The sequence below is a fragment of the Rhizobium leguminosarum genome, assembly GCF_004123835.1.
In the GTDB taxonomy this organism is placed as follows: domain Bacteria; phylum Pseudomonadota; class Alphaproteobacteria; order Rhizobiales; family Rhizobiaceae; genus Rhizobium; species Rhizobium leguminosarum_M.
This window is the reverse complement of sequence record NZ_MZMU01000003.1, coordinates 677,962-733,371: the sequence shown is the minus strand read 5'-3', so window position 1 is coordinate 733,371 and position 55,410 is coordinate 677,962. Positions and strand designations below refer to the sequence as shown.

Annotated in this window: 56 protein-coding genes (2 of these 56 cut by a window edge); 25 read left to right on the top strand and 31 right to left on the bottom strand. The window is 62.0% G+C overall.

From position 1 onward, the window contains the following. The 3 genes from B5P46_RS07285 to B5P46_RS07275 all read right to left on the bottom strand — a co-directional run. Positions 1-14, bottom strand: partial view of an Mrp/NBP35 family ATP-binding protein gene (locus B5P46_RS07285; RefSeq protein WP_129418095.1) — the start only. The gene continues 1,165 nt to the left of window position 1, outside the view; 14 of the gene's 1,179 nt are visible here — the first part of the coding sequence; its start codon is at positions 12-14; its stop codon lies off the left edge, out of view. A 541-nt stretch (positions 15-555) separates the two neighbouring features. Beyond that, positions 556-1,290 carry a helix-turn-helix transcriptional regulator gene (locus B5P46_RS07280; protein WP_129418094.1) on the bottom strand — a complete coding sequence of 245 codons (735 nt, stop codon included), beginning with the start codon at positions 1,288-1,290 and terminating at the stop codon, positions 556-558. A 254-nt stretch (positions 1,291-1,544) separates the two neighbouring features. Further along, complete coding sequence (locus B5P46_RS07275) at positions 1,545-2,342, bottom strand: IclR family transcriptional regulator (RefSeq protein ID WP_129418093.1); 798 nt, start codon at positions 2,340-2,342, stop codon at positions 1,545-1,547. 109 nt (positions 2,343-2,451) lie between these two features. Between B5P46_RS07275 and B5P46_RS07270 the strand changes: the two genes are divergently transcribed. The 5 genes from B5P46_RS07270 to B5P46_RS07250 all read left to right on the top strand — a co-directional run bounded on the left by B5P46_RS07270 (position 2,452) and on the right by B5P46_RS07250 (position 6,510). Further along, positions 2,452-3,213, top strand: coding sequence for an SDR family NAD(P)-dependent oxidoreductase (locus B5P46_RS07270; protein ID WP_129418850.1), 762 nt, complete (start codon positions 2,452-2,454; stop codon positions 3,211-3,213). Further along, positions 3,213-4,130, top strand: coding sequence for a 2-dehydro-3-deoxygalactonokinase (locus B5P46_RS07265; protein WP_129418092.1), 918 nt, complete (start codon positions 3,213-3,215; stop codon positions 4,128-4,130). The genes B5P46_RS07270 and B5P46_RS07265 overlap by 1 nt, the downstream gene beginning before the upstream one ends. Positions 4,131-4,143: 13 nt before the next feature. After that, a complete protein-coding gene (locus tag B5P46_RS07260; protein WP_129418091.1) occupies positions 4,144-4,785 on the top strand; it encodes a 2-dehydro-3-deoxy-6-phosphogalactonate aldolase in 642 nt (213 codons plus the stop codon). Beyond that, positions 4,782-5,669 carry an SMP-30/gluconolactonase/LRE family protein gene (locus B5P46_RS07255; protein WP_129418090.1) on the top strand — a complete coding sequence of 296 codons (888 nt, stop codon included), beginning with the start codon at positions 4,782-4,784 and terminating at the stop codon, positions 5,667-5,669. The genes B5P46_RS07260 and B5P46_RS07255 overlap by 4 nt, the downstream gene beginning before the upstream one ends. Positions 5,670-5,898: 229 nt before the next feature. Further along, positions 5,899-6,510, top strand: a complete 612-nt coding sequence (locus B5P46_RS07250; RefSeq protein WP_017959169.1) for a PRC-barrel domain-containing protein — start codon at positions 5,899-5,901, stop codon at positions 6,508-6,510. Between the two features lie 72 nt (positions 6,511-6,582). Here the strand turns inward: B5P46_RS07250 and B5P46_RS07245 are convergent, their stop codons facing one another. Both B5P46_RS07245 and B5P46_RS07240 read right to left on the bottom strand, forming a co-directional pair. Continuing rightward, entirely contained in the window at positions 6,583-7,947 is a 1,365-nt protein-coding gene (locus tag B5P46_RS07245) for a putative bifunctional diguanylate cyclase/phosphodiesterase (RefSeq protein ID WP_017959168.1), read from the bottom strand. A gap of 153 nt (positions 7,948-8,100) precedes the next feature. After that, positions 8,101-9,825 (bottom strand): response regulator, encoded by a 1,725-nt coding sequence (locus B5P46_RS07240; protein ID WP_129418089.1) that lies wholly within the window; start codon positions 9,823-9,825, stop codon positions 8,101-8,103. 183 nt (positions 9,826-10,008) lie between these two features. Here B5P46_RS07240 and mutL point away from each other — a divergent pair, with 183 nt between their 5' ends. Continuing rightward, the gene (gene mutL / locus B5P46_RS07235) at positions 10,009-11,811 is read left to right on the top strand and encodes a DNA mismatch repair endonuclease MutL (protein ID WP_129418088.1); all 1,803 of its coding nucleotides are present in this window, start codon (positions 10,009-10,011) and stop codon (positions 11,809-11,811) included. 67 nt (positions 11,812-11,878) lie between these two features. After that, positions 11,879-12,109, top strand: coding sequence for a DUF2093 domain-containing protein (locus tag B5P46_RS07230; RefSeq protein WP_003588271.1), 231 nt, complete (start codon positions 11,879-11,881; stop codon positions 12,107-12,109). 223 nt (positions 12,110-12,332) lie between these two features. On the opposite strand, the gene B5P46_RS07225 is transcribed toward B5P46_RS07230, so the two are convergent. The 3 genes from B5P46_RS07225 to B5P46_RS07215 all read right to left on the bottom strand — a co-directional run bounded on the left by B5P46_RS07225 (position 12,333) and on the right by B5P46_RS07215 (position 15,147). Then, positions 12,333-13,250, bottom strand: coding sequence for a sugar ABC transporter substrate-binding protein (locus B5P46_RS07225; protein WP_129418087.1), 918 nt, complete (start codon positions 13,248-13,250; stop codon positions 12,333-12,335). Between the two features lie 77 nt (positions 13,251-13,327). Beyond that, positions 13,328-14,092 carry an ATP-binding cassette domain-containing protein gene (locus B5P46_RS07220; RefSeq protein WP_129418086.1) on the bottom strand — a complete coding sequence of 255 codons (765 nt, stop codon included), beginning with the start codon at positions 14,090-14,092 and terminating at the stop codon, positions 13,328-13,330. Beyond that, positions 14,089-15,147, bottom strand: a complete 1,059-nt coding sequence (locus tag B5P46_RS07215; protein ID WP_206735319.1) for an ABC transporter permease — start codon at positions 15,145-15,147, stop codon at positions 14,089-14,091. Before B5P46_RS07215 ends, B5P46_RS07220 begins: the two co-directional genes overlap by 4 nt. 99 nt (positions 15,148-15,246) lie before the next feature. Between B5P46_RS07215 and B5P46_RS07210 the strand changes: the two genes are divergently transcribed. Further along, positions 15,247-16,131: a GntR family transcriptional regulator gene (locus B5P46_RS07210; RefSeq protein ID WP_129418084.1), complete on the top strand. Its 885-nt coding sequence runs from the start codon at positions 15,247-15,249 to the stop codon at positions 16,129-16,131. A gap of 155 nt (positions 16,132-16,286) precedes the next feature. On the opposite strand, the gene lpxK is transcribed toward B5P46_RS07210, so the two are convergent. The 6 genes from lpxK to B5P46_RS07180 all read right to left on the bottom strand — a co-directional run bounded on the left by lpxK (position 16,287) and on the right by B5P46_RS07180 (position 22,145). Then, on the bottom strand, positions 16,287-17,360 hold the full coding sequence (gene lpxK / locus B5P46_RS07205; RefSeq protein ID WP_129418083.1) for a tetraacyldisaccharide 4'-kinase: 1,074 nt from the start codon (positions 17,358-17,360) through the stop codon (positions 16,287-16,289). 77 nt (positions 17,361-17,437) lie between these two features. Then, positions 17,438-18,160, bottom strand: coding sequence for an HAD family hydrolase (locus B5P46_RS07200; RefSeq protein ID WP_129418082.1), 723 nt, complete (start codon positions 18,158-18,160; stop codon positions 17,438-17,440). A 9-nt stretch (positions 18,161-18,169) separates the two neighbouring features. Beyond that, positions 18,170-19,489, bottom strand: a complete 1,320-nt coding sequence (waaA, locus tag B5P46_RS07195) for a lipid IV(A) 3-deoxy-D-manno-octulosonic acid transferase (RefSeq protein WP_129418081.1) — start codon at positions 19,487-19,489, stop codon at positions 18,170-18,172. Positions 19,490-19,662: 173 nt separating this feature from the next. Further along, a complete protein-coding gene (locus B5P46_RS07190) occupies positions 19,663-19,911 on the bottom strand; it encodes a DUF4170 domain-containing protein (RefSeq protein ID WP_018244984.1) in 249 nt (82 codons plus the stop codon). Between the two features lie 61 nt (positions 19,912-19,972). Then, positions 19,973-20,782, bottom strand: a complete 810-nt coding sequence (locus B5P46_RS07185; protein WP_129418080.1) for a 3'(2'),5'-bisphosphate nucleotidase CysQ — start codon at positions 20,780-20,782, stop codon at positions 19,973-19,975. A 16-nt stretch (positions 20,783-20,798) separates the two neighbouring features. Next, on the bottom strand, positions 20,799-22,145 hold the full coding sequence (locus tag B5P46_RS07180) for a TldD/PmbA family protein (protein WP_129418079.1): 1,347 nt from the start codon (positions 22,143-22,145) through the stop codon (positions 20,799-20,801). A gap of 119 nt (positions 22,146-22,264) precedes the next feature. Here B5P46_RS07180 and B5P46_RS07175 point away from each other — a divergent pair, with 119 nt between their 5' ends. After that, the gene (locus B5P46_RS07175) at positions 22,265-24,079 is read left to right on the top strand and encodes a monovalent cation:proton antiporter-2 (CPA2) family protein (RefSeq protein ID WP_129418078.1); all 1,815 of its coding nucleotides are present in this window, start codon (positions 22,265-22,267) and stop codon (positions 24,077-24,079) included. Between the two features lie 39 nt (positions 24,080-24,118). Here B5P46_RS07175 and B5P46_RS07170 read toward each other — a convergent pair whose 3' ends face one another. The 3 genes from B5P46_RS07170 to B5P46_RS07160 are packed head-to-tail and all read right to left on the bottom strand — an operon-like array spanning position 24,119 to position 27,602. Continuing rightward, positions 24,119-25,000, bottom strand: a complete 882-nt coding sequence (locus B5P46_RS07170; protein ID WP_129418077.1) for a patatin-like phospholipase family protein — start codon at positions 24,998-25,000, stop codon at positions 24,119-24,121. A gap of 12 nt (positions 25,001-25,012) precedes the next feature. Beyond that, positions 25,013-25,573, bottom strand: coding sequence for a 16S rRNA (guanine(966)-N(2))-methyltransferase RsmD (gene rsmD / locus B5P46_RS07165; RefSeq protein ID WP_129418076.1), 561 nt, complete (start codon positions 25,571-25,573; stop codon positions 25,013-25,015). Beyond that, positions 25,554-27,602 (bottom strand): pseudouridine synthase, encoded by a 2,049-nt coding sequence (locus tag B5P46_RS07160; protein WP_129418075.1) that lies wholly within the window; start codon positions 27,600-27,602, stop codon positions 25,554-25,556. The genes rsmD and B5P46_RS07160 overlap by 20 nt, the downstream gene beginning before the upstream one ends. A gap of 90 nt (positions 27,603-27,692) precedes the next feature. Here B5P46_RS07160 and B5P46_RS07155 point away from each other — a divergent pair, with 90 nt between their 5' ends. Further along, the gene (locus tag B5P46_RS07155; protein WP_041936180.1) at positions 27,693-28,130 is read left to right on the top strand and encodes a nucleoside deaminase; all 438 of its coding nucleotides are present in this window, start codon (positions 27,693-27,695) and stop codon (positions 28,128-28,130) included. Positions 28,131-28,181: 51 nt separating this feature from the next. Here B5P46_RS07155 and B5P46_RS07150 read toward each other — a convergent pair whose 3' ends face one another. Further along, entirely contained in the window at positions 28,182-28,811 is a 630-nt protein-coding gene (locus B5P46_RS07150) for a hypothetical protein (protein ID WP_129418074.1), read from the bottom strand. Between the two features lie 133 nt (positions 28,812-28,944). Beyond that, entirely contained in the window at positions 28,945-31,836 is a 2,892-nt protein-coding gene (ileS, locus tag B5P46_RS07145; RefSeq protein WP_129418073.1) for an isoleucine--tRNA ligase, read from the bottom strand. Positions 31,837-32,156: 320 nt separating this feature from the next. Between ileS and B5P46_RS07135 the strand changes: the two genes are divergently transcribed. The 4 genes from B5P46_RS07135 (at position 32,157) to B5P46_RS07120 (ending at position 33,983) form a co-directional block, all read left to right on the top strand. After that, complete coding sequence (locus B5P46_RS07135) at positions 32,157-32,420, top strand: type II toxin-antitoxin system Phd/YefM family antitoxin (protein WP_129418072.1); 264 nt, start codon at positions 32,157-32,159, stop codon at positions 32,418-32,420. Next, complete coding sequence (locus B5P46_RS07130; protein ID WP_129418071.1) at positions 32,417-32,875, top strand: type II toxin-antitoxin system VapC family toxin; 459 nt, start codon at positions 32,417-32,419, stop codon at positions 32,873-32,875. The genes B5P46_RS07135 and B5P46_RS07130 overlap by 4 nt, the downstream gene beginning before the upstream one ends. A 232-nt stretch (positions 32,876-33,107) precedes the next feature. Next, positions 33,108-33,419 (top strand): antitoxin Xre/MbcA/ParS toxin-binding domain-containing protein, encoded by a 312-nt coding sequence (locus B5P46_RS07125; protein WP_245426701.1) that lies wholly within the window; start codon positions 33,108-33,110, stop codon positions 33,417-33,419. A 129-nt stretch (positions 33,420-33,548) separates the two neighbouring features. Then, a complete protein-coding gene (locus B5P46_RS07120; protein ID WP_129418069.1) occupies positions 33,549-33,983 on the top strand; it encodes an RES family NAD+ phosphorylase in 435 nt (144 codons plus the stop codon). On the opposite strand, the gene B5P46_RS07115 is transcribed toward B5P46_RS07120, so the two are convergent. Together B5P46_RS07115 and B5P46_RS07110 are read right to left on the bottom strand one after the other, a co-directional pair. Further along, positions 33,972-34,964: a bifunctional riboflavin kinase/FAD synthetase gene (locus B5P46_RS07115; RefSeq protein ID WP_129418849.1), complete on the bottom strand. Its 993-nt coding sequence runs from the start codon at positions 34,962-34,964 to the stop codon at positions 33,972-33,974. The genes B5P46_RS07120 and B5P46_RS07115 overlap by 12 nt on opposite strands. 14 nt (positions 34,965-34,978) lie before the next feature. Further along, positions 34,979-35,827 carry a TIGR01459 family HAD-type hydrolase gene (locus B5P46_RS07110; protein ID WP_129418068.1) on the bottom strand — a complete coding sequence of 283 codons (849 nt, stop codon included), beginning with the start codon at positions 35,825-35,827 and terminating at the stop codon, positions 34,979-34,981. Between the two features lie 395 nt (positions 35,828-36,222). Here B5P46_RS07110 and groES point away from each other — a divergent pair, with 395 nt between their 5' ends. From groES to B5P46_RS07090, 3 genes are all read left to right on the top strand, one after another. Then, positions 36,223-36,519, top strand: a complete 297-nt coding sequence (groES, locus tag B5P46_RS07105) for a co-chaperone GroES (RefSeq protein ID WP_003545797.1) — start codon at positions 36,223-36,225, stop codon at positions 36,517-36,519. Between the two features lie 72 nt (positions 36,520-36,591). Further along, positions 36,592-38,235, top strand: coding sequence for a chaperonin GroEL (gene groL / locus B5P46_RS07100; protein WP_003545786.1), 1,644 nt, complete (start codon positions 36,592-36,594; stop codon positions 38,233-38,235). 731 nt (positions 38,236-38,966) lie between these two features. Next, positions 38,967-39,413 carry a hypothetical protein gene (locus B5P46_RS07090; protein ID WP_129418066.1) on the top strand — a complete coding sequence of 149 codons (447 nt, stop codon included), beginning with the start codon at positions 38,967-38,969 and terminating at the stop codon, positions 39,411-39,413. Between the two features lie 323 nt (positions 39,414-39,736). Here B5P46_RS07090 and B5P46_RS07080 read toward each other — a convergent pair whose 3' ends face one another. Next, a complete protein-coding gene (locus B5P46_RS07080; protein WP_129418064.1) occupies positions 39,737-40,447 on the bottom strand; it encodes a glutathione binding-like protein in 711 nt (236 codons plus the stop codon). Positions 40,448-40,655: 208 nt separating this feature from the next. Here B5P46_RS07080 and B5P46_RS07075 point away from each other — a divergent pair, with 208 nt between their 5' ends. Beyond that, the gene (locus B5P46_RS07075; protein WP_097620972.1) at positions 40,656-41,069 is read left to right on the top strand and encodes a DoxX family protein; all 414 of its coding nucleotides are present in this window, start codon (positions 40,656-40,658) and stop codon (positions 41,067-41,069) included. Between the two features lie 79 nt (positions 41,070-41,148). Here B5P46_RS07075 and hisG read toward each other — a convergent pair whose 3' ends face one another. The 3 genes from hisG to hisS all read right to left on the bottom strand — a co-directional run bounded on the left by hisG (position 41,149) and on the right by hisS (position 44,714). Continuing rightward, entirely contained in the window at positions 41,149-41,844 is a 696-nt protein-coding gene (gene hisG / locus B5P46_RS07070) for an ATP phosphoribosyltransferase (RefSeq protein WP_065282308.1), read from the bottom strand. Beyond that, complete coding sequence (locus B5P46_RS07065) at positions 41,841-42,962, bottom strand: ATP phosphoribosyltransferase regulatory subunit (RefSeq protein WP_129418063.1); 1,122 nt, start codon at positions 42,960-42,962, stop codon at positions 41,841-41,843. The genes hisG and B5P46_RS07065 overlap by 4 nt, the downstream gene beginning before the upstream one ends. A gap of 180 nt (positions 42,963-43,142) precedes the next feature. Then, on the bottom strand, positions 43,143-44,714 hold the full coding sequence (gene hisS / locus B5P46_RS07060) for a histidine--tRNA ligase (RefSeq protein ID WP_129418062.1): 1,572 nt from the start codon (positions 44,712-44,714) through the stop codon (positions 43,143-43,145). Between the two features lie 129 nt (positions 44,715-44,843). Here hisS and B5P46_RS07055 point away from each other — a divergent pair, with 129 nt between their 5' ends. The 3 genes from B5P46_RS07055 (at position 44,844) to copM (ending at position 46,567) form a co-directional block, all read left to right on the top strand. Continuing rightward, complete coding sequence (locus tag B5P46_RS07055) at positions 44,844-45,602, top strand: hypothetical protein (protein ID WP_206735318.1); 759 nt, start codon at positions 44,844-44,846, stop codon at positions 45,600-45,602. Positions 45,603-45,768: 166 nt separating this feature from the next. Beyond that, positions 45,769-46,134, top strand: a complete 366-nt coding sequence (locus B5P46_RS07050) for a hypothetical protein (protein ID WP_129418061.1) — start codon at positions 45,769-45,771, stop codon at positions 46,132-46,134. Positions 46,135-46,207: 73 nt separating this feature from the next. Continuing rightward, positions 46,208-46,567: a CopM family metallochaperone gene (copM, locus tag B5P46_RS07045; RefSeq protein WP_129418060.1), complete on the top strand. Its 360-nt coding sequence runs from the start codon at positions 46,208-46,210 to the stop codon at positions 46,565-46,567. A 64-nt stretch (positions 46,568-46,631) separates the two neighbouring features. Here copM and B5P46_RS07040 read toward each other — a convergent pair whose 3' ends face one another. After that, entirely contained in the window at positions 46,632-47,681 is a 1,050-nt protein-coding gene (locus B5P46_RS07040) for an aldo/keto reductase (RefSeq protein WP_129418059.1), read from the bottom strand. Positions 47,682-47,913: 232 nt separating this feature from the next. Here B5P46_RS07040 and B5P46_RS07035 point away from each other — a divergent pair, with 232 nt between their 5' ends. Further along, a complete protein-coding gene (locus B5P46_RS07035) occupies positions 47,914-48,618 on the top strand; it encodes an HAD family hydrolase (RefSeq protein WP_129418058.1) in 705 nt (234 codons plus the stop codon). Positions 48,619-48,637: 19 nt separating this feature from the next. Here the strand turns inward: B5P46_RS07035 and B5P46_RS07030 are convergent, their stop codons facing one another. Further along, positions 48,638-49,144, bottom strand: a complete 507-nt coding sequence (locus B5P46_RS07030) for a hypothetical protein (RefSeq protein WP_129418057.1) — start codon at positions 49,142-49,144, stop codon at positions 48,638-48,640. Beyond that, positions 49,141-49,770, bottom strand: a complete 630-nt coding sequence (locus B5P46_RS07025) for a DNA-3-methyladenine glycosylase I (protein WP_129418056.1) — start codon at positions 49,768-49,770, stop codon at positions 49,141-49,143. The genes B5P46_RS07030 and B5P46_RS07025 overlap by 4 nt, the downstream gene beginning before the upstream one ends. Positions 49,771-50,018: 248 nt before the next feature. On the opposite strand from B5P46_RS07025, the gene B5P46_RS07020 reads away from it, so the two are divergent. The 3 genes from B5P46_RS07020 (at position 50,019) to B5P46_RS07010 (ending at position 52,391) form a co-directional block, all read left to right on the top strand. Continuing rightward, a complete protein-coding gene (locus tag B5P46_RS07020) occupies positions 50,019-50,768 on the top strand; it encodes a L,D-transpeptidase (RefSeq protein ID WP_129418055.1) in 750 nt (249 codons plus the stop codon). A gap of 135 nt (positions 50,769-50,903) precedes the next feature. Further along, positions 50,904-51,596, top strand: a complete 693-nt coding sequence (locus tag B5P46_RS07015) for a L,D-transpeptidase (RefSeq protein WP_129418054.1) — start codon at positions 50,904-50,906, stop codon at positions 51,594-51,596. 120 nt (positions 51,597-51,716) lie between these two features. Further along, positions 51,717-52,391, top strand: coding sequence for an outer membrane protein (locus tag B5P46_RS07010; protein WP_129418053.1), 675 nt, complete (start codon positions 51,717-51,719; stop codon positions 52,389-52,391). Positions 52,392-52,508: 117 nt separating this feature from the next. Here B5P46_RS07010 and B5P46_RS07005 read toward each other — a convergent pair whose 3' ends face one another. The 3 genes from B5P46_RS07005 to B5P46_RS06990 form a co-directional block, all read right to left on the bottom strand. Next, positions 52,509-52,949 carry a hypothetical protein gene (locus B5P46_RS07005; RefSeq protein WP_129418052.1) on the bottom strand — a complete coding sequence of 147 codons (441 nt, stop codon included), beginning with the start codon at positions 52,947-52,949 and terminating at the stop codon, positions 52,509-52,511. A gap of 65 nt (positions 52,950-53,014) precedes the next feature. Further along, the gene (glcF, locus tag B5P46_RS07000) at positions 53,015-54,325 is read right to left on the bottom strand and encodes a glycolate oxidase subunit GlcF (protein ID WP_129418051.1); all 1,311 of its coding nucleotides are present in this window, start codon (positions 54,323-54,325) and stop codon (positions 53,015-53,017) included. 282 nt (positions 54,326-54,607) lie between these two features. Further along, on the bottom strand, positions 54,608-55,410 hold the 3' portion of the coding sequence (locus B5P46_RS06990; RefSeq protein WP_129418049.1) for an FAD-binding protein. 400 nt of this gene lie beyond the right edge of the window; 803 of the gene's 1,203 nt are visible here — the last part of the coding sequence; its start codon lies beyond the right edge, outside the window — the gene reads right to left on this strand; it ends in the stop codon at positions 54,608-54,610.

The window sequence follows — 55,410 nt, the reverse complement described above, 5'->3', positions numbered from 1 at the left end:
GTGACGTCGGCCATTCCACCCTCACTGCTTCTTCTTGCAGATCACAGATAGTGGAGACGGAAGCCTTCGCCAAACAAAATCATCGGGAGGGAAATCGATTGCCGGCGCTCAAAAAGGCGCCGGGGAGAATTGGCGATCCGTTGCGGCCATCAAGTCCGCCGGGCTTTCGCCCTGATGGCCGCAACGGTCTCCCCGAGAACCGGCGCAATCCGGGGCGAACTAGAGCAAGTCGAAAAAAAGACCAGCGAAAAATGAACAGGGAAGACGAAATCGCGGACAGCCGGGAAAGAAGCGGTGCCAAAACGCAACAACCGCCGCCGACACCGAAGAGCCGGGAGAAAGCGGCAACGGCGTCGGACAGCGGTGTGTCGGCCGCGCCATTTCCTGGCGCTGGCCTCAAAGTCCCCTCTGGACCTCTCGCATGAAGAGATGCAGAAAGCGTGCCAGATGGAAAATCAAGGAAAAGACTGCAAAAGCGCTTGCGACAGCCCCTCAACGGGAAAGACTTGCCTACGCGCTGGGCGGCTTCAAAAGCAGTCGGTTGTTTTTTGCAACTTATTTGATCAGGCCGATGCGCAGCGCCTTGGCGACCGCCTGGGTGCGGTTGACCGTATCGAGCTTCTTGGTGGCGCGGTTGAGGTAGTGATTGACCGTATGCTCGGACAGGGTCAGGATTTCAGCGATTTCGGCACTGGTCTTGCCGGCCGCCGTCCAGTTGAGGCAATCGATCTCGCGGTCGGTCAGCGTGTCCGTCATGCGCGTATCGAGGTTGCGGATCTCGGCAAGCCTGTCGAAGACATGGATGGCGATGTAGCAGAGCTCGCGCATCTCGGCAGGGCTGAAGGGTTCGCGGTCGCCGGCGAAAGAGACGGCGCCGCGCAGGCCGGAGGGCTCATGCGTCGGGAAATAGGCGCAGCGCATCATCTTGAAACGTTCGAACAGGGAGGCGACGAGAATGGACTTGCCGTCGTCCCGCGACCAGTTCTGCCGCGACATATCGTAGAAGAAGGGCCGCGCGGATGTTCTCAGCCGCCTGAGGACCGGGCTGTTCACCATCAGGCCCTCCTGGTCGTAAAGGGCCAGAAGCTCGGCCGGCCAGCTGGTGATGACAGTGCTGCCCTGAAGATCGAAGGAGGTGATCGGCGGCAGGTTGAGAACCATGAAGGCACGGCTGCGATAGGCTTCCGTCACGCGTTTCATGAAACGGAAAATATCGAACTGGGTCTTCAGGCCCGCTATTGCCTGAACATAATCGTCTTCTTCCGTGGATGTTTGCGACAAGGGTGCCATCACATTTCTTCATCTTCGGCACAGCGGCCGGCAAACCGTTTGCGAAACCTGCCCGCCGCGGCCGGCTCGATTGCATCGGGAAACGACGATCGCTGGTTGGAATCGGCTTCGGCGTTGAGCGTTCGGCCGGTGAATGGTTGTAGATTTCGCGGACCGTTCTAGTTGTGGTGATTCGCCGGAAAATCTCAATATCGCGCTCATCATAAGCATGCTCTGCGATTACGTCCAGCAGGGGCCGGCGGCGATTTCTTCCGTCAGCGGCGCGGACCGAGACGGACGCGCATGCCTTCCATGATGCTCGCAGCCGCCAGTTGCACCGGAACGGACCATTGGTGCAGAAGTTCCATCGACAAGCGATAGGCCGGGCCGGTAATCGAAATGCCACCCATAAAGGTCCGATCCTCCGACCAGACGGGTGCGGCAACGCAGCGGATGCCGGCCTCATGCTCTTCGCGGTCGAAGGCATAGCCCTGATCGGCAATCTCGCGGATTTCGGCAAGCAGCGTTTCGGCAGAGACATGGGTCGAGGCGGTAAAGCCGGTGAAGCTCAGGCCGGCAAGCAGATCGACAAGGCTTTCGGCCGGCAGCAGCGAAAGGGCGGCCTTGCCGACGCCGGTGCAATAACAGGGCGAGGCATTGCCGATCTGCGAATACATACGTACCGGCTGGCGGCCTTCGACCTTATCGAGATAGATGATCGACTGGCCTCTCAGAACGCCGAGATGCACCGTCTCGCCGGTCGCCCGCTGCAGATCTCTCAGGTGCGGTTCGGCAATCAGGCGGAACTCGTTGCGCGCCCAGCTGCGCGCGGCGAAATCGAGCAGGCGCAGGCCAGGCGCATAACGGCCGTCGCCATCGAGCTCGAGCAGCCCCTCCTCGACCAGATGGGTGAGCTGGCGATGCAGCGTGCCGCGCGGCTGGCCGGCAAGGGCCAGGATATCGGTGAAACGCAGCGGCGCATCGGCATGGGTGACGAGATCGAGCAGAACCATCAGTTTGCCGAGCGTGCCGGTCTCGCGTGCCGTTGTTGTGTTTTCGCCGTTTGAACTCATCGCCTCGTCCGCCCTTGACAGAAAGGGCAGTGTAATTCGATAATTCCATATAGTCAAATTAAGTTCCAAATAATGGAACAATTCAGTCGGGAAGGCGACGGTGACCACGATGGCAGCACAATTTCCCGAATTCAAAGACCGAGCCGTGCTGGTGACCGGCGGCGGATCGGGCATCGGTGCTGCGATCGTCGAAGGTTTCGCGCGCCAGGGCGCCAAGGTCTCCTTCATCGATATCGCCGAGGCCGCCGGCCGCGCACTTGCCGAAAGGCTGTCGCGGGAGACGGCGCATCCGGTCTCCTTTTACCATGCCGACCTGCGCGACATCGCGGCGATCCGGCGCACGGTCGATACCGTCATTGCCAATTCAGGGCCGATCCGCGTGCTGGTCAACAATGCCGCCTGGGACGACCGCCATGAATTCGACGCGGTGACCGAGGCCTATTGGGACAACAACCAGGCAGTCAACCTCAAGCACGTGTTCTTCACCTCGCAGGCAGTCGTGCCGTCGATGCGGTCGGCCGGCGGCGGGGCGATCATCAATATGTCGTCGATCGCCTTCAAGCTGAACATGGGCGGTTTTCCCGCCTACGCGGCAGCAAAGGCAGCGGTCGTCGGGCTGACGAAGAGTATGGCGGGCAGGCTCGGGCCGGAAAACATCCGGGTCAACTGCATCCTGCCCGGCATGGTGGTCACCGAGCGGCAGATGCAGCACTGGCTCACCGAGGAAAGCATTGCGCGCTCGGTCGAGGATCAGTGCCTGAAGGTTGCGCTCACACCCGATGCGATCGTCGGTCCCTGCCTGTTTCTTGCATCCGACTGTGCGGCGGCGATGACCGCCCAGTCCCTGATTGTCGATGGAGGCGTTCTGTAATGACAAATCCCGCTTATGTCGCGGTGGACTGGGGCACCAGCAGTTTCCGGCTCTGGCTGATCGCCAGGGATGGCACCGTCCTTGCCGAACGCCGCAGCGGCGAAGGCATGACGAGCGCGGCAAAGATCGGCTTTTCCACGGTGCTTGCCGGCCATCTCACTGCCATCGAGGCGCCGGAGAAACTGCCGGTGATCGTCTGCGGCATGGCCGGCGCAAGGCAGGGCTGGGTCGAGGCCGGTTATATCGACGTGCCGGCGCCGCTTGCCTCGATCCTGACCGGGGCAGTTTCCGTGCCCGGCGAAAACCGCGACATCCGCATCCTGCCGGGCCTTGCCCAGCGGGACATGGCGAGGCCCGACGTCATGCGCGGCGAGGAAACCCAGCTTCTCGGCGCGCTCGGCCGCGCAAGCTCAGGCGCGCAGGCGGTCTGCATGCCCGGCACGCATTCGAAATGGGTGCATGTGACGGAGAGCAAGGTGACCGGCTTTTCGACCTTCATGACCGGCGAGCTTTTCGACGTCATCAGCAAACACACGATCCTTTCGCATGCCGTGGCCGGTGCGGAAGAGCAGCCAGCGGATGCGGCGGCCTTCGAGGCCGCGGTCTCGGCCGCTTTCGCACGCCCGGCCCTTGCCTCCAACCTGCTCTTTGCCGCCCGTTCCGGCCAGCTCCTGCACGGGATTTCTGCCGCTGCCGCGCAAGCCCGGCTTTCCGGCACGCTGATCGGCCTAGAAATCGCCGGGGCGCTGCAGGATGCGGCAAACGGCACCACCATCACCCTCGTCGCCTCCGGGCGCCTGCAGGCGCTCTACGAACAGGCCTTCGGAACCCTCTCCCTTGCCTTCACCGCCATCGACGCCGACGCCGCCGTGCGCCGCGGGCTTTCGGCCGCCGCCGAAGCCATCTGGCCGAATTGAGAAAGCTGACACGATGAACCGTATCCCCTTCCCCGACATGAAGCGCCCGCTGATCGCCATCCTTCGCGGTATCCGGCCTGACGAGACCGAAAGCGTCGTCGGTGCTCTGATCGACAATGGCCTGACGGCGATCGAGATCCCGCTCAACTCGCCGGAACCGTTCAAATCCATCGAGATCGCCGCAAAGATGGCGCCGGCCGAAGTGCTGATCGGCGCCGGCACGGTGTTGACCGTCGAGGCGGTCGACAGCCTGCATGCGGCCGGCGGCAAGCTGCTGGTCACCCCGAATGTCGAGCCCGAGGTGATCATCCGGGCGCGCGAATACGGCATGGTGACGATGCCGGGCGTCTTTACGCCGACCGAGGCGCTGGCGGCGGCGCGGGCCGGGGCCACCGGTCTCAAATTCTTTCCGGCCAGCGTGCTCGGTCCTTCCGGTATCACGGCGATCAGGGCAATCCTGCCGCCGGAGCTGACGATTGCCGCCGTCGGCGGTGTCTCGGACAAGAATTTCGGCGATTATACCAAGGCCGGCATCTTCGCCTTCGGGCTCGGCACCAGCATCTACAAGCCGGGAATGACCGCATCAGAGGTTGCCGAGCGCGCCAAGGCGACCATTTACGCCTATGATGCAGCCATTGGGAGCGTGAACGTATGACCGATATTTATGAGTTCGAGGGCAAAACACTTTGCAACACCAATTCCGTTCTCGGCGAAGGCCCGACCTATGATCCGGACAGCAATACCGTCTGGTGGTTCAACATTCTCGGCAAGGAACTGCATGAGCTCAATCTTTCGACGAGCGAGAAAAAGGTGCACCCGCTGCCTGTGATGGCGAGCGTGCTTGCCCGCATCGACGCCGGGCGGCAGCTGATCGCAACGGAAGAAGGGCTTTTCGTGCGCGACATCGCAAGCGGCAACCTGACCTTCTACGCCGCGCTCGAAAACGACAGGCCGGAAAACCGTTCGAATGATGGCCGCACCCATCCTTCCGGCGCGCTCTGGATCGGCACGATGAGCAAGCGGGCGGAAAACCAGGCAGGCGCCATCTATCACGTCGCCAGCGGCAAGGTGACGAAGATCTTCAACGGCATCAGCATCCCGAATTCGATCTGCTTCTCGCCTGACGGCACGATCGGCTATTATACGGATTCCCGCGTCAACCGGCTGATGCGCGTCATGGTCGATCCGTTGACCGGCCTGCCTTCGGGCGAGCCGATCGTGCTCGTCGACAGCATGAACGACCCCGGCGACATCGACGGCTCGGTGGTCGATGCCGACGGCTACCTGTGGAATGCGCGCTGGGGCGCCGGCGTCGTCGACCGCTACAGTCCGGACGGCCTGCGCATCTCGCGCTACAAGGTTCCTGCCGTCCAGCCCTCCTGCCCTGCCTTCATCGGCGTCAATGCCGACCGGCTGGCGGTAACGACCGCCTGGGAAGGGCTGGATGAAGATGCCCGTTCGGCGCAGCCCAGTGCCGGCGCGCTGCTGGAACTCGGCATCGACGTCAAAGGCGTGTTCGACCCCGTCTATGTGATCTGACTTTTGCTTGCCATCGGTGATCAGAGGCGCCCCTTACCGGGGCGCTTTCTCGTTTTGGCGGCCACTCTTCGATAAATGTTCCGTGAGAATCGAGAAATTTTCCGTGTTTTCAACCGGAACCAATCGCGCCACCAGCCATTTTCCTTTCGAACTGACGCGGCAACGAGACCTGAAAATAGGTGTTGCCGGGTTAGCGGTTACTCTAAAGAAAAACGAAGGTAGGTTCGAAATGACACGCAAACTCTTGACGACCGTTGCCGCTGGCGCACTGTTTGCCACGGCTTTCGCACCGGCGGCATTTTCGCAGACGGCACCGCAGCCTGCGGACCCCGCCGCTCCGACCCAGGCGGCTCCCGCCGACCCGGCAGCACCGAAGCCGATGACGCCTGACGTCACCAAGCCCGCAGGCGATGCCGCACAGGCTCCGGCCGCAGCACCGACGGCAGATACGGCTCAGGCCGCCTATCTGACGGAGCAGGCTCCGGACCAGGTCAGCGCCAACACCTATATCGGCCAGTCGGTCTATAACGGCAACAATGAAAGCATCGGCAGCGTCAACGACCTGATCATGAAGAAGGATGGCGGCATGGTTGCCGCAATCGTTGGCGTCGGCGGCTTCCTCGGCATCGGCGAAAAGAATGTCGCCGTGCCTATGGAAAAGATCACCGTCGCGCAGAACACCCAGGACGGCAGCGTCAAGCTGACGACCAGCGAAACGGCTGAATCGCTGAAGGCTGCACCCGAGTTCAAGACGCTGGCAATGCTGGCGGCCGAAAAGGCTCCGGCTCCGGCTGCGACCGGTACCGATACCACGGCAACCGGCTCGACCACGCCTAAGTAATCCGCGCGCGGTAGTATAGCGTAGGCGATGGCGCTCTCAGGGGCGCCATCGTTTTTATGTGGCGCCATCGCTTTATGCGCTGGCACGCTCCATCATGGTCGGATCGTAATAGTTCTCGTGCAGGAAGCGCAGCGTGGCGATACCGTCGGCCGGACGGCCGAAGTGATAGCCCTGGCCCATGCCGCAGCCGAGCGTGCGCAACTTCACCGCCTCCGCATAATCCTCGATGCCTTCCGCTACGACTTCCAGCTCCAAGCCCTCGCACATGGTGAGGATCGCCTTGATGATGTGTTCGGAGGCGCGATCGGAATTGATGCGCGAGACGAAGGCACGGTCGATCTTGATCTTGTCGAAGATGAAGTCGCGCAGGCGCCCGAGGCTCGACTGGCCGGTGCCGAAATCGTCGAGCGAGATGCGCACACCGGCGGCGCGCAGATCGGCGATGATGCGGTGAGCGGTATCGGCCGAACTCATCACCGCGGTCTCGGTGATCTCCAGCTCCAGGCGATGCGGATCGAAGCCGACGCGGCCGAGGATCGACAGGACGCTGCTGCTCGTGCCCGGATCCATCAGTTGGGCCGAGGAGAGATTAAACGACAGGAAGAGTTCGCGCGGCCAGGAAAGTGCGGCTTCAGCGGCTTTGCGCAGCAGCGCCTCCGACAGCGCGTCAATGAAGCCGCGCTCCTCGGCGAGCGGCACGAAGACGCCGGGCGACACAAAGCCGAGATCGGGATCGTTCCAGCGGGCGAGCGCCTCGAAGCCGACAACCTGATTGTTGGACAGCGAGACGATCGGCTGGAAATGCACGTCGATCGCGTCGGAGATAATGGCGTTTCTCAGCGCCTGCTCCAGCTGCGTCGCGCGCTTCATCTCCTGGGCGATCTCGCGTGAATAAACGGTGATCTGGCCGCGGCCGCGGCGCTTGGAACGGTAGAGGGCGGTTTCGGCGCTCTTCAGCAGTTCCTCGCAATCCTCTCCGGCGAAGGGATAGATGGAAAAGCCGAGGGAGGCGGAGAGACGAACGTTGCGGTCACCGAGGTCATAAGGCGCCGACAGCACCTCGCGGATCATCTGGCCGAATTTCTCGGCACTCGCCCGTTCGAAGATCAACGGCAATACGAAGGCGAATTCGTCGCCATCGTGGCGGGTGACCAGCGCGCCATCAGGAATGCAGGCCCTGAGACGATGGGCGACCTGGCAGAGGATTTCATCGCCGGCTGTCGAGCCGAACAGATCGTTGATCGGCTTGAAACTGTCCAGGTTGACGATGCCGATGGTGAAGGGAGCCGGATCGCTGGCGCGCTCGGAAGAGATCTGCAAGACCTTGTCCCGCATGCGATTGCGGTTGCCCAATCCGGTCAGCGGATCGGTATAGGCCATCGCCTGAAGCTCATTCTGACCGACGGTCAAGAAAGCTATATCCGCCGATTTCATCATCCAAACCCGAGCTTTCCTCCGGAGCCATGCAGAAGAATGACCGGCAGGTCTTAACAATTCGATAGTAAATCAGCGGCATAACCGCTTGAACCTCCCTAAAATCTAGGGAGTTGACGGGTATTTTGGCACCTGCACACGTTTGCGCGACATGCTTCAGTTTCGGGCCGCCCGCATGCCCTCATTCATTAGATATTTCTGAAATATAGTCTCCAGCATGTCAGGGCTGACGGGTTTCATGATGACGTCGTCCATGCCCGATTTGACGCATTCGGCGCGGTCACGCTCGAAGGCCTGGGTGAGCACGCCGATGATCGGGGTGCGGATGCCACCGCCGGTTTCCTCCATCTGCCGGATGAGGCGCGCGGCCTCGAAGCCGTTGAAGCCCGGCAGGGAAATATCCATCAGCACGATCTGCGGCCGGTGCTCGGCCCAGAGGCGCACGGCCTCGTCGCCGGTCGCCGCAAGCATATGGCGATAGCCGAGGCCTTCGAGGATCTGCGAAAAGACGATCTGGTTGATATCATTGTCTTCGGCGACGAGAACCTGCAGGCCGACCGGATCGTCGGAAATGCTGATTTCCCAATCCGCATCCGAATCGGCGGCGCTGCGGCTGTTGCGATTGAAATGGCGGGCAATCTGGAAGGTGAGCTCGTTGGCGATCTGGAAACCGTCCATGACGAGCGCCGGGATGCCGTATTGCTCGGCAAGTTCGAGGCAGCGCATGCCCATCTGGTTGTCGATGATCAGAAGATCGAGCGAGATGCCCGAGGAGGTGGCGATTTCCAGGAACCGCTCCTCTTCATCTTCGCCGCGGACCGAGCAGGATTCGAAGCCGTATTTCGTCAGCGTCCGCAGCGCGGCGGTCTCGGCGGCGAGGTCGGCCGTGACGACGAGGACCTTGCGGCCGGAGAAATTCTCCGGAACGATCGCTTCCATCGCCGCCGGTTCGCGCCGTGCGATGCCGCTTGGTACCGGCACATAGGCGCGGCGATAGCTTTGATTGCTGGAGGCGGTGATCGCGGACGCTTGGCCGAACTCGTCGAGATCGGCGCCGTCGCGCGGCAGGTCCTGCATGGTCGACACCAGGAAATAGCGGCCAGGCTTGCCGATGCGGTGCTTGCGGCTGACGATATCGCGCTCGATGCCGTCGCGGGAGATCTGCCGCTGGCGGGAGACCGACATCTCACCGGTCTCCAGCACATGGCGGTCGCTTTCTTCGAAGCGCTTGGCGATCTCTTCTGAAAAAAGATCGCCGCTCTTGCGCCCGAGCACCTCGTCGGCGCTCGTCTGATATTTCTCGCAGAAGGCGAGGTTGACCGCGACATAGGTGAGGTTGCGATCCTTGACGAACAGCGGGAACGGCAGATTGTCGAGAATGTCCTCGGTGAGCTGCACCCGCTCCAGATCGGAGCGCCACTGCTCTTCGCGCTTCTTGTTCTCGGAAATGTCGGAGATGATGGTGACGCCGTAACCGCCCGGCAGCCTGCGCTTGACGAAGCGGACCCAGCGGTCGGCGCCGTGGCGCTCGACGGCGTCGAAGCGCTCGCGCCAATGCGAGGCGATTTTCTGCGACAGCCAGTCTTCGCGGCTCAACGAGCCACCCTGCCTGACATCATACTGCTGGCGAATGCCGGTGTCGTACATTGCGCCGAGGAAATCGCGAAGCCGCGTGCCCGGCTTCAGCATTTCGGCGGGCAGCGGAAAGAATTCGAGGGTCTGGCGGCTTGCGAAGACCAGATGATCGTTCTTGTCGTAGATGATGAAAGCTGTGGAAAGGCTGTCGCACACTACATCGAAAAGCGCCGTCTGCAGATCGGCCTCGGCGGGAGTCCCATCGATTTCTGATGATGTGTCCGCCTTTTCGAAGCCGGCACTCATGCTATTGCGTCCCACATCTGTTCGATTTCACAGCTTCCGGAGGTATGTGATTAGAAATGCCATTTTTATGTTAAAACCGGCTTAACATTACCTATTCCCAAATTTGGGGGAGGACCGGATCACGTTTCGGGAAAGCCTGTCGAAACCCCTTCCCTCCGGCCCGCGAATCCCCGAAAATAGCCCATGGCCATCACACAGCTTTCCGAAACGCTTATCAACCAGATCGCCGCCGGCGAAGTCATCGAACGGCCGGCGAGCGCTGCCAAGGAACTGATCGAAAACGCGCTCGACGCGGGCGCGACGCGCATCGAAATCGCCACATCAGGCGGCGGCAAGGCGCTGCTGCGCGTCAGCGACAACGGCTCGGGCATGAATGCTGCCGATCTGGAACTGGCGGTCAGGCGCCACTGCACCTCGAAGATCTCGGAGACGCTCGAGGATATCCGCACGCTCGGCTTCCGCGGCGAGGCGCTGCCCTCGATCGGCTCGGTCGCCAGACTCAGCATCGCAAGCCGCAGGCGCGACAGCGCCGGCGGCCACGAGATTGCCGTTGCCGGCGGCAAGATCGCGCATCTGCGCCCGGCTGCCGCCAATCCCGGGACGATCGTCGAAGTGCGCGACCTGTTCTTCGCCACACCGGCCCGGCTCAAATTCCTGAAGACGGAAAAAGCCGAGGCCGGCGCCATCACCGAAATCGTCAAGCGCATGGCGATCGCCTTTCCCGCCGTGCGCTTCGTACTGTCGGGCTCGGACCGCACGACATTGGAATTTCCGGCGACCGGCGACGACCATCTGGCGCGCATGGCGCAGGTGCTCGGCAAGGAATTCCGCGACAACGCCATTGCGCTCGACGCCGCGCGCGAAGAGATCTCGCTTGCCGGCTTTGCCGGCGTGCCGACCTTCAATCGCGGCAACTCCGCCCATCAATACGCCTTCGTCAACGGCCGGCCGGTGCAGGACAAGCTGATCCTCTCGGCGATCCGCGGCGCCTATGCCGAGACGATCCCATCCGGACGCTATCCGGTGGCGGTGCTGTCGATCACGCTCGATCCCGCTCTCGTCGACGTCAACGTGCATCCGGCAAAATCCGACGTGCGGTTCCGCGACCCGGGCCTGGTGCGTGGCCTGATCGTCGGCGCCATCCGCGAGGCCTTGGCGCGCGACGGCAGCCGGGCGGCGACGACCGGCGCGAGCGACATGCTGCGCTCCTTCCGCCCCGGCTTCCAGCCGTACGCTCAGCGGCCGCAGACGCCATGGTCGGCCGAAACGTCGCCCTCCCGCCCCTATCAGCCGACAACGGGTTTCGGCGAGCGGCCACAGGCGTCCTTCGACGGACTTTCGATGCCGACGGCGCGGGCCGAGCCGCAGTTTTCGCCGCAGCCGGCAGCCCCTGAACCGACCGCGAAGTATCCGCTCGGCGCGGCGCGGGCGCAGGTCCACGCAAACTACATCGTCGCCCAGACCGAGGACGGGCTCGTCATCGTCGACCAGCATGCCGCGCATGAACGGCTGGTCTTCGAGGCGATGCGCAAGGCGCTGCATTCGAAGCGGCTGGCCTCGCAGGTGCTGCTCATCCCCGAGATCGTCGATATTCCGGAAGAGGATTGCGACCGGCTGATGCAGCACGCAGCTGAGCTTTCCGAACTCGGCCTTTCGATCGAGCGTTTCGGCCCCGGGGCGATCGCCGTGCGCGAGACGCCGGCGATGCTCGGCGAGGTCGATGCGCATGGGCTGATCCGCCAGCTTGCCGACGAGATCGCCGAATGGGACACGGCGTCGGGCCTGTCGGCCAAGCTCGAATATGTGGCAGCGACCATGGCCTGCCACGGATCGGTGCGCTCCGGACGGCGGCTGCGACCGGAGGAAATGAACGCGCTGCTCCGGGAAATGGAAGTGACGCCCGGCTCCGGCCAATGCAATCACGGCCGGCCGACCTATATCGAATTGAAGCTCAGCGATATCGAACGGCTTTTCGGCAGAAGCTAAAAAAGCTGGAAAAGCAGTCCCTGCGGGAGTATGGCAAAGGGATGACAGACTGCAGGGAACGGAGCGCATGAATTTGTTCGAAGGCCATGGAAACCGCGAAGCGAAGATCCGGTATCTCGATGGCGATTTCCAGATTCTCTCGCCCGGCTCCTATGTCGTCTGCGCGATGACGGGGAAACAGATCCCGCTCGACGAATTGCGCTACTGGAGCGTCGCCCGGCAGGAGCCCTATGCCGACGTGATCTCGGCAATCGAAGCCGACAAACGCGCCGGCGTGCTGCCGAACCAGCGGCGCTAGCGATCCGCGTCGGAGGTTCTGGCGATGGTTCTCCGGTCTGCAGCCCGGAGCTGCTGCACGGAAAATATCCATCGGTCACCCGACGACTTGAAATACCATAGGCTCATCCCCGACAACTTCGCATCGACTGGCCGGCGTGGCTCCGGGCCACAGGGCACGACGATATCCCGACAGCGGGGTGAGGTTTGCCTCCGCCGCCTATGCGGTCGGCGGAGGGCAACCGTTACTTGAATTTCGCCATATTCTCAGGCGTTACGAGCGCAGCGCCGGAGTCGATCAAAGACTCAACCTTCTCTCCGCGAATCGATTTTACCAACGCATCCACACCGAGTTCAGCCATCTTGGTGGGGAACTGTGCCACCGACGCATCCTCGACCCCACTCTTCAGCGCTTCCTCTTCGCCGCAGCAGAAGTCGAAACCGACCAGCACAATCTTGTCATTGGCAGTGCCAGCGTTCTTGATGGCGCGCGCCGCGCCAGCAGCGGGCGGGCCGCAAGCGGCATAAATGGCCTTGAGGTCCGGGTTCTTCGTCAGCAGATCCTCGGCGACACTAATCCCGAGCTCCTCGGTGCAGTTTGTTGCGCCTTTGCCGACGATCTCGACATCAAGTCCCTTCAGCCCTTCAAGCATTCCCGTCACACGGTCATCAAGCGCCGGCACACCGGGCACGCCCTCGAGAATTCCGAGCGTGTCGCCGGCTTTAAGAACAGTTTTGAGATATTCGCCGGCGATTTTGCCGGCGGCGAAATTATTGGTCGTGGCAAGCGCCGTCCTGCCGTTCCAATCCGGAATATTGTTATCCATCAGCACGACCTTGATGCCGGCCGCCACCGCCTTGTCCAGGGCAGTGGACACGGTGGGATCGACGGGCGTCAGGGCGATGCCCTGCACGCCTCGTGTCACCATGGACTCGATCTGGGCAATCTGGCCCTCGATGTCGGTTGCGGATGCACCCTGCCCGTAGATGATCTCGACGCCGGGATTTCTCTTTGCATAGTCTTTAGCTGCGTTCTCCATTGTTGCGAAGAACGGTACAGGGAATTTGGTTATAAAGCCGAGCTTCACCGGCTCCTGCGCCAAGGACGGGACTGCAGCGACGGCCAGGAGCGCAAGCGCTCCCAGCAGGGATTGCGGTTTCATGTTTACCTCCCATGTTTCGACCGCCCTCCTCTAGAGCGATCTCGTTGTCCGCTGCCCTAACGAAGCAGCGATCTCCCTTAAGCCTCGGCGCCGACAATCATCGCGACAATGTCCTGCTTGTTGGCTTCCGTTGGCTTCAGTTCACCCACCTTGCGACCCTGCCGCAACACAACCGCCCGATCGGCGATTTCAACGACATGTTCCATATTGTGGGTGATGATGATCACGGCATTGCCGTCGGCTTTGAGCTGATTGATAAGGTCAAGAACCTGGCGAGACTCGCGAAGCCCGAGGGCGGCCGTTGGTTCGTCGAGAACCACCAGCTTGCGCGCAAAAACAATGGCGCGCGCGACCGCGATCGCCTGTCGCTGCCCCCCAGACATCAGCGCGACCGGCGCGTCGAATCTCGGCAGCTTAACCTTCAGGCGATCGATGACACTTGCTGCTTCCCGCTTCATCGCGCCCGTGTTGAGGAAACGGAGCGGACGCGGCAGCCAGGAGGGGAAAGAGATTTCTCGTCCGCAATAGAAATTCTGTACGGGGGTCAGGTTGTCGAAAAGCGCCAGATCCTGATAGACGGTTTCAATACCGGCACGGCGGGCTGCCGCCGTTGAATGGAGTGATACAGGCGCACCATCCACAAGGATCTCTCCTTCGTCGAGACGATGAAGCCCGCTGATGCATTTGACGAGCGTCGACTTGCCAGCGCCGTTGTCACCCAAGAGAGCGGTTACCTCACCGGAGTAGGCATCGAAGCTTACATTTTTCAGGGCATGGATGGCGCCAAAGCGCTTCTGCGCGTTTCGAACCGAAAGTGCCGGTGTGGTGGATGCCGGGTTCATTGTACTCTCGCCGATTGAAGCATGCGTGCGCGCGCCTCGAGATGGTTGCGAAGCACATCAGCCTCTACGGCGATGACGATGACGAGCCCAATCGCGATCATTTGAAAGAACACGTCGACCCCGAGAAGATTAAGGGCGTTGCGGATGACGCCGATCAGCACGGCGCCGATCAGAGCGTGGCCGAGATGGCCTCGTCCGCCAAGGAAACTAGCGCCACCGATAATCACCGCAGCAATCGTGTCGAGTTCCAAAAGATTGCCGTAGATTGGCGAGGCGGCGGCGGTCCGCCCTGCAAGCAGCACCGCGCCGACACCTGCACAAAACCCGCAAATAATATAGGTTGCGAGCAGAACACCCTTTACCGGTATGCCCATGCTTCTGGCGGCATCCGGCGCGCCGCCGACCGCATAGATCCATCGGCCACAGACCATCGACTTCGTCAGGATCAGAAAAAGAAACCCGAACATCGCAACGACAAAGAAGGAATTGGGCACACCAAGCGTCGTACCGCCACCGATCGCAGTCACTGCATCGGGCATCCCGCGCATGGTGGTGTGGCCGGGCGCCAAGGCAAGTGCCAGGCCGCGGCAGATACTCAAGCTCGCAAGTGTAATAATGAAGGGGTGCGGCAGCCGACCATAGACAAAGACCACGCCGTTGACCGCACCGACAGCCGCACCCGCAAGCAGCATGGCCACAATGACGACGATCGAGGAATCAACCTGCTGGTAGACGAGTCCGCCAATGACTGTTGCGAGCGCAAGATTCGAGCCGACAGACAGATCAATCCCGCGCGTCAGGATAACGAGCTGCTGCCCCATTGCGACAACGGCAATCACTGCCGTCTGCGCAAGGATGTTCCCGACGTTCATGGGCTTTAGAAAAGCCGGCGTGATCAAACTGACGACGGCGATGAGCATAATGAGGATCAATAGTGGGCCCAGGCTCAATAGCCTCAGCCCCAAGGTGATGCCAGATTGTCTCGGATGGAAGGTTGCATCCTGCGAACCGCCAGGCCGCGACGAATTCTGAGGCAGAATCCCGGAGTCTTCCAAATTCCCCTAGCCTCCCTCGTTTTTTATACATAAGAAACATATGATACACGTACGTCAACTTGTTTTTTATGGATAGTTAATCATACCTGGAGTTGAGTCATGAGAACTGACACCACCTTCAAACGAGCATTCAACGATATGATCGATATCATTCGGACCCTCGATCTCGGGGAGGAATTGCCGTCCGAAAATGCCCTGCGCGCCCAGCTCGGCGTGAGCAGAACGACGGTGCGGAAGGTGCTGGCGGGGATGTCCGCCCGTGGGATCATCATATCTGAAGCGCACAGGCGGATCATAGGTGAGCAGCCGCGGCAGATAGAGCGCTATCCGAAGGAAGAGACCTTGGCCATTTCGGAACAGGTCGAGACGAGCTTCATGGAATGGATGCTGCGCGGCGATGCCTGTCCGGGCACAGAAATCAATGAGGCGGAATTAGCTCGGAAATTCGGCGTCGCGACAACGATCGTCCGTGAGTTTCTCAATCGATTTCAGAAATATGGGCTGATCGAGAAGCGTCAGAATGCCGGCTGGGTTTTTAAAGGGTTCACAGCCAGTTTCGCACTCGAACTATTCGAGATCAGAGAGATGTTCGAAATGCGCTCCGCACGGCTGTTCGCTGCCCTGCCCGACGGCTCGCCCGTCTGGAAGCAGATCCAAGCTATGCGGGCGGCACATTTGGAACTGCTCGCGGATATCGACGCCCGGTTTCAGGACTTCTCGGAGCTGGACAGCCGATTCCACCGGCTGATTACGGCAGTCGCGCCAAACCGCTTTATCGAAAGCTTCCAAGACGTGATAACCATGGTCTTCCACTATCACTATCAGTGGAACAAGCGTGATGAACGCGCGCGGAACGAGGTCGCCATCAGGGAACATCTCGCGTTGATCGAAGCCCTGGAAAGCCGCAATATCGCTTCGATCGATCGCGCTTGTCGATTGCATCTGACTTCCGCCCGCGAGACTTTGCTTCGCTCGATCGCGTGATCGCGTTGCCTGTACAGATACACGCGGGACGAGACGTTTTGCAGCAGCCCGCTAAAGCGCGTCGCGATCATTCAGATTCGCTCCTCGCGCTTTAGGTCTTTGTTTTTACGCATGTCGTTGTCGCAAAACCGCGGCACACTTTTGCGCGACATGCTTTAGAGCGGTTCAGCCTTTCCCGGAACTGCCTTACCCCCGGCCTTCATCTCCCGCAGGCGCCGCTCGCGGCAGGCGGCGATCGCCCGGTCGATGATGAGGCTGGGGGCGAGGTGATCCTCAAAGACCATGTCGACCTCGATCACCCGGCTCTTTTCGACGAGCCGCGTCGCCTTGCCGTGATGGCCGGAAAGGCGGACGAAATCCTTGGAGGTGGTGACGATCAGGAGACCTTGACGCTCGGCGGTCGTCAGGATGTCGTCGATCTCCTCCTCGGTCAGGTGCTCGTGATCGCCGAAGCTCTTGGCGACGACGATCTCGGCGCCGCGCGATTCAACCGTGCGGAAGAATTTGGCGGGATCAGCAATGCCGGCAAAGGCGAGCACCTTCGTGCCGGCCAGCGTATTGTCACCGCGGACTTTCAGCGATGCGGTGAAATAGGGCTTTGCCGCGCGCGCCGCCATGCGGACGATCCGGTCGGCGGCGTTGCCGCCACCGACCTTCAGCAAAGCGGTCGCAGAACGCAGCTGCTGGCGGATCGGCGCGCGGACCGGGCCACCCGGAACGATATGGCCGTTGCCGAGGCCGCGCGTCGCGTCGATAACGAGCAGGGCATAGTCGATCGCCAGCCGGGCGCTCTGGAAACCGTCATCCATGATGATGAGATCGGCGCCCTCCGCCACCAGCCGCGCAGCACCATCGACGCGCCGGCGGGAAATCACCGTCAGCGCTTCCTGGGCAAGCAGCAAGGGCTCGTCGCCGACGGCAATCGCCCGGTGATGATCGGGATCGACTACGGTGGTCACATCGAGCGAGCCGCCGTAACCCCTGCTGAGAAAGCCGGGCTTCAGCCCCTTCGCCTTGGCGGCGCGGGCAATCGTCAGCGCCGTCGGCGTCTTGCCGGCGCCGCCGACAGTGAAATTGCCGACGCAGATGACGGGGATGGGAACGAAGGCGCGGCGCGCATGGGCCATGCGGTGGCCGGCGATACGGCCATAGAGAAAAGAAAGCGGCAGCAGCAGCCAGGCCCGCCAATCGGCTTTCCTCCACCAGAACGGTGGCGCTTCAGATATCATCTTGCCGTCCCGCTCCCCTGCCCCTCGACTGGCCGGATTGAGAAGCCAAAATCGATGAAAATGCAAGCCCTTACCCGTCAGGCGGGCTGCAGGTCCGGCAGCAGCGTCTCGATGGCGGTGATATCGTCGAGCACGTGGTCGGCCGCAGCGGCAAGCGTCTCCCGCGAACCGGTGCCCGTCAGCACCGCGATCCTCAGGCCCGTGCCGGCATTCAGACCCATGTGCAGATCGTGATTGTTGTCGCCGACCATGGCGACTTCCTCCGGCAAAAGACCGGTCGCGGCGCAGAAGCCGAGCACCATGCCCGGCTCCGGCTTGACGCCGAAACCACTGTCATAGCCGGCGATGTAATCGACATAACGGGCAAAACCGAAACGTTCCGCCGTCTGGCGGATCGACCGCTCATTGTCGCTGGAGGCGACACCAAGCTTGAAGCCGCGCCGATGCAGCCGAGCGAAGAAGCCGGCGAGATCGGTCACCGGCACGGAAAATTCGGCGGCGCTGGAAAAGAGATCGTCGAGGCGGATCGTCAGCTCGCCGACATCAACCATCGAGCCCGCCGCAACCAGACCCTCGGCGATCTGGCGGGTATTGCCGGCGGCAAGCAGGCTATCGGGAACGATATGGCCGGTCACCGGATCCATGCCGCAGGCCGAAAGCAGCCGGTCGGCGAGAAGCGCATCGCCTTTGGCGGCGATGCGGGCAAGCTCGCGGTTGACCGGCAGCCAGCTCTCGTCATAGTCGAGGAGCGTGCCGTCCTTGTCGAAGAGAATGCCTTTGATAGGGGACGCTGCCGACATCTTCGCTCCTCAGACCTGGGCGACGGCCTTGGGTAGCAGCCGCGCCTTCACCGTCAACGGATTGATATAGGGTTCCAGCCCCTTCACCGTCGCCGTCAGCGCACCGCGCATCTCGTGCACGGCGGTGATGCCGGCCTCGATCATGTTGCGGCGGGCGTCGTCGTTGATCAGCAGATAATGCACGCCCTTGGCCAGCATTTCAGTATCGCGCACCATGCGGGCGCTGCCGCTGCGGGCAAGCTTCTGGTAGGCATCGCGGAAATTCTGCACATGGCCGCCGGAGAGAATGGCGCAGCCGAGCATGGCAGGCTCCAGCGGGTTCTGGCCGCCTTCGGCAAAGAGCGAGCGGCCGACGAAGGCGATTTCCGTCAGGCGCAGATAGAGGCCCATTTCGCCGATCGTATCGCCGAGGAAGATATCGACATCGGCGGACAAGACATCGTCGCGGGTGCGGCGGGCGACCTTCAGCCCCTGCTTGACCAGGGCTGCCTCGATCTCGTCGCTGCGCTCGGGATGGCGCGGCACGATGATCGTCAATTGATGGTCGCGCTCCCTGAGCGCCCGGTGAACGATGGCGGCGGCATTCTCCTCGCCGTCGAAAGTCGAGATCGCGGCCCAGGTCTTGCGCTCGCCGATCTGCTTCTTGTAGCGGGCAAGCACAGCGCTGTCATAAGGCGGCGCGTCGGTATCGACCTTCAGATTGCCGGAAGTGATGACGGGCACGGCGCCGAGATCGCGGAAACGTTCGGCATCGACATCCGACTGGGCGATGACGAGGGCAAGATTCTCGAACAAGGCTTCGGCGATCGCCGGGCGGCGGCGCCAGCGGGCAAAGGAGCGGTCCGACATGCGGGCATTGATGAGGATCTGCGGAATGCGGCGGCGGCCGAGCTCCAGCACCGTTGCCGGCCAGATCTCGGATTCGGCGATGATGGCGCAATCGGGCTGCCAATAATCGAGGAAGCGGCTGACGGAGGGCTTCAGGTCGAGCGGCACATATTGATGGATCGCTTCCTGGCCGAGGCGCTCGGCGGCGAGCTTGGCCGACGTGATGGTGCCGGTCGTCAGGATGACATGGATGTCGCGGCGGCGGATTTCGCGGATCAGCGGAATGACTGCGTTGGTTTCACCGACGCTTGCGGCATGGAACCAGACGAGCGGGCCTTGCGGCCGGTTGGCGCTCGGATAACCGAAGCGTTCCAGGCGGCGCGCCCGGTCTTCCTTGCCCTTGGCCGTGCGGTAGGTGATATAGAGGCCGACCACAGGAGAGGCCACGGTTCCCGCCAGACGGTATGCGTTCAGACCGAACCGCGCCATCCGGGAACTCATCGCGCCAGCCTCCGATCAAAACCGATCGACATCAAACCCATTCCCTCATTATCGTTGCGGCCGCAATGACCGATCAATTTGTTCAGAATGCGTCAGACAATCCGGAACGACGGGCGCACGCCATGCACCAAAGCCCGCTCGACGAGCGGCCGGTCGGCGGCACTTGGCTCGGGTCAGTTGCCCCTGGCCTTTTCCTGCGGATCGAGCAAACGATGCATGTGGACGATGAAGTAGCGCATATGCGCATTGTCGACCGTCTGCTGCGCCTTCGCCTTCCAGGCCGTCAGCGCAGTGGCATAATCCGGGAAAATGCCGACAATATCGAGACCCTGCAGGTCACGGAACTGGACGTCATCGAGGCTTTCCAGTTCGCCGCCAAAAACGAGATGCAAAAGTTGCTTCTTGTCACCGGATTCAGTCATTTTTTGTTCTCTTTCTGCCTATTCTCCTCCGCCACCCATCTGCGGGATTTTGACGGAAACGTCAACTGTCTCGTCGCCCCGCAAAGGCCGCGAGGAATTCACCGATGCGGGGCGTTGGCGCCGCACAGAGGACCTTGTGGGTGACTTCGGCGCGATTGTAGACGATCGGCTGGCCTTCGATATCGACGAGGCCGCCGCCGGCGCAAACAAGGATCAGATCGGCAGCCGCAAGGTCCCAATCATGTGAATTGTCCTTGACGAAGGTGCCTTCGAGACGACCGTCCGCCACCATGGCGATGCGATAGGCGAGCGAGGGGATGTATTTCTCGCGCGTCACCCGGTCTTGGAACTCCAGCGGAAAGGTCTTCAGCAGGTCGTCGCCGATCGCAAGGCGGCTCATCTCTTCCGGTCCGGCGGCCGAGACGGTGAAGGGAACGCCGTTTTTCAGCGCCACGCCGCCCTCGACCGCCTCATAGAGCTCCTCAAGCGCCGGGGCATAGAGCACACCGGCGACCGGCCGGCCGCGATGAACGACCGCGACGCTGACGCACCAGACCTTCTGCCCGCCGAGGAAGGCGCGCGTGCCGTCGATCGGATCGATGATGAACACCGTCTCGCGCGAGAGACGGTGGGCATCGTCGTCGGTTTCCTCCGACAGCCAGCCATATTCCGGCCGGGCCTTGCGCAGGATAGTCTCGAGCGTCTTGTTTGCGGCGAAATCGGCGGCGCTGACGGGAGAACGGTCCTCGTTTTTCCACCAGACCTCGGGAGACTGGTTGAAGAAGCCGAAAGCGACGGCGCCCGCCTCTTTCGCAGCATCGACGATCAGCGCGAGATCGCTCTGCCAGCGGGCTTTCTCCATGTCGCTCATCAGATCAATCCATTTCTCAACGTCCGGCAAGCGTCATGCCTTCGATGGCGAAGGTGGGGGCGGCGACGCCGAACTTGCGGTCGATGTCGTTTGCCGGCGTCAGGCGCATGAACATCTCCTTGAGGTTCGAGGCGATCGTCACCTCGGAAACCGGGAACGTGAGTTCGCCGTTCTCGATCCAGAAGCCGGTGGCGCCGCGGCTGTATTCGCCGGTGATCATGTTGACGCCGTGGCCGATCAATTCGGTGACATAAAAACCGTTGCCGACGCTGCGGATCAAATCCTCCGGCGAGGTGTCGCCGGGTTCCAGGGCAAGGTTGGTGGAGGAAGGCGAGACGGCGGTGCCGCCGCGCACGCCGCGGCCGTTGGTCTCCAGACCCAACTCGCGCGCGGTCGAGGTCGAGAGGAACCAGTGCTTCAAAACACCATCCTCGATCATCACCAGCCGTTCGCCGGACACGCCTTCGCCATCGAAGGGCCGAGAGGAAGGGCCACGCACGATCAGCGGATCGTCGGTGATCGAGAGGCCTGACTTCAGCACCTGTTGGCCCATCTTGTCACGCAGGAAGCTGGACTTGCGGGCGACGGAAGCACCATTGATCGCACCGGCGATATGGCCGACAAAGCCGCGGGCGACACGCGGGTCGAAGATCACGGTGACGTCCTTGCCGGTCGGCACCTGGCGCGGATTGACGCGCTTGATCACCCGTTCGCCGGCGCGACGGCCGATTTCAGAGGGATCGTCGAGCTCGGCATAATAGAGGCGGCTGTCGAAATCATAATCGCGCTCCATGCCGGTGCCTTCACCGGCGATGACGCTGACGGAATGACCGAAACGGGAGGCCATGTAACTGCCCTCAAAACCGTGCGAGGTGGCAAGCACGAGGCCGCCCATGCCGGCCGAGGCGCCGGCGCCGGAGGAGTTGGTGACACCCTTGACCGCAAGGGCTGCGGCTTCAGCGGCAAGACCCGCCTCGCGCAGCATCTCGGAGGAGACCTCGGTGGTATCGAGCAATTGCAGGTCGGGATAGGATCTCGAAAGGCTCGCCTCATCCGCCAGGCAGGCGAAGGGGTCTTCCGGGGAAACCTTGGCCATGGCGACGGCGCGTTCGGCCAGCGCCTGAAGATCGAAGCCCGGATTGGCCGAAACGCTGGCGACACGCTTGCCGATGAAGACACGCAGCGAAAAATCGTCGCTTTCGGAGGATTCCGTGCCCTCGACCTTGCCGAGGCGGACGCTCACCGATTGCGAGCGCGACCGGACGACGACGGCGTCGGCGGCATCGGCCCCTGCCTTCCTTGCCAGATCGATCAATTGACTTGCGCGGGAAAGAAGTGTCGAGGAATCAATTTCAGAGGACATGATTTGGCCTTTCCTTCGGCTTCCATTTATTGTGCACTCTCCCAAGCATCAAGGCCGCCGCCGCCGATTCTTTATCGGGGCTGCCTGCGTGCTCCCTGCCGTCGAAAGAAATTGTCAGCATGTCAGCGTCCAATGCCTTTTTTTCCGAAACGATCCTGCTGCTTGGCGGGGCGGTGGTCGCCGCTCCGATCTTCAAGAAACTCGGGCTAGGTACGGTGCTCGGCTATCTCGCCGCCGGCATCGTCATCGGCCCGGTCTTCCACGGCATCACCGATGGCGAACAGATCCTCGCCGTCGCCGAACTCGGCGTCGTCTTCCTGCTGTTCATCATCGGACTCGAGCTGAAGCCCACCCGCCTCTGGCAGATGCGGCGCGACATTTTCGGCCTCGGCACGGCGCAGGTGGTGCTGACGGGCCTGGCGCTGACCGCGCTTGCCTGGTTTTCTGAGGTTCTCGACTGGCGCGGCAGCATCGTTGCCGGATTTGGCCTGGCGCTGTCGTCGACCGCCTTCGCCATGCAGATCCTCGAGGGCGACGGCGACGTCAATACGAGATACGGGCAGCGCTCCTTTTCGATGCTGCTGTTCCAGGATCTGGCGATCGTGCCGCTGCTGGCGCTGATCACCATCCTCGACGGCGGCGACAAGGGCAGCAACGCGCCGCTGTTGGATTTCGCCATCGCCGTCGGCGCGGTTGCGGCGATGATCGTCATGGGGCGCTACCTTCTGACGCCGCTCTTCCAGATCATCGCCCGGACCGGCGCGCGCGAGGCAATGATCGCGGCTGCCCTGTTCGTCGTCATGGGATCGGCGAGCCTGATGCAGCTTGCCGGGCTTTCGATGGCGATGGGCGCCTTCCTATCCGGCGTGATGCTTGCCGAATCCTCTTACCGGCACGAGCTGGAGGCGGATATCGAGCCCTTCCGCGGCGTGCTGCTCGCTATCTTCTTCATCGCCGTCGGCCTGTCGCTGCAGCTCGACGTTCTCTTTGACAACGCGCTCTTCGTCATCGTCGCCGTGCCGATCGTCATGGCCGTCAAGGCGATCGTCATCTACGGGATCTGCCGGATCTCCGGCTCCCCGCACGACGATGCGATCCGCATCGCCTTCCTGCTGCCGCAAGGCGGCGAATTCGGCTTCGTGCTGTTTACCACGGCGGGGGCGGCCGGGCTGATGTCGACGAGCACGGCCTCGCTGCTGGTTGCGATCGTCACGCTGTCCATGGCGCTGACGCCGATCGGGGCGGCCCTTTCGAAGCGGCTGCTGCGCGGCGATGAGCAGGAGGAGCTGGACGAGGATTTCGAGGGCGCGGGCGCCGATGTGCTGATGGTCGGCTTTTCGCGTTTCGGCCAGATCGCCGCCCAGATCCTGCTTGCCGGCGGGCGTAGCGTCACCGTCATCGATTTTTCAGCCGACCGCATCCGCCAGGCCTCCTCCTTCGGCTTCCGCATCTATTTCGGAGACGGCGCCCGCAAGGATGTGCTGCGCTCGGCCGGCATCGACCGGGCGAAGATCGTGCTGGTCTGCACGCAGAAGAAGGAAATCACCGACAAGGTGGTGGAACTGGTGCAGGCCGACTATCCGCACACCCGGCTCTACGTGCGCTCCTACGACCGCATCCATTCGATCGAACTGCGCAACAAGGGCGTCGACTACGAGCTGCGCGAAACGCTGGAATCGGGCCTGCTCTTCGGACGGCGAACACTGGAGGCGCTTGGCGTTTCCGAGGTCGACGCCTACGAAATCGGCGAGGATATCCGCAAGCGCGACGAGGCGCGCCTAGTGCTGCAGGTGTCCGAAGGGCTGCAGGCCGGGCGCGACATGCTGTTTTCCCACCCTGTCCGCCCCGAACCACTGGTCAAGCCGAAACGCGCTACCGATCCTTTCGAGGACGATCCGCTGGCCGGGACCGCGGATGCGACGGCGGACGCTTAGAGCAATTCCAGGAAATGTTCCAAATCAAGGAATGGAGCATCATTTCTTCAGCCGCGCTTCTATTTCCCGGTCAAGGGCGAATTTCAGGTCGTCCTTGACGCCGACGGACATGGCGAGGACTTCGCGGGCCTTGAGGAAATCCATGACGCCGGTGCGGCCGACCGTCGGGCGCAGGAAGATATGCGGCGGGCGAAGCTTCAGCTTCAGCGAGATCGCCGTCTGCATCATCAGCTGACCGGAACCGAAGATGCTCTCCATGCGGTTCGGAATATGGGTGCCGTCACCTTCCGGCGCGCCGACGACATCGATGCCGACGACGATGTCGGCAAGATCCATCAGGCATTCATAGGGCACCGGATTGCTGATGCCGCCGTCGATCATCACGCGGTCGCGCAGGCGCACCGGCATGAAGACGGCGGGGATGGCGGAAGAGGCGGCGAGTGCGGGAAACAGTTCGCCCTGCTCGATGATGACTTCGCACTGCCCGTAATAATCCGTGGTGATCACCTTCATCGGGACCAGCAGATCCTCGAAGCGGGCCGGCAGCTCGGACGGCAGGAAGGCCTTGAGGATCCGCTCCAGATTGAACTGGCCGATGCGGATACCCTTGGCCACCGCATCACGCACCGTCGCCGGCCTCAGGCCCCAGATGCGGGCGACGACCGCCGTCTTGTTGCCGACGGTCGTCAGCGCATGTTCGCGGATTTCGGCGCCGGACATGCCGGCCGCCATGCCGGCGCCCATGATCGCGCCCATCGACGAGCCCGATACCGCCACCGGGCGGATGCCGAGTTCATCCAGCGTCTCGATGATGTGGATATGGGAAAGCCCGCGCGCGCCGCCGCCGCCGAAAGCGACCGCAACCGTTGGCAGATCGCTGATCGCAGGCAATTTCGGGCTGATGATCTCTGCCTGCTGCACGCCCGCCCCCGCTTATTGCGGCTGATATCGGAAGAAATGCACCCTCGTATCGCCAAAGATGCGGCTTTCGAGGAAAACATAGGAAGGATGGACGGAAACGACAATATCGGCGCGTTCTTCGAGCACGGCGATTGCGCCAGGCTGCAGCCAGCCGCCCGCGACCGCCGCCGCCATCGCCTTTTCGCCGAGACCCTTGCCATAGGGCGGGTCGGCAAAGAGCACGTCGAAGGGTTCGAGATTGCCGACGCTGCCGAGATCGGTCGCATCCCGGCGCAGGATGCGCGTGCGGCCATGCAGGCCGAGCGCATCGATGTTCTCCCAGAGCAGCGCCCTGCCCTCGACGCTGTTTTCGACGAAGAGCGCATGGCGACAGCCGCGTGAAACCGCTTCGAGGCCGACGGCGCCGGTTCCGGCAAAGAGGTCGAGAATCCGGGTGCCATCGACGCATTCCGGATAGGCATGGCTCAATATATTGAACAGGCTCTCGCGCGTCCGGTCGGCAGTCGGCCGGATCTCGTTGGATTTTGGCACGGCGAGAGGCCGTCCGCGAAACTCACCGCCGACGATCCGCACCGCGCGTCATTCCTTTTCCTTTAGCACCACCTCTGGACGGCCCGCCCGCAGGTCTGTCGCCGCCCGGCCTATCACCGCCCTGTTTGGCACCGCCCGACTTGGCACCTTTCGGCTTGCCGGAAAAACTCTTGGCCCCACCAGGCTTGGCCCCACCGGGCTTGGCCGCAAAGCCCTTGCCGCGCGGCCTGTCACCAGAAGGCCTGTCACCGGAAGGCCTGTCACTCGAGGGCTTGTCGCCGAACGATCTTTCGCCGCGCGGACGCTCGGAGCGGCCCTCGCCGGCAAAGCTTCTGGCTGCCCGCGGGCGTTCGTCACCGTCCTCGCGCGGCCTGCGATCGCCACGCGGCTTGTCGCCGAAGGGCCGATCCCCACGCGGGGGACGATCACCGAACGGCCGGTCGCCGCGCGGACGCTCCGAACGGCCCTCACCGGCGGAGGTTCTGGCGGCCCGAGGACGCTCGTCGCCATCCGCACGCGGCTTGCGATCACCACGCGGCTTGTCGCCGAAGGGCCGATCCCCACGCGGGGGACGATCACCGAACGGCCGGTCGCCGAAGGGTCGATCCCCACGCGAGGGACGATCACTGAACGGCCGTTCGCCCCGCGCCGGGCGGTCGCCAGAACCGCGGTCTTCGCGGGCGGGGCGATCGCCAAAGCCGTGCTTGCGGCCGAAGCCCTCGCCCTCATCCTTGCGACGGGGCTGCTCGCTCGAGCGGATCCACTCGCCATCCTCTTCGCGCACGCGGTTCACCTGCGTACGCGGGTGATCTTCGATGCGATCGAAACCAGTGCCTCTTGCCGGCGACTGCTCGCCGCGCTTGCGTGCGGTCTGCGCATTCTTGGCGGCTTTCGCCGCGGCCTTTTCGCCGAGCGGCCGGGCGCCGGGCGCCATCCAGACATTGGCGCTGCGGCGCTGGCCGAGCAGCTGGGGGCGCTTTGGCCTTTCATCGTCCCGGCGCCCGCCATCGCGGCGGTCGTCCTCTTTGCGCGCGCCACCGTGGCGGTCATCGCGCTTGGTGTCGAGACGGCTCAGTGCCCGTTCGCGCTTGTCCTCGTCACGGCGCGGACGCTCGCGCTTTTCCGGTGCTGCGGGCTCTGCCTCTTCCTCGGCAGCGACCGCCGCCGCATTGTAGATCGGCGCGTCGAAATTCGCCTTGGCTTCTTCGATGAGGCGCGGGCCGAGCTGGTCGCGCAGTGTGCGGCCGCGCACTTCGACGACATGGCCTTCCGGCAGGTCGCCGAGCTGGAACGGGCCATAGGAAATGCGGATCAGGCGATTGACGTCGAGGCCGAGCGCGCCGAGCACGTTCTTGATTTCGCGGTTCTTGCCTTCGCGAAGACCCATGGTGATCCAGACATTCGAACCTTGCGTGCGGTCGAGCGTCGCCTCGATCGAGCCGTAGAGCACGCCGTCGACGGCGATGCCGTCCTTCAGCTTGTCGAGCGCGTCCTGATCGATCTCGCCATGGGCGCGGACGCGATAGCGCCGCAGCCAGCCGGTCGCCGGCAGCTCGAGCGCGCGGGCGAGACCGCCGTCATTGGTCAAGAGCAGCAGGCCTTCGGTGTTGATGTCGAGGCGGCCGATCGACATGACGCGCGGCAGTTCTTCCGGCAGGTTGTCGAACACGGTCGAGCGGCCTTCCGGATCGGCATTGGTGGTCACCAGGCCCGCGGGCTTATGATAAAGCCACAGTCTGGTGCGCTCGATGCCGCGGATCGGCACGCCGTCGACCTCGATGCGGTCGGCGAGCGTGACGTTGACGACGGGGGTTTCGAGAACCCTGCCGTTCAGCGTCACACGGCCGTCCATGATCATGCGTTCGATGTCACGGCGGGAGGCGACGCCGGCACGCGCCATCACCTTGGAAATGCGTTCGGCCTTGGCCTCGCCATCGGTCTCGGCGGCGGCCACGCGAGCGGCCGCAGGCTTTGCCGGCTTCTCGCCGTCCGCCTTCGGGCCGGCTTTCGACTTGATATCCCGCGAAAGGGGCTTTGCGCCCGGGCGTTTTGGCTTGTCTTTGGGTGTCATTTGTTGTTTGCCTGCCTTTTGGGCCTGTCTATCAGGTCACGCATCTGCGGTTAAGTGGAAATTCTTGCGATCGTGAAGACAAATCGTTTCATGGAGATGGCGCTCGAAGAAGCGCGTGCCGCCGGAGAACGCGGCGAGGTGCCGATCGGCGCCGTGGTCGTTGTCGACGATATTGCCGTTTCACGCTCGGGAAACCGCACGCGCGAGCTCAAAGACGTGACTGCGCATGCCGAAATCGCCGCGATCCGGCTCGCCTGCGAAGCGCTCGGACAGGAACGTCTTGTCGGCGCCGATCTCTACGTGACGCTGGAGCCTTGCACGATGTGCGCAGCAGCCATCTCGTTTGCGCGTATCCGCAGGCTCTATTACGGCGCCGAGGACCCGAAGGGCGGCGCCGTCGACAATGGCGTGCGATTCTATGGGCAGCCGACCTGCCACCACGCCCCGGAGGTCTATTCCGGCTTCAACGAGGTCCAATCGGCCGATCTGTTGCGAAAGTTCTTTTCGCAACGAAGAGAGGCGCCGTAATCCGCAGCGCCGGTGCGCGGCGCCGTCATCCTTGCCGGCGCGCCGAAAAAGCTATTGCAGGAAGTTCCACCACTGCTTGCCGGTGTTGGCGACCGCTGCTTCCTTCTTGCGCTTCTTCTGCTTCTTGAGCTCGGGCTCGCCGACATCATCGAGCTTTGCCGGATCGTCGACGGTGCGGTAGCCGGTCGGTGGATCCGATATATAGCGGCGCTGGTCGACATAGGAGCCCTTCTGCAGGGCACGGGCTTCACGATAGGCCTTGGTCTGGGCTTCCGTCGTGCGCCGGCCGCCTTCAATCGCAGAGCTGGCGAGCGGCGAGCGGTAATTCGGATTGTCCGAATTCGCGTCGGCCTCCGAAACGAGACGAGCACGCGTCTCCTCCGGCGATTCAAGCCATTGCGGATTGTCCTTGTTGGCAACCGTCTGCTGCGGCGGGACGAGGGTCTCTTTCTGCGCCTGAGCCGGCAGCACCAGCGTCGGACGCGGCGTGTATTTGACGCCCTTGTTCTTCGGGTCCGGGCCGGTCAACGACACGGACTGGCCGAGATCGTCGGTCAACTGTTCCATGGCGGTCTTGTCGGTGCCGTAGGTCGGGCTGCTGGCGCAACCGGACACCAGGGAACATCCCGCCACTACAACAGACAGGCAGGCGCCCATACGGAACCAATGCGTTGCTAACATGAAAACCCTTCCAGCCCTGCCGGTGCAATCGTCGCCCAACCGGACAACCGTCCCCCTGACGCAAAAATCCGGCCATTTTCAGGCAGCTTTTACCGGATGAACCGCGAAAACGCAATTCACCCGGCAATATTCTTCACTTGAGCGCGGCAAGCTCGCGAAGGGCAGCAGCGTCGCGGGCCGAAACATCAGGATATTCGGGATCGGAACCGACATCCCTGGTGATGCGCCAGGAGCGGGCGCATTTCTCACCCTCAGCAAGCTTCGGCACGACGCTGACCTGAGGCACCTCCGCCAGGCGGAAGGCATCCACCGGTCCTTCACCGGCCTTGACCTCGATTGCCGAGGTGATGCAGACTTCGGTGAAGTCCTGGCCTTCCAGCGCCTTCAGCAGTTCCGGATCGGCGATATGAACGACGGGAGCCGCTTCCAGCGAGGAGCCGATGCGCTTGTCCTTGCGCTCGATTTCCAGAGCGCCGGTCACAACCGAGCGCACGGCGCGGATCTTCTTCCACTTCTCGGCCAAGGCATCGTTGCGCCATTCCTTTGCAACCGGGGCAAACTGCTCCAGATGCACGGAAACGGCGGACGGATTGCGCGACAGCCAGGCCTCTTCGGTGGTGAAGGGCAGCATCGGGGCGAGCCAGGTCACCATGCAATCGAAGATCTGACGGATGACGTGCAGGCTGGCGCGCCGGCGGAGACTCGACGGCGCGTCGCAATAGAGCGCATCCTTGCGGACATCGAAATAGAAGGCCGACAGCTCGACATTGGCGAAATCGATCAGCGCGCGGGCGATCTTCTTGAAGTCGAAGGCATCGTAGTTCTCGCGCACCAGCTCGTCGAGCTCGGCCAACCGGTGCAGCATCAGCTGCTCCAGCTCCGGCAGGTCGGCAAGCGCGATCTCCTCGCCCTTGTCGTGGGCGAGTGTGCCGAGCATCCAGCGGATGGTGTTGCGCAGCTTGCGATAGGCGTCGACATTGGTCTGGATGATCGTCTTGCCGACGCGCAGGTCGTCGGCATAATCCGAGGTCATCACCCACAGGCGCAGGATATCGGCGCCGGCATCCTTCATCACCTCCTGCGGCGCTGTGACGTTGCCCTTCGACTTCGACATCTTCTCGCCCTTCTCGTCCATGGTGAAACCATGGGTGAGGACGGCGTTGTAAGGCGCACGGCCGCGGGTGGCCGCCGATTCCAGCAGCGACGAATGGAACCAGCCGCGATGCTGGTCGGAACCTTCGAGATAAAGGTCGGCCGGCCACTTCAGGTCCGGGCGGTCTTCGAGCGTGAAGGTGTGCGTCGAGCCAGAGTCGAACCAGACGTCGAGGATATCCATGACCTGGGTCCACTGGGAATGATCGTGGTCATTGCCGAGGAAACGTTCCTTGGCGCCTTCGGCAAACCAGGCGTCGGCACCCTCATATTCGAAGGCCTCGAGGATGCGGGCGTTGACGGCTTCATCAACCAGGACCTCGCCCTCATCGTCGGCAAAGACGGCGATCGGCACGCCCCATGCCCTTTGACGGGAAAGAACCCAGTCCGGACGGCCCTCGATCATGGCGCGCAGGCGGTTCTGGCCGGCGGCGGGCACGAAGCGCGTATCGTCGATCGCACCCAGCGCGCGCGAACGCAGCGTCGTGCCGTCGGCAAGGGCCTTGTCCATATAGACGAACCATTGCGGCGTGTTGCGGAAGATGACCGGCTTCTTCGACCGCCAGGAATGCGGATATTGGTGCTTCAGCCGGCCGCGGGCAAAGAGCGCGCCGCGGGCGATCAGCTCCCTGATGACGCGGTCGTTGGCATCGCCCTTCTTGCCGTTGTCGTCGATGACGCGGGCGCCCTCGAAGCCGGGGGCGTCTGATGTGTAGAAGCCGCCGTCGTCGACCGGGAACGGAATCTTGGCGTCGATGCCGCGGGCCTCAAGCGTGCGGACAGCCGACATCCAGGCATCGAAGTCTTCGCGACCGTGGCTGGGTGCGGTGTGGACGAAGCCGGTGCCGGCGTCATCGGTGACGTGGTCGCCGTCGAGCAGCGGCACGCGGAATTCATAGCCGCCGTCGAGACCCTCGAAGGGATGCGCGCAGATCATCGCTGCGAAGTCGGCCGCAGAGACATCGCTCAAGCGCTTGTACTGCAGCTTGGCCTTGGCGAAGGATTCTTCGGCCAGCTTATCGGCAAAGATCAGCTTTTCGCCGGGACGCGGACCAAAATCGTTCTCGGCGGCCGTCACTTCGTAGAGACCGTAGGAGACACGCGCGGAAAAGGAGACCGCGCGGTTGCCGGGGATAGTCCAGGGCGTGGTCGTCCAGATGACCACGAACGCATCCTTGAGCGCGACCGGACCTTCGACGACCGGGAATTTCACCCAGATCGTGTCGCTCTCATAATCCTGGTATTCGACCTCGGCCTCGGCCAACGCCGTGCGCTCGACGACCGACCACATGATCGGCTTGGAGCCGCGATAAAGCTGACCGCTCGCGGCGATCTTCAAGAGTTCGCCGGCGATGCGCGATTCCGCGTGAAAATTCATCGTCGTATAGGGATTGTCGAAGTCACCCTCGATGCCGAGGCGCTTGAACTCGTCCGCCTGGACCTTGATCCAGCCGGCGGCGAATTCACGGCATTCGCGGCGGAATTCGTTGACCGGAACCTCATCCTTGTTCCTGCCCTTTTCGCGGTATTTCTCCTCGATCTTCCATTCGATCGGCAGGCCGTGGCAATCCCAGCCGGGCACGTAATTGGCGTCGTAGCCGCGCATCTGGAACGAACGGTTGATGACGTCCTTGAGGATCTTGTTCAGCGCGTGGCCGATATGGATGTTGCCGTTGGCATAGGGCGGGCCGTCGTGAAGCACGAATTTCTCGCGGCCGGCGGCGGAAGCACGCAGTTTCTTGTAGAGACCCATCTCCTGCCAGCGCTTGACGAGCTCCGGCTCCTTCTGCGGCAGGCCGGCGCGCATCGGGAAATCGGTTTCGGGCAAATAGAGGGTCTTCGAATAATCGATCTTTTCGGCTGTGTCGGTCATATCGGGACAATCGTTTCTGGCGGCCCAGAAAGGGGCGCAACGGGCGTGAAAAAGCTGGTGACGGAAGCGCTCTTATCCGAGCGCCAAAAACCCGGACCTCCCGGCCGCTTAGCGCGCGCGGAAGGCCGGGCCGATAATTCGCATCGTGATCGCCAGCCTAAATTTCGTCATAGCGCCGGTTCATAGGCGTTTTTGCCGGGAAAAGGAAGAGAAGAATTCGCGCGCCCGCAATCCTCATCGAAAGCAGGAGAGCTGGAAAACGCTTGCGGCATACGCTATGATCTGACTATCTGACCAGTTTCTATCGCAGGCAAAGACGCATGAAAAAAGTGACGAAGCAAAGCTGGAAGCTCGAGGACGCGAAAGCGCGCTTCAGCGAGGTGGTTCGCCGCGCCCACAGCGAAGGACCGCAGCACGTGACGGTTCGCGGCCGGGACAGCGTCGTCGTCATCAGCGCCGAACAGCTCGACAAACTCACCAAAGCCGAACCGAAGAAGCCCTTCGTCGCCTTCATGGAGAGCCTCGATCTCAAAGAGCTCGACCTTGAGCGAGAGAAAGATTACGGGCGGGATGCCGAGCTGTGATCGGCTGGCTGCTCGATACCAACGTCATTGCCGCGCTGATCAATCCGAACGGCGCACCCTCCGTCAAATCCTGGGCTGCGGCTCAAGACGAGGAGAGGATGTTCATCAGCATCCTCACGCTGGCGGAATATGACAAAGGCATCGAAAACCTGTCTGAGGACGATCAGAACCGCTATCGTTATGCCGCCTCCCGCGATGCGCTGGAGGAGAGGTTTTCGCAACGCGTTCTTTCGCTGAGCGACGCAGCCGTCAGACACTGGGGCGTCATTTCGGGGCGGGTGAAACTCAAGACCGGACACGCGCCGCCGGTTGTCGACACGATGCTCGCTGCCACCGCAATCGAGCACAATCTCTATCTGGTGACGCGAAACGTCAGGGATACGCGCTTCTCCGGCGCGCCGATCTTCGATCCGTGGACCAACGATCCCGGTCAATTTCCGTTGAGCCGGAGATAACCCGCAAGCAGCGCCCTCGCCTCCTCCTCATCGCTTGATCTGGGCGACGGTCGGCTGGGATAACGGAAGCAGTTGAAGACTGAGCCAAATGCGCATATATATTGGGGCAAGTGGCAGAAAGGTCTTCACGGCAATGCTCAGTTCTCTTCAGACGCCCGATCCAATGACCATACGTGAGCGCCTCGAGATCGCTTCGCACGGCTCCGTCCAAGTTTATGACGGAGCGATGGCATTGAAATTGACAGAGCTCGGCTTTTCCGTCGAAGAAATATATCGTTTCGTCGCACCGCGCCGAACTCTGGCGAGACGCAATGCGAACGGCGAGCCGCTGACAGTCGAGGAAAACGATGGCGCATTGCGCATCGTGCGGATCGCGGACATGGCTAAGCGCATTTTCGGCGACAGAGCCGTTGCGTTCGATTGGCTGCGCAAGCCCAATCGCGGCATGGACGGCATCGCGCCGATCGATCTGCTGGAATCGGAAACCGGCGCCCGCCTCGTCGAGCAGGCCCTGCACCAGATCGACCACGGGATTTACGTCTAGAGCGGTTCAACTTTTCATGAAAACGCAGAACCGCTCTAACCTTTTGTTTTCACGCAATTCTCGGCAAAAGCGCTTCGCGCTTTGCCATGGGAAAACCGCTTCGCACTTTCCCTGGAATTGCTTTAAGCGATGATCTTATGGCGTATCTCGAATTATGCCGATCTTTCCGGACGCGGCGGGCTGCTTGCACCGGGACGATGGCATCATCAGGGAATTCCCGTCGTCTATTGCTGTGATCACCCGTCGACTGCGCTCCTCGAAATTCTGGTCCAGGTCGATCTGCATCAAATTCCGAGAGATTTTCAGCTCCTGAAAATCCATTGCCCGGACGACATCCAAGCCTTCGATATCGGGCTCGATCCTGCTGCGATCAACCAGACCAGCCTGACGCGCGACCGTGGCAGCAAATTGCTGGAAGACAATGATTTCTGTCTCCTGCGCGTCCCATCGGCAATCATGCCAGAGGCCGCGAATATTCTTATCAATCCACGTCATCCGGACGCGTCGCGGCTGACAATCGAAAAAACGATCCGCTATCCGTTCGACAGCCGGCTATTGCGCTGAGGAAAAGCACAATTTTCCATCAAGCGCACTGAGTGGCTTAACGCCTGATAGCAGCGCCCTCGCCTCTTCTTCGTCGCGTTTGATCTGGGCGACCAGCGGATCGAGGCCGTCGAATTTCAATTCGGGTCTGATATAGCCGAAGAAGGAGATGGCGCAGAGCTGGCCGTAGAGATCGCCGCTGAAATCGAAAAGATAGGTTTCGAGCAGCGGCGCGCCGTTTTCCGTCACCGTCGGGCGGCGGCCATAGCTTGCGACGGCATCGTGGAGCGTGCCGTCCTGGCGGCGGAAGCGGACGGCGTAGATGCCGGCGGCAAGATCGACCTCCGGCGGCAGGCGCATGTTGGCCGTCGGGAAACCCAGCTGCCGGCCGAGCTTTTCGCCATCGATCACCTCGGCTTCCACCGTATAGCGGTAACCGAGCATGCCGGCGACTTCGCTGACATTGCCCTCCTTGAGGAGCGCGCGGATATGGCTCGAAGAGACGACATCGGCGTTTTCGTCGCGGAAGGCATCGATCAGGGTGACGCCGAAGCCGTAGGTCCGGCCGGCATTCATCAAGAAGGCCGGACCGCCCTCGCGGCCGCGGCCAAAATGGAAATCGAAGCCGGTGACGACTTCGGAGGCGCCGAGCCAATCCTTCAGGATCGAATGGATGAAATCATCGGCCGAGCGCTGCGAGAACTCGTAATCGAAGGGATATTCGATGACGGCGCTGAAGCCCAGCGTTTCCAGGATGCGGGCCTTCAGCGGCGCCGGCGTCAAGCGGAAGACCGGCGCCTGCGGCCGGAAGACCGTGCGCGGATGCGGCTCGAAAGTCAGCACCAAAGCGGGGATACCGCGCGCCTTGGAGATTTCGAGCGCCCGGCTCAGCACCGATTGATGGCCGCGGTGCACGCCGTCGAAATTGCCGATGGCAATGACGCCGCCCTTCAGATGGGCGGGCAAGGGTTCCCGGGTTTCATTGCGGTGGAAGACGGTCATCGGCTGGCTTCTCTTCATGCAAGGCGTGGCATCCACCACTTCGGCGCGGCGTTTTCCCGTTCAAGATAGGCGTTGAGGATCGCCTCGTCGGTCTCGCCGTTGAGAGTATATTCCTTAGCGTGGATACCACCGCTGATGTAGAGGAGGTCGAGGCCGTAATTCAAGGCGCCCCGCACATCGGTCGGCATGCCGTCGCCGATCGCCAGCACGCGGTCGACCGGGAAATCACCGCGAAGCTCGCGGGCAGCCGCAAGCGTCGCCTCGTAGATCGGCCGGTGCGGCTTGCCGGCGATGCGGGTTTTTCCGCCGAGCTGCTCGTAATAGGCGGCCATGGCGCCGGCGCAGGGGATGATGCGATGGCCGCGCTCGACGATGAGGTCGGGATTGGCGCAGATCATCGGCACGTCGCGGGCTTTGAAATCGAGAAGCATGTCGGTGTAATCCTCCGGCTTCTCCGTCTCGTCGTCGAAAAAGCCGGTGCAGACCAGCGATTGCGCTTCGCCCGCCGGCCGGCGCTCAACGCCAATGCCTTCGAGCAGCGCCTTGTCGCGCTCGGGGCCGAGCAGAAAGACGGTCTTCGGCCCTTCGGCGATCAGCCCGCGCGTGACGTCGCCAGAGGTGACGATCCTGTCATAGGCGCTGTCGGGAACGCCGATCTGGCGCAGCTGATCGACCACCTGCCAGGAAAGGCGCGGCGAATTGGTGATGAGGACGACGGCGAGGCCGCTTTCGCGCGCCGCTTCAAGAGCTGCGGCCGCCTTCGGGAACGGATCGACGCCGTTGTGAACGACGCCCCAGACATCGCAGAGCACCACATCATAGTGACCTGATATCTCCGAGAAGTTTTCTATCCGCTTGGCCATTCCGATTTCCCGATTTGCTTCAGTCACCGGTGACATTGCAAAGGCGCAAGGCGATGGCAAGGCATTTTCTTCGTTGCCGGGCCAATGCGAAGAGCTCGAACGGCGATCCGGCGGAGCGGAAGGGCAAAGGGTTTTGACGATTATCGCGAAGCGGCAGATCGCCGGCGGCGGACGAGTTCGGCAAAGTTCGGCTGCGCCCCGAGTTTCGGCCGCAATCTCCGACTATTCTCCGGCCTCTTCACAATTCCGGCACAAAAATTCGTGATTGCTCTCATTGACTCCTCTCGGAGCCATCCCTAAATGCTCGTCGCTAGCACTCACCGCAAGGGAGTGCTAACATTTATCCATGTGGACCACTCCGGTCCGCGAATGTCATTCGATCGAGGGATTAGACAATGGCAAGCACCAACTTCCGCCCCCTTCACGACCGCGTCGTTGTTCGCCGCGTTGAGTCCGAAGCCAAGACCAAGGGCGGCATCATCATTCCCGATACCGCCAAGGAAAAGCCGCAGGAAGGCGAAATCGTCGCTGTCGGCTCCGGCGCGCGCGATGAGTCCGGCAAGGTCGTCGCACTCGACGTCAAGGCTGGCGACCGCATCCTGTTCGGCAAGTGGTCCGGCACCGAAGTCAAGATCGACGGCGAAGACCTTCTGATCATGAAGGAAGCCGACATCATGGGCATCATCGGCTGATCGGCCGACCTGCTTTCCCGAAATGGCTGACGGGCCTTTTGCCCGAACAACTCGAATTCAGGAGTTAAGAATATGGCATCTAAAGAAATCAAGTTTGGCCGCACCGCGCGCGAAAAGATGCTGCGCGGCGTCGACATTCTCGCCGATGCAGTGAAGGTCACGCTCGGTCCGAAGGGCCGTAACGTCATCATCGACAAGTCCTTCGGCGCGCCGCGCATCACCAAGGACGGCGTTTCTGTCGCCAAGGAAATCGAACTCGAAGACAAGTTCGAAAACATGGGCGCCCAGATGGTCCGCGAAGTTGCTTCGAAGACCAACGACATCGCCGGCGACGGCACCACGACGGCTACCGTTCTTGCCCAGGCGATCGTTCGCGAAGGCAACAAGGCCGTTGCAGCCGGCATGAACCCGATGGACCTGAAGCGCGGCATCGACCTCGCTGTCGCTGACGTCGTGAAGGATCTCCAGGCCAAGGCCAAGAAGATCTCGACTTCGGAAGAAGTTGCACAGGTCGGCACGATTTCGGCCAATGGCGACAAGCAGGTCGGTCTCGACATTGCTGAAGCCATGCAGAAGGTCGGCAACGAAGGCGTCATCACGGTTGAAGAAGCCAAGACCGCCGAAACCGAACTCGAAGTCGTCGAAGGCATGCAGTTCGACCGCGGCTACCTCAGCCCCTACTTCGTGACCAACCCGGAAAAGATGATCGCGGACCTCGAAGACGTCTTCATTCTCCTTCACGAGAAGAAGCTCTCGAACCTGCAGTCGATGCTCCCGGTTCTCGAAGCCGTCGTTCAGACCGGCAAGCCGCTCCTCATCGTCGCTGAAGACGTCGAAGGCGAAGCCCTCGCAACGCTCGTCGTCAACAAGCTGCGCGGCGGCCTGAAGATTGCTGCCGTCAAGGCTCCTGGCTTCGGCGACCGCCGCAAGGCCATGCTCGAAGACATCGCCATCCTGACGGGCGGCACTGTCATTTCCGAAGATCTCGGCATCAAGCTCGAATCCGTCACGCTCGACATGCTCGGTCGTGCCAAGAAGGTTTCGATCTCCAAGGAAAACACCACGATCGTCGACGGTTCGGGCGCCAAGACCGACATCGAAGGCCGTGTTGCCCAGATCAAGGCCCAGATCGAAGAAACCACCTCCGACTACGACCGCGAGAAGCTGCAGGAACGTCTTGCCAAGCTCGCTGGCGGCGTTGCCGTCATCCGCGTCGGCGGCTCGACGGAAGTCGAAGTGAAGGAAAAGAAGGACCGCATCGACGACGCGCTCAACGCGACCCGCGCTGCCGTTCAGGAAGGCATCGTCCCCGGCGGCGGTATCGCTCTGCTCCGCTCCTCCACGAAGATCACCGTCAAGGGTGCAAACGACGACCAGGAAGCCGGCATCAACATCGTTCGCCGCGCCCTGCAGTCGCTCGTTCGTCAGATCGCTGAAAACGCAGGCGACGAAGCCTCGATCGTTGTCGGCAAGGTCCTCGACAAGAACGAAGACAACTTCGGCTACAACGCCCAGACATCCGAATATGGCGACATGATCGCCATGGGTATCGTCGACCCGCTCAAGGTCGTTCGCACGGCGCTGCAGAACGCTGCTTCTGTCGCATCGCTGCTGATCACCACCGAAGCCATGATCGCCGAACTGCCGAAGAAGGAATCGGCTGGCGGCGGCATGCCGGGCGGCATGGGCGGCATGGGCGGTATGGACATGATGTGATAGGCCAACGGCCTTTCACAGCATCGTTCATGAAACCGCCCATCATCTAAGATGGTTCAGCGCGTCAAGCGCGCTGAACTGGCGGAATGGACATGATGTGATAGGCGAAAGCCATCACTGACGACCATTCCGGCATCCGGAACAGGAAGGGCGGCCCTCGGGTCGCCCTTTTCTTTTGACCAAAGCGATTCGACGCGCGGCAGGTCCGATTGGCATAGCCGATGAAACGTTTGCCCGGCACTCTACTGCAGCCCAGGCGTGAAGCTTGCGCCAGGCTTACGTTGCCCGCGTCTTTCACAGCCCACCGACATGCGAGAGATCACAGCGTTGCGGCAAGATTTCCGGGCTCACGCGGAGTGAAAACGCTTCCAAAGCCCTCAAGGACGATCTTCCGAGGTTGTTTCTCGCGAAATCGCACGCAAATGCGAGCATCCAGGGAAAGGAGGCGGATCCGAATACCCCTTAAAAAGCCGTTGCCGTTTGTCCAAAAGCTCCTATAAATCCGCGCTGCAATTAAAGCGCGCCCGGCGATATTTTTTCGCCAATAGACGAGGCCGGAGCGCGGAAGGCGATAGGTGAACGTTCGGCTCGATGGGCTCCGGTTACGGAGGCAGGTGGCCGTGGCAATAATCGCCGGATGAAGCGCGGGCATCATGCCCGCTGCCGCGTGATCCTGTTTCTTTGTGTTTGCCGAGCGTGCGGCGGGAGCCGCATCCGAACGGGGGAACGCCTTGTTTAAGATCGCCAGAGCCAATGCAGCCGTACCTTTGACGCCCGGCTCGTTTGATGACGCCAATCAAAATCACGAGATGTTGGCGCAGTTTTCCGTTTCCGAAGCCTGGACTGGAGATTTTTCGAGCGGCATGCTCCGTCTCGGCGAGTGGAGCGCGATGCTGCACGGCCTCGCCGCACAGGAATGCGGATTGCTGAGCCTGATCCGCTGCTATGATGCCAAGGACCGCAGCCACATATTGGAGCTGTTCGAGCAGGCGGCGACGCTCTGCTCCTCTTTCTGTTTTTCGACGACGATCATTATGCCGAACGGCTTTCGCCAGCCGCTCTTCTGCATGGGCGAGTCGAACGGGCTGGAAGAAAAATTCAACGGCAGCATGGTCGGCGTCTTCGTCTTCCCGCGCTTCAAGCTGGAAGGCGCAAAGCAGATCACAAGCCGGCAGTGAGGCTGAATGAGCATCCCTCCCCTGTGTGAGGCCGGTGAGAACGGAGAGGTCGAGGCATATCCTCTTCTCCCCAGCGGGGAGAAGGTGCCGGCAGGCGGATGAGGGGGCCACACGGCACCATCCTTCACGTAAAACCTATTCCGCCACGCCGACGGTAACACCGTGCCCCAACGACGCTAGCACAATCGAAGCCCACATAGGCATCGTCGAAAGACCGGCTTCGCCGGCCCCCTCATCCGCCCTACGGGCACCTTCTCCCCGCTGGGGAGAAGAGGGAATCGAGACGTCGCAGCAGTCTGAAGCACTTTCCAGCGATCTGTCCGCTACTCCGGCTTGACCGGGATGTTGAGGCCCCTGGCACTTGCCGGACGAGCGATGCAGCGCTCCAGCCAATTAGAGACGGCGGGGAATTTCGCGTATTCGAGCACCTCGCGGCCGCCATAGAAAATATCGGCACCGCGAACCCAGGTAAAGGTGGTGATGTCGGCGATCGTATAGAGATCGCCCATGATCCACTGGCGACCCTTCAGCCGGTCTTCGAGCACGCCGAGCAGGCGTTTGGACTCGTCGCGATAACGCTCTACCGGATAGGAATTGTTGGCGACCTTGTCGGCGGCGAATTTATAGAAATGCCCGAACTGTCCGAACATCGGGCCGATCCCGGCCATCTGGAAAAACACCCACTGGATGGTTTCGTAGCGGCCGGCGGCATCGTCGGGGATGAGCTTGCCGGTTTTTTCGGCGAGATAAAGCAGGATGGCGCCGGATTCGAAAAGGCCGATCGGCTTCCCGTCCGGACCGTTCGGATCGATGATCGCCGGGATGCGACCGTTCGGGTTCAGAGATTCGAATTCCGGCGACTTCTGCTCGTTGGCGGCGAAGGAAATATAATGCGGCTCATAGGCGAGGCCGAGCTCTTCGAGGGCAACGGAGACCTTCACCCCATTCGGCGTCTGCAGGGAATAGAGCTGGATGATGTCGGGATTTTTCGCCGGCCAGCGCGTCGTGATCGGAAATGCGGAAAGATCTGCCATCGGATTCTCCATGTTATCAGCCGACCATAGGAGACGAGGCTTCACAAAGGCAAGCGATGGCCGATCATCGTTCCATATTATTGAACGAACTGTCCGCTTCCGTTTATCTTTCCATAAAACTAGAAAAAGGCGACATAGGTGACATCCGAGGTCCATCCGGTGCCGGGGCACCCAGATCTCCAGAGTCCTTCAAACGGAGACAACATCCATGTCCAACGTCATCATCCTGATTGCCCGCATTCTTCTGTCTTTCATGTTCATCCTTTCCGGTTTCATGAAGCTCACCGATCCTGCCGGTACTGCGGGCATGATCGCCGGTGCCGGCCTGCCGGCAGCAACCCTGCTGGCCTATGTCGCAGGCCTTTTCGAACTGCTGGCAGGCCTTGCGGTTCTCACAGGCTTCCAGGTCCGCATTGCCGGCTGGCTGCTCGCCGCCTTCTGTGTCTTCACGGGCATTGCCTTCCACCTGCCCTACGCGAGTGGCACGGAACTCGTGAACATTCTCAACCAGATCATGGTCATGAAGAATATCACGCTGGCCGGCGCGTACATACTGCTCGCCACCGTCGGTGCCGGTGCCTATTCGATCGACGCACGCCGCGGCGCCTACGCAGCCGCCTGATACCAGCAGACATCCTCCCATAAATGCGAAAACCCGCCGTCACCCGACGGCGGGTTTTCTTGTGCCTTGATGACGGGGATCAGAGGGCGGCGCGCACCGCGTCGATGATTGCCTGCACGGCGGGTTCGCCGGCGTGGCTCTCCTTGCGGGCGCGCACCAGGCAGGCCTGCGAATGCAGGATGACACCGTCCTGGAGCACCTTCAGGTGGTTGGCGCGCAGCGTCGAGCCGGTGGAGGTGATATCGACGATGATGTCGGCCGAGCCGGAGGCGGGGGCGCCCTCGGTGGCGCCCAGGCTTTCGACGATGCGATAAAGCTGGATGCCGTGCTGGCTCGAAAAGAACTGCTGGGTCAGCCGCCAGTATTTGGTGGCGATGGCAAGGCGCCGGCCGTGGCGGGCGCGGAAATCGGCGGCGACATCGACGAGATCGGCCATGGTGTCGACATCGAGCCAGATCTCAGGCACGGCGACGACAACATCGGCATGGCCGAAGCCGAGCCGGGCGCAGAATTCGACGCGCTTGTCGACCTCCGCAAACCCTTCCCGCATCAGATCCTCGCCGGTGACACCGAAATCGACGGTACCGTTGCCGATTTCACGGGAGATTTCGGAAGCCGAGAGGAAGGCGATCTCCACATCATCCCAGCCTTCGACGCGGCCGCGATAGGAGCGGTCGTTACCAACAGCCGAGATCGTCATGCCAGCACGTTCGAAGATCGCCGAAGCGTCCTCCTTCATCCGGCCCTTGGAGGGAAGCGCGATGGTGATGGTCATACGGCTGCCCTTTCGGTTTCGATGCGGTCGAGCCAGAAGGAGAAGCCGACGGCCGGAATGCGGTCCGTCGCACCGAGGAAGGTCAGGAGCCGGTCGAAGCGGCCGCCGCCGGCGAGCACCGCGGTCGAACCTTCAACCGTCACCTCGAAGACGAGGCCGGTGTAATAATCGAGCGGCCGCCCGAAAGCGGCGCGGTAGTCGAGGCAGGAAAGATCGACGCCGGCATTGGAAAGTGCTGCAACGCGGCCATTGAAGCGGGCGAGCGCGTTGCCGAGTTTCAACCCGGCAGCATCGGCGAAACCGGCAAGGGCCGCGGACGCATTGACGAGCGGCACGTCGAGCGACAGGAACTCTTCCAGCACATGGAAGGCCGCATCGTCGAGGCGCGTTTCGGAAAGGATGAGCTTTTCCTTGAGCCGTCGGGCGATCTCCAGGGCCGAGCGGCCGGCATTCGTGGAATAGCCGGTCTTCTGCATCTCCCGCTCGAGATAGGCGACCAGCGCTTGCTCGTCGCCTGATGCGACCAGCCTGGCGATATCGTCGTCCAGCCCGGTGACGAATTGCGGGCTGACGAGGCTTGCAAGCAGTGCTTCCAGCTGCGTCATATTGCCGAAGGCGTGGATCAGGCGCTTCTGCCAGCCGAGCGGCAGGCCGAGCGCCTGGACGACAGCCTCGAACACCGCCTGGTCGCCCAATGTCACCGACAGGCGGCGGCTCGGCAGCAGGCGGGCGAGAATGCCGGTGGCATCGCCGATGGCGCGGGCGTCGGCGTTTGACAGGTCGATATCGCCAAGATCCTCGATGCCGGCCTGATAGAATTCATTGGCACCGTCGCGGCGCTGGCGGAAAACCTTGCCGAGATAGGCATAACGCTTCGGCGTGCCGGTCGCCGTCTCGATGTGGCGCAGACAGACGGGAATGGTGAATTCGGGACGCAGGCAAAGGCTGGCGCCGGTTTCGCTCTCCGTCATGAAGATGCGGCGACGCAGATCCTCGCCGGCGATATCAAGGAAAGGTTCGGCCGGCTGAATGACAGGCGTGTCGATGCGCTCGGCGTTGCGGGCGACGAATTCGGTAAGCAGGTCGTTGGCGAATTCGGGGAGGTTGATCAGGGGCATTGGCTTGACTTCCCTCTTCTCCCCAGCGGGGAGAAGATGCCCGACAGGGCAGATGAGGGGGATGAGGAGTGTAAACGACGAATGTCCTGAGCGGCGAGCGAAGGACAGCTTCTGCCGTGGTGCCCCCTCATCCGACCCTTCGGGCCACCTTCTCCCCGAGGGGAGAAGGGGAGATCTCTCTCAAACGTCGTCATCTGTGTCACCGGCTTGAGCGGGATCATATGGAGTTTCGAAGCCGGAGCCCGCCCTCTTCCGATCCTCGGCCTGCGCCGCAAGGATCTCCCTCACCTTGGCCACCAGATCGCCTTCCGGCACAGTCTCCTGCGCCACACGGGCCTCACGCCAGCTGGCATTGTCCTCGATCTCACCCGAAAGCCGCTTGCCCTCGATCAGATCCTTGATCTGCACGACGCTTGTCGCACGCTCGTCGCCGCCCTGGATGATGGCGACGGGGCAGCCGCGGCGATCGGCATATTTCAGCTGGTTGCCGAACTTCTTCCAGTTGCCCTGGAACATCTCGGCGCGGATGCCGGCGGCGCGCAGTTCCTGCGTCATCCTTTGATAGCGGCCCATCGCCTCGACATCGCCGTCCATGACGGTCACCAGCACCGGCTCGATGACCTCACTGGCGCCAAGCTTGCCGAGGTTCTTCAGCGCCGTCATCAGCCTGGAGACGCCGATCGAAAAGCCTGTCGCCGGCACCGGCTGGCCCATGAAGCGGGAGACGAGGCCGTCATAACGGCCGCCGCCGCCGACCGAACCGAAGACGACCTTTTCACCCTTTTCATTGGTGACGTCGAAGGTCAGTTCGGCCTCATAGACCGGGCCTGTATAATATTCGAGGCCGCGCACGACGGAGGGGTCGATTTTGATGCGGTCGGACTGATAGCCGGCGCTGGTGACGAGTGCACCGATGAAATTCAGCTCGTCGACGCCTTCGCCACCTCTGTAGGTTCCCGCAACCAGCTCGGCGAGGCGTTGAGCGCTTTCGGCATAGTCCTTGATGCCGACGAAGAACAGCACCTTGTCGATCTGCGCCTGATCGAGACCGGCGCCCTTGGTGAAGTCGCCGGATTCATCCTTGCGGCCGGGACCGAGCAGCAGGGCCACGCCCTCCGGGCCAAACTTGTCGAGCTTGTCGATGGCGCGCAGCACGTTCAACCGTTGCCCCGCCTTGTCGTCCCCGCCGAGACCGATCGCCTCGAGAACGCCATCCAGAACCTTGCGGTTATTGATGCGGATGAGGTAATCGCCGCGCTTGATGCCGAGGGCTTCCAGCGTATCGGCCATCATCATGCACATTTCGGCATCGGCCTGAACACCCGGCGCGCCGACGGTGTCGGCATCGAACTGCATGAACTGGCGGAACCGGCCCGGGCCTGGCTTCTCGTTGCGGAAGACGTAGCCGGCGCGATAGGTGCGGTAAGGCAGCTGGATCTCGTTGAAATTCTCGGCGACATGACGGGCGAGCGGCGCCGTCAGGTCGTAACGCAGCGACATCCATTGCTCGTCATCGTCCTGCAGCGAGAAGACGCCCTCGTTCGGCCGATCGCTGTCCGGCAGGAACTTGCCAAGCGCATCGGTATATTCGAACAGCGGCGTTTCCAGCGGATCGAAACCATAATGCTCATAGACTTCCCGGATCTTTGCCGTCATCTCGTTGACGGCGCGGATATCGCCGGCCGTCCGGTCGACGAAGCCGCGCGGCAGGCGGGCCTTGAGCTTTTGCGGTTTCTTCTGCTTGTCGTTCATTTCCGGGGATTCCACTGACTGTGACAGTGGCGGTTTCCTAGCGGATTGGACGCGGAGCGGCAAGGGCGAAGGGTCTTGATGTGGCTGCGAGAATCGATTGAACGGAGGAGCTCCATCAGAAATGCGGATATGTTCATGATCACTGAGGCACTCCTCTATGCCGCGACCTTGCCGCTGACCGGCAAGCCGCATCGAAAGTTCATCCGCTATTCCGTCAATCTCTGGTCGCGGGCCGGGCGCTGCGCGGCGGCTTGGGCCGAACATGAGGAGATGAGCCGAAAGGCGATCCTGGCGGGAGCGGCTGACCTCAGGCGGAAGCGGACCGCGGTCGTCCTCGGCTCCGGCCTGTTGCGCGATGTGCCGATCGAGGTGCTGGCGCGAGATTTCGACACCGTGGTACTGGTCGATCTCGTTCATCTCGCCTCGTTGCGCCTGTGGCTGTCGGCCAAAGCCTATCGCAATGTCCGGCTGATCGAGTGCGATCTCTCCGGCTACGATGAACTTGCCGCCGGCCGCGAGCCCGAACCGCTCGGCTTCCTGCGTGCTGTGCCCTATCTCGATTTCGTGGTTTCCGCCAACCTGTTGTCGCAGATCGGTCGCGGCGTGAAACGGCGCCACGAGGCCGAGGCAGGGCGAATGCCGGAAGACACGGTGGAAAGGCTGATCGCGGCACATCTTGCCGGGCTTTCGGGGCTTCCCTGCCGCAGCTGCCTAGTAACCGACATCGCCTATGCCGTCATCGACCGCAACGGCAAGATGCATGAGGAGGCCGACCTGCTGCATGGCGTTTTGCCGCCGCCGGCAAAAGCCACCTGGACATGGCCGGTCGCGCCGCTCGGCGAAGAGAGCAAGGATTATAGGATCGAGCACAAGGTCATTGCCGCCTAGCGCATTGTGCTTTCCGAAGATCGGAATCGATTCTCGGAAAGCACGATGCGAGGATTGAACGTGTTACAGCGTCCTTTGCGCATCTAAAAAGACGCGCGGCGCTGTAGTGATCAGGATTGATAGCCGTTCGGCTTGGCTTGCATCAGCCATTCGCCTATAAAACAGCATGCGCATGCTCGCCCTCATTACGATGTTTCTCGGCTGGCTGGTCTACAGCGCCATGTCCGCATGGGCAGACTGTCCGACATGTGCGTCGATGAATGCGCCGGTCGCCGTCGAAACCGCCATGCACCACGAAATGCACGGCATGGCTATGTCCGGGGCCGTGGGCAAGACTGAGCCCTCGAAAGGCCCCTGCGCCAGCGGCAATTCCGCACATATGCCGCTTTGCGCCGCCTGCCTGCTGCTGCCAGCGACGGTGACGATCATGGATGGCGGAAACTCGACTTTCGGCTATCCCGCCCCGGCGCTTGCCCGCGCCCTCGATGACGACAAGCCGACACCGCAGCCGCCCCCTCCCCGACTGTCCTGACACCACGACTATCCATGCCAATCAGGTGACTTGGCCGCCTGGAGACCTATGTCAGACAGAGGAAGGAACTCTCATGTCTTTGAAAATAATCGCCCTCACCGCAATGCTCACCATCGTCGCCGCTCCCGTCCTTGCCGAAGACAAGCCGATGGACATGAGCAAACCGATGGGCAACCACGATGCGGCGAGCCACGCCTTCAGCGAGGCGAACGCCAAGATGCACAAGGATATGATGATCGAGTATAGCGGCGATGCCGATGCGGATTTCGTCCGCGGCATGATCCCGCACCATCAGGGCGCGATCGATATGGCCAGGATCGAGCTTCAATATGGAAAAGATCCCGATATCCGCAAGCTCGCCGAAGCCGTCATCAAGGCGCAGGAGGCCGAGATCGCCGAGATGAACGCCTGGCTCAAGGCCCACGGCAAGTAGTCGATCGTTGATGAAAAGGGGAACGCCGGATGTCCGGCGTTCCCCAAGACTTATGTTGGCGATCTCAGTCCTTCGGCTCGAAATCGGCTGGCCGACGGCCGGCGCCCTGTCGCGCCAGCATCCAACCCGGATATTCGGGCGCAAGTGCGCTCACCTCGTCGAGCTTCTTCATATCGTCTTCATCAAGCTTCAGCTTGACGGCGGCAAGGTTCTGGTCGAGCTGGTCGACACGCTTGGCGCCGATGATGACTGTGGTGACGAAAGGCTTGGCGAGGATATAGGCGAGCGCCACGGTGGCGACGCTGACGCCGTGTTTTTCGGCGACTTCGCGCATGACGGCGACGCAGGCCCAGGCCTTGTCCTTGTCGACGGGCGGGAAATCGAAACTGGCGCGGCGGCCTTCACCATTGCCGGGCGCGCCGGGACCGTACTTGCCGGAGAGCAGACCGCCGGCGAGCGGCGACCAGACCATCAGCCCAAGCTTTTCCTCCTGCATCATCGGCACGATGTCGCGTTCGAGATCGCGGCCGGCGATGGAATAATAGGCCTGCACGGTTTCAAAACGGGCAAAACCCCGACGTTCCGACAGGCCGAGCGCCTTGGAAATGCGCCAGGCCTGCCAGTTGGAGACGCCGATATAACGCACGAGGCCGCGGGAAACGAGATCGTCGAGAGCGCGCAGCGTCTCCTCGATCGGCGTCACCGTATCGGTCGCGTGGATCTGATAGAGGTCGATATGATCGGTCTGCAGGCGCTTGAGGCTCGCCTCCACCGAATCCATGATGTGACCGCGCGAGGCGCCGCGGTCGTTCGGCTTGTCGCCCATGACACCGTAGACCTTGGTGGCGATGACGACATCCTTGCGCTGGATGTCGAGGTTCTTCAGCGCCTGGCCGAGCAACCTTTCGGACTCGCCGGATGAATAGACGTCGGCCGTGTCGATGAAATTGACGCCTGATGCAAGCGAGCGCTCGACGATCCGGTCGGCGGCATTCTGGTCGACATCGGCGATGGCGCCCCACATACTGCCCTGTTTGGCTTCGCCGAAGGTCATCGTGCCCAGGCAGATTTCCGAGACGAAAAGTCCCGTATTTCCGAGTTGATTGTAACGCATGGTCGAAAAATTCCTTTGTGTCTGCCGCAAGAGGGGCTTGCGAACTGCTGAACTTCATTTTTTGATTATTGGCCTGCGCGTGACAGGCACAGCCGTGGCTGGCTGCAGGGTGGGGCAGACTCGATGTAGTGCGGCGGCGGAGCTTTTCAACGCCGTCCTGCCGCGAAGGCGATGCCCTTGTCTCGACACAGGCAGCCGATAGATTGCCGGCCATATTTCAAGAGGTACGCATATGACGACGCGACCACTGACCACGATCGGCTTCGATGCCGACGATACACTCTGGCAGAACGAACAATATTACCGGCTGACGGAAGCGCATTTCACCGGGCTTCTCGCCGATTTCGCCGAAGGACCGAAGATTTCCGAACGGCTGCTGGAGGCCGAGAGGCGCAACCTTCGCCACTACGGCTTCGGCATCAAGGGTTTCACGCTGTCGATGGTCGAAACCGCGATCGAGATCACCGAGGGCAAGGTTCCGGCGAGCGTCATCGCCAAGATCCTCGATACCGGCCGCGAACTGCTATCCCATCCCGTCGAGACCATGCCGCATGTGCGCGACACGCTGGAGGCGCTTGCCGGCAAATACCTGCTTGTCATGATCACCAAGGGCGATCTCTTCGATCAGGAGCGCAAGCTTGCCCAATCCGGGCTCGGCGACTTCTTCGATGCCGTCGAGATCGTCTCCGACAAGACGGCCGTCACCTATCGCCGCATCTTCGCCAAGGTCGGCGACGGGCCGGAACGGGCCATGATGGTCGGCAATTCGCTGAAATCGGACATCGTGCCGGCGATCGCCGCCGGCAGCTACGGCGTCTTCGTGCCGCACGAATTGACCTGGGTGCTGGAACATGTGGACGAGCCGAAAGAGGCGCCGCGTTTCCGCAAGATCGACCACCTCGGCGAATTGCGCGAGCTGATCGACCGGCTCGGCTAAGCCGGGCGCTAACTCTGCTTCATTGCGGCTTCGGCGGGGCCTTCGGGAACAGCGACGGGCGCTCCGGCTCGGCCGGCGGTTTCGGCTGCTGCGGAGCAGCCGCCAGCGGCTCGATCAGGATGCTGAAGGGAGCGCCGAGGCCGCGGCGCGGCGAGACCTTGGAATAATAGGGACGCAGCAGCCAGGTGGCATTTTCCTTGACCGTCGTCTCGAAGCTCATGCCGTCCTCGTCGGTGCCGAAGAAGGCCTCGTCATCGGGTTTCGACAGGTCGAAAATCGCCAGGAAGGCAAATTTGCTCTTGGTGGAAAAACTGATCTTCAGGTGCTGGCCGGCGCGCACCGGCAGCGTGTAGACATGGCCATTGCCGAACTTCGTCCAGCCCTTCAACTGCATGGTGACGGCCGGGAATTGCAGCTTCTCCAGCTTCTCGCCGGGATCGAGCTGCGGCGTCTGCGCCATGGCGGAGACGGTCAGGAGGAAAAGGGCAACAGCGGCGATCAGTGTTCTCACGGCGTGATCTTTCATGGGCGAACCAGAGCGGTGCGCATCGCCTCGACCTCGGGTCGGCAGAAGCAGCCTTCCAGATGATCGTTGACGAGACCCATCGCCTGCATGAAAGCATAAACTGTGGTCGGGCCGACAAAGGTCCAGCCGCGTTTCTTCAGATCTTTCGAAATGAGCACCGATGTCGGCGTCGTCGGATTGGCGATGATATGCTCGCGGTCGACCACCGCCGGCCGCTCGTTATGGCCGGGTTCGTAGCGCCAGAAATAATGGGCGAGCGAGCCGAATTCGTCCTTGAGCTCGATTGCGCGCTTGGCATTGTTGATGGTCGAGACGATCTTGCCGCGATGGCGGATGATGCCGGCATCGCCAAGGCAGCGAGCGACATCCCCTTCGCCGAAGCGGGCGACCTTGTCGAAATCGAAACCTGAAAAGGCGGCGCGGAAATTCTCGCGTTTGCGCAGGATCGTCAGCCAGGAAAGACCGGACTGAAAGCCTTCGAGGCAGATCTTCTCGAAGAGGCGGGTATCATCGGTGACGGGGCGGCCCCATTCCTCGTCATGATACCGGAGATAAACGGGCAGATTGGCATGCCAGTGGCAGCGGCTCCTGCCGTCCTCGCCGATGATGATGCCTGTCGCGCTCATGATCCTTCATTCTGCGGGGGTCCGCTTCGTTCTCTGCTCATGATTCCGGCTTTACCATTTGCAAACCGTCTTTCCAAACCGAACGGTAACCCTGACGAAAAGTTTATCCGGTCGGTCGGCTTTTCATGAATCGATCTTTACCATTCGCTGGCGGATAGGGTGGCAGCGTCTTTCCCGGACGGAATATCTCCGCCCGGGCGGACATGTCCCGCCAGCGCATTTTCGGTCATTTGTAGAGAGTTCGTCCGATGATGAAACAGCTTGTTCTTGCCGCAGCCCTCTTCGGCATTTTCTCCACGGCCGCCCTTGCAGACGACCGCTACGCCACCCGCCCGCCCGTCGTGCTCAGCCCCGATCTGACAGCGCCCTGGATCAACCAGCTCGGCGGTGGCAGGGTTCGTCCCGTCGTCTATCAGCGGCCGGTCGTCCGCCAGCAGCAGCGCGGCCTTTTCCAGCGCCGCGTGCTGCGTCAGGCGCCGCAGGCGGCACCGCAGACCGTTTCGGCGATCAATCCCGGCATTCCGTCGATCCGCCGTCCGATCGAGCCGCAATACCTGCCGCAGATGGTCGATTACGACACCGCGGAAAAGCCCGGCACGATCGTCATCGATACCAACAACCGCTTCCTCTATCTGGTGATGCAAGGCGGTAAGGCGCGGCGCTATGGCGTCGGCGTCGGCAAACCGGGCTTCGAATGGGCAGGCGCCCACAAGATCACCCGCAAGACCGAATGGCCGGATTGGACGCCGCCTTCAGAGATGATCAGCCGCGAAGCGGCCAAGGGCCATTACCTGCCGGCGCGCATGGATGGCGGGGCGGAAAACCCTCTCGGCGCCCGCGCCATGTATCTCGGCTCGACGCTCTACCGTATCCATGGCACCAATGCGCCCTGGTCGATCGGCAGCGCCGTTTCTTCGGGCTGCATCCGCCTGCGCAACGAAGATGTCGTCGATCTCTACGACCGCGTCAACGTCGGAACCCGCGTCATCGTCATGTAACGGCACACCTAATATTCAGGGAGCCGCAAGAACAAGCGGCTCCCTTCTCCAAAAATGCTCTATCCGACCACGCCGATCTTGAATCGGGCAGAAGTTCATGTAGCTTCGAGCGGATTTGCTTGAGGGGAATCGATCATGATCAAACTAATGCCGGGTCTGGCTGCTGCCGGACTTGTCCTGTCCTTGATGTCCACATCCGCCTTTGCTGCACCCGCCGGCTCCGCGTCCGACAATGCACGGCGCCCGGCGCAGATCGTGCGCGTGGCGCAGATGCCGAAATATGTGAAGCCGCAGTTCAAGCGCAAGAAAGTGCGGCTGGTAACGACGGAGGCCGCCGGCACCGTCATCATCGATACCAACAACAAGTATCTCTACCTCGTCGAAGGCAACAATCGCGCCACCCGCTACGGCATCGGCGTCGGCCGCGACGGCTTCGGCTGGTCGGGGGTCGTCAAGATCGGCCGCAAGGCCGAATGGCCGAGCTGGACGCCGCCGGCCGAAATGCGCCGCCGCGAAGCCGCCAAGGGACATATCATTCCTGCTTTCCAGGAAGGCGGCGAGGACAATCCGCTCGGGGCCCGCGCCATGTATCTCTACCAGGGCGGCCGCGACACGATCTTCCGCATCCACGGCACCAACCAGCCTTGGACGATCGGCCTCAACATGTCTTCCGGCTGCATCCGGATGATGAACCAGGATGTGACCCATCTCTACGATCGCGCGCCTGTCGGCACCAAGGTGATCGTCATCGGCCCCGGCAACAGGCAGGGCAAGGTGGCGTTCGAGGACAGGGGCATCGACGTGCTGCGTACGATGTTCGGCGGCTGAGCAACACTTAGCAAAAAAACGAAAGGCGCATTTCGACGCGCCTTTTGTTTTGCTTAGACTTTGCGGCGAAAAGCTGGCACACGTGCCTAAGAGTCGACATATTTATTTCGGGGCTATTCAATGACATCTGCGCTGCGTTCCTCCGCTTCCTTGCTTGCGGGCATCGCGTTTTTTACCGTCTGTTCGGCAGTTTCCGCCTCGGCGGAAGACCTGCAATTCTCCATTTACGGCGGCTACCAGACCGCACCGCATAGCGGCGTCGACGTTTCGGACGGCACGAGTTTCACCGCCGGCTGGGAAGGCAAGTCCTTTGGCAGCCCGCCTTATTACGGCGCCCGCGTCACCTGGTGGCTAGAAGACTTCAACAAGCCGAACTGGGGCATCTCGCTCGATTTTACCCATGACAAGGTCTATGCCGACGACGACACACTCGCCAAGGCCGGCTGGTCGCATTTCGAATTCACCGACGGCCTGAACCTGCTCACCGTGAACGGTCTCTACCGCTTCCAGGATCCGGCTCGCCGCTGGACGCCCTATCTCGGCGCCGGTATCGGCGTGAACATTCCGCATGTCGAAGTGATTCGTCCCGAGGGCAAGACCTGGGCCTATGAATTCGGTGGCGTGACGCTGCAGGCCCAGGCAGGCGTCGACTTCAAGGTAACCGAACGCTGGTCCACCTTCGTCGAATACAAAGGCACCTATTCACGCGTCGACGTTCCAATCGACAGCGGCGACCGTCTGAAGACGAACATCTTCACCAATGCCGTCAATGTCGGCGTATCGTTCCACTGGTAACAAATTTCAGCTGCGGCGTTAGAGCGGTTCAGCGCATAAAAGCGCAGAACCGCTCTAACCTTTTATTATTACGCAATTCCGGACGGAAAACCGCTTCGCACTTTTCCTGAAATTGCTCTATTTCGTGCCGCAGCTGACCTTGCCCTCGACGGCATAGGGTTTTTCACCGCCTTCGATCGTCAGGGAATAGCTGCCGGTGAAATTTCCCGCCGGCTTGCCGCGCTCGCCGGCGACGACCACCAGATCCAGCGTTGCGCCGCCTGTGTCATCTTCGCCACCGTCGAAGACTTCCATGAGCAGTTCGCCGTTACGCGACCAATGGTTGGTCAGGTGCTGCGATTCGAAAACACGCTTTCCGAATACGGCCTCTTGGGCCGGATCCTTGACGATCAGCGCGCCGCGGAAATGGTTGAGCTTGTGGCCGGCAGCGCTTTCGAAACCGCTTTCGAGCGTGAAGCGCGCTTCCTTGTCATCGGCGGAACAGAAAAAACGACTGTCGGCATGGGCAGTGCCTGCCGCACCGAGCAGTCCCGCAAATACGATCATTCCACGCCACATCGCCCAACCTCCCGAGACAGCGTCCTTTGCGGCTCTCGAAAAGATGCGCGGCGCTGTAATAGGTCTCAGCCTAACGGCAAACCTGTTAATTTTTCCGGCACAGCGCCGCCATAAGCCCAATCGAGAAGCTCGACCGTATGGAGGATCGGCATGCCGGTGCCGGTGGCGATCTGGGTGATGCAGCCGATATTGCCGGTGGCGATGATATCGGCTTTGGTGGCCTCGATGTTCTTGACCTTGCGCGCCTTCAGCGCGGCCGAGATCTCCGGCTGCATGATGTTGTAGGTGCCGGCGGAGCCGCAGCAGAGATGGCCTTCGGCCGGATCGCGCACCGTAAATCCCGCCGCTTTCAATAATTGCTTCGGCGCGAGCGTGATGCGCTGGCCGTGCTGCATGGAACAGGCGGAATGGTAGGCGACGGTGATGCCCTTTGGCATGTGCGCCGGCAGGTCGAGGGTTGCGAGATATTCGGTGACGTCCTTGGCCAGCGCCGAGACCCTGGCCGCCTTTGCGGCATAAGCGGGATCGAGGCGCAGCATGTGGCCGTAATCCTTGATCGTCGTGCCGCAGCCCGAAGCCGTGATGATGATCGCGTCGAGGCCCTGCCCATCGATCTCACGCGTCCAGATATCGACATTGGCACGGGCGCTTTCGAGCGCCTGTTCGGCGCGGCCCATGTGATGGACCAGCGAGCCGCAGCAGACCTCGCCCTCCGGCATCACGACCTCGACGCCGAACCGCGTCAGCAGGCGGATCGCCGCCGCGTTGATGCCGGGATCGAGCACCGGCTGAGCACAGCCGGAAAGGATCGCCACCCGGCCGCGCCGTTCCGTCTCGGGCCGATACGTGCCGGGCTTTGCGAAGTCCGAAGCGGCCGGGATCCGCCGCGGCGCAAGCGCCAGCATGGCAGCAAAGGGTTTCAGTGCGCCACCGCGCATCAGGCCGGCGAAGGGCCGGCCGAGACGGGCAAGTTTGAGCGCCAGGCGGAAACGGCCGGGATAGGGCAGCACGGCGGCAAGAATGGCGCGCGTCAGCCGGTTCATGAACGGGCGTTTGTAGGTCTTTTCGGTATGGGCGCGGGCGTGATCGACCAGATGCATGTAATCGACGCCGGAGGGACAGGTGGTGACGCAGGCAAGGCAGGAGAGACAGCGGTCGATATGGGTGACGACCTCGGCATCGGCGGGCCGGCCGTTTTCCAGCATGTCCTTGATCAGGTAGATGCGGCCGCGCGGACTGTCGAGCTCGTTGCCGAGCGTCACATAGGTCGGACAGGTGGCGGTGCAGAAACCGCAATGGACACATTTGCGCAGGATCTGCTCGGATTCGGCGACATCAGGGTCGAGGAGCTGGGTCAGGGTGAAGTTGGTTTGCATCACGTAGTCTCCCGCCGGGTTTCGTGACGTCGGAGCGACGCGATAGCCACTTGCTCCCTCTTCTCCCCCCCGGGGAGAAGTGCCGAGCAAAGCGAGGCGATGAGGGGGCGAGCGACGAAAGGAGCGAGCATCTGAGCGACAAGCGAAGATGACATTTGCCGCGCCGCCCCCCTCATCCGGCCCTTCGGGCCACCTTCTCCCCGCTGGGGAGAAGAGGGAGCAAGTCCAGCCGTAGTTCCATCTCTCGACGCCAATATTCCCAGATAGCTCGAAAACAACATCTCAGCCACCCATCTTCCCCGGATTGAAGATTCCCGCCGGATCAAACTTCTCCTTCACCCGCCGCGACAGCATCGCCACTGCCTCGGGCTCCGGCTGGAAGGCTGATGTAACCGCCCTCGCCTCGCCGGAGGCACGGATCAGCGTCGAATGGCCGCCGCCGAGCGCTTTGATGTAGCGACGGACCAGCTCGGCTTCGGGACCTGCCTCCATGCGCATCCAGACGAGGCCGCCCTGCCAGTCATAGAAGGCGTCGACACCTGCCTCGAGGCGGAGAGCCGCGACCAGCTGATGGCCGGTGCCGGGGGCGACCGAGACGCGCCAGACCGGCCGCGCTGTGCCGTCGACATATGGCAGCACGTCGCGGATTTCCTGCCAGAGCCTGAAGCTTTCCGGCTGTTCCAGCCGCGTGACCGTGGCGAAGCCCGACATTGCCGCGGCAAGCTTTTCGATGCGCACGTCGACCGAGCCCGGCAGGCCTTCGATGCGCAGAACGGTCGCCTCGCCCTCGGGCAATTTTCCGGCGAGGAATTTCCACGTCACCGTCAAGGGCAGGTGGGCGGCGCCCGAGACTTCGACCGGCAGCGCCATCGCCGCCGCCATGGCGTTTGCCGCCTCGGCGTCGTTGAGGCCCGACAGCACCACCGTCCGCTCCGTCTTCGGGCGCGGCGGCACACGGAAGGTGACTTCGGTGAGGAAACCCAGCGTGCCATGCGAGCCGGCAATCAGCTTGACGAGATCGAGGCCGGTGACATTCTTCATCACGCGGCCACCGGCCTTGATGATCTCGCCCTTGCCGTTGATGA

Coding starts and splice junctions, on each gene's coding strand:
- B5P46_RS07020 (WP_129418055.1), top strand. CDS start 50,019: ATGATGAAACAGCTTGTTCTTGCCGCAGCCCTCTTCGGCATTTTCTCC.
- B5P46_RS07180 (WP_129418079.1), bottom strand. CDS start 22,145: ATGTCCTCTGAAATTGATTCCTCGACACTTCTTTCCCGCGCAAGTCAA.
- B5P46_RS07255 (WP_129418090.1), top strand. CDS start 4,782: ATGACCGATATTTATGAGTTCGAGGGCAAAACACTTTGCAACACCAAT.
- B5P46_RS07035 (WP_129418058.1), top strand. CDS start 47,914: ATGACGACGCGACCACTGACCACGATCGGCTTCGATGCCGACGATACA.
- B5P46_RS07110 (WP_129418068.1), bottom strand. CDS start 35,827: ATGGCCAAGCGGATAGAAAACTTCTCGGAGATATCAGGTCACTATGAT.
- groES (WP_003545797.1), top strand. CDS start 36,223: ATGGCAAGCACCAACTTCCGCCCCCTTCACGACCGCGTCGTTGTTCGC.
- copM (WP_129418060.1), top strand. CDS start 46,208: ATGTCTTTGAAAATAATCGCCCTCACCGCAATGCTCACCATCGTCGCC.
- B5P46_RS07030 (WP_129418057.1), bottom strand. CDS start 49,144: ATGAAAGATCACGCCGTGAGAACACTGATCGCCGCTGTTGCCCTTTTC.
- B5P46_RS07050 (WP_129418061.1), top strand. CDS start 45,769: ATGCGCATGCTCGCCCTCATTACGATGTTTCTCGGCTGGCTGGTCTAC.
- B5P46_RS07015 (WP_129418054.1), top strand. CDS start 50,904: ATGATCAAACTAATGCCGGGTCTGGCTGCTGCCGGACTTGTCCTGTCC.
- B5P46_RS07040 (WP_129418059.1), bottom strand. CDS start 47,681: ATGCGTTACAATCAACTCGGAAATACGGGACTTTTCGTCTCGGAAATC.
- B5P46_RS07025 (WP_129418056.1), bottom strand. CDS start 49,770: ATGAGCGCGACAGGCATCATCATCGGCGAGGACGGCAGGAGCCGCTGC.
- glcF (WP_129418051.1), bottom strand. CDS start 54,325: ATGCAAACCAACTTCACCCTGACCCAGCTCCTCGACCCTGATGTCGCC.
- B5P46_RS07120 (WP_129418069.1), top strand. CDS start 33,549: ATGATCTTATGGCGTATCTCGAATTATGCCGATCTTTCCGGACGCGGC.
- B5P46_RS07200 (WP_129418082.1), bottom strand. CDS start 18,160: ATGTCGGCAGCGTCCCCTATCAAAGGCATTCTCTTCGACAAGGACGGC.
- groL (WP_003545786.1), top strand. CDS start 36,592: ATGGCATCTAAAGAAATCAAGTTTGGCCGCACCGCGCGCGAAAAGATG.
- B5P46_RS07210 (WP_129418084.1), top strand. CDS start 15,247: ATGAGAACTGACACCACCTTCAAACGAGCATTCAACGATATGATCGAT.
- mutL (WP_129418088.1), top strand. CDS start 10,009: ATGGCCATCACACAGCTTTCCGAAACGCTTATCAACCAGATCGCCGCC.
- B5P46_RS07220 (WP_129418086.1), bottom strand. CDS start 14,092: ATGAACCCGGCATCCACCACACCGGCACTTTCGGTTCGAAACGCGCAG.
- B5P46_RS07270 (WP_129418850.1), top strand. CDS start 2,452: ATGGCAGCACAATTTCCCGAATTCAAAGACCGAGCCGTGCTGGTGACC.
- B5P46_RS07275 (WP_129418093.1), bottom strand. CDS start 2,342: ATGAGTTCAAACGGCGAAAACACAACAACGGCACGCGAGACCGGCACG.
- B5P46_RS07260 (WP_129418091.1), top strand. CDS start 4,144: ATGAACCGTATCCCCTTCCCCGACATGAAGCGCCCGCTGATCGCCATC.
- hisG (WP_065282308.1), bottom strand. CDS start 41,844: ATGACCATCACCATCGCGCTTCCCTCCAAGGGCCGGATGAAGGAGGAC.
- B5P46_RS07005 (WP_129418052.1), bottom strand. CDS start 52,949: ATGTGGCGTGGAATGATCGTATTTGCGGGACTGCTCGGTGCGGCAGGC.
- B5P46_RS07280 (WP_129418094.1), bottom strand. CDS start 1,290: ATGGCACCCTTGTCGCAAACATCCACGGAAGAAGACGATTATGTTCAG.
- B5P46_RS07250 (WP_017959169.1), top strand. CDS start 5,899: ATGACACGCAAACTCTTGACGACCGTTGCCGCTGGCGCACTGTTTGCC.
- B5P46_RS07265 (WP_129418092.1), top strand. CDS start 3,213: ATGACAAATCCCGCTTATGTCGCGGTGGACTGGGGCACCAGCAGTTTC.
- B5P46_RS07075 (WP_097620972.1), top strand. CDS start 40,656: ATGTCCAACGTCATCATCCTGATTGCCCGCATTCTTCTGTCTTTCATG.
- B5P46_RS07080 (WP_129418064.1), bottom strand. CDS start 40,447: ATGGCAGATCTTTCCGCATTTCCGATCACGACGCGCTGGCCGGCGAAA.
- B5P46_RS07115 (WP_129418849.1), bottom strand. CDS start 34,964: ATGACCGTCTTCCACCGCAATGAAACCCGGGAACCCTTGCCCGCCCAT.
- B5P46_RS07190 (WP_018244984.1), bottom strand. CDS start 19,911: ATGACTGAATCCGGTGACAAGAAGCAACTTTTGCATCTCGTTTTTGGC.
- B5P46_RS07230 (WP_003588271.1), top strand. CDS start 11,879: ATGAATTTGTTCGAAGGCCATGGAAACCGCGAAGCGAAGATCCGGTAT.
- B5P46_RS07155 (WP_041936180.1), top strand. CDS start 27,693: ATGGAGATGGCGCTCGAAGAAGCGCGTGCCGCCGGAGAACGCGGCGAG.
- ileS (WP_129418073.1), bottom strand. CDS start 31,836: ATGACCGACACAGCCGAAAAGATCGATTATTCGAAGACCCTCTATTTG.
- B5P46_RS07185 (WP_129418080.1), bottom strand. CDS start 20,782: ATGAGCGACATGGAGAAAGCCCGCTGGCAGAGCGATCTCGCGCTGATC.
- B5P46_RS07160 (WP_129418075.1), bottom strand. CDS start 27,602: ATGACACCCAAAGACAAGCCAAAACGCCCGGGCGCAAAGCCCCTTTCG.
- B5P46_RS07225 (WP_129418087.1), bottom strand. CDS start 13,250: ATGAAACCGCAATCCCTGCTGGGAGCGCTTGCGCTCCTGGCCGTCGCT.
- hisS (WP_129418062.1), bottom strand. CDS start 44,714: ATGAACGACAAGCAGAAGAAACCGCAAAAGCTCAAGGCCCGCCTGCCG.
- B5P46_RS07055 (WP_206735318.1), top strand. CDS start 44,844: ATGTTCATGATCACTGAGGCACTCCTCTATGCCGCGACCTTGCCGCTG.
- B5P46_RS07150 (WP_129418074.1), bottom strand. CDS start 28,811: ATGTTAGCAACGCATTGGTTCCGTATGGGCGCCTGCCTGTCTGTTGTA.
- B5P46_RS07240 (WP_129418089.1), bottom strand. CDS start 9,825: ATGAGTGCCGGCTTCGAAAAGGCGGACACATCATCAGAAATCGATGGG.
- B5P46_RS07245 (WP_017959168.1), bottom strand. CDS start 7,947: ATGATGAAATCGGCGGATATAGCTTTCTTGACCGTCGGTCAGAATGAG.
- B5P46_RS07065 (WP_129418063.1), bottom strand. CDS start 42,962: ATGCCCCTGATCAACCTCCCCGAATTCGCCAACGACCTGCTTACCGAA.
- B5P46_RS07010 (WP_129418053.1), top strand. CDS start 51,717: ATGACATCTGCGCTGCGTTCCTCCGCTTCCTTGCTTGCGGGCATCGCG.
- waaA (WP_129418081.1), bottom strand. CDS start 19,489: ATGAGTTCCCGGATGGCGCGGTTCGGTCTGAACGCATACCGTCTGGCG.
- B5P46_RS07175 (WP_129418078.1), top strand. CDS start 22,265: ATGTCAGCGTCCAATGCCTTTTTTTCCGAAACGATCCTGCTGCTTGGC.
- lpxK (WP_129418083.1), bottom strand. CDS start 17,360: ATGATATCTGAAGCGCCACCGTTCTGGTGGAGGAAAGCCGATTGGCGG.
- B5P46_RS07135 (WP_129418072.1), top strand. CDS start 32,157: ATGAAAAAAGTGACGAAGCAAAGCTGGAAGCTCGAGGACGCGAAAGCG.